Origin of the sequence: Salinirubrum litoreum (genome assembly GCF_020567425.1) — an archaeon.
GTDB classification, from domain to species: domain Archaea; phylum Halobacteriota; class Halobacteria; order Halobacteriales; family Haloferacaceae; genus Salinirubrum; species Salinirubrum litoreum.
Genome location: NZ_JAJCVJ010000001.1, coordinates 1454387 through 1511131 on the forward strand (window position 1 = coordinate 1454387; position 56745 = coordinate 1511131).

The window sequence follows — 56745 nt, forward strand, 5'->3', positions numbered from 1 at the left end:
CTGCCGCCCGGAACGCGGGACAGCCGAAGGACGTCACAGGCGAGCGAGTCAACATGAGCGGGCGGGTTCTCGACAAGCACTACGACAAGGGAAATCACGCAGACAAGGCAGAACGGCGACGGGAGTTCATCAGAGACGTATGACTCCTGCCGATGCGGTTCCCCGTAGCAGTGAACACACACCCGATCAGACCGCAGAGCAACGGTCAAATATTACAACAGAGAAACACTAACATGGTTGAACACACCCCACACCCGGACGACTACCACGCCAACGACGAACTCGAAAAGAACAGCCCGCTCACCGACAAGGAACGCGAGGTATTCCGGAACAAAATCCGGAACGTCGTCCTCGGTGTCGAAGAAGAAACGACCCTCGGGGAGATCGAGTACCACGGTATCAGCTCGATTACTCTGCGTTCGTTCCGTGATGAATCCACCCTCACCGTCTCAGTCTACGTTGACGCAGACGAAGCAGACGTAGAGGTCGATCCGGCCCACATCTTCGGCGAGGAAGTCAAGGTCACTGACTCAGCGGAGGCGTACTATCTTCGGGACCTCGGTGACGATTGGGAGGCTCTTGAGTTCGTGATCCTCAACGATCTCGTCATGTTGCTCGACCTTCCCGAGACACCCTCGGAACTGGCCGACTACCTGCTCGACGGGGAGAAGCATGGCACCTGTCTCGTCTGTGGGACACGGATGCCGGACTCAGCCGAGTTTGGCGTTGTTGCCACTATCCCGGAGACGACGCGGAGAATCTACGAAAATGCGGAATTTGAACTCGCTCGGAACCTCCGCATACCGATTGACGGGGCGCAGGCGTCCGACGACTCCGACTCGCAGGAATAACACGGGCCGGCAGTCAGAATAGGTGCGATTGGGAGCGTGTGATCGAAACTTGACCGGGGAGATCGGTTAGCTTCGGTCTACCACGGCTGGTCTCCCTCAGGAGTTCGGAAGACCTCATTTTCAATGTCATTGGTAGCCGGGAGCCACTCGCCTTCTTCGACTAACGCCTCGAATTCCCCACGAGGGTACTCGTACAACATCCCCGGAGATGGACCAACAAGACGCACCTCGTCTTCGCCCAGCGTCATCTCGTAGAACACCGGCTCACCCTCTGACTGAGGACCGAGTGCGCCTTCCCACTCACCGAGGTCCACGTTCGCTGTATCTGACATACCCGCAGGTACACTTGGTTCACTCAAATCAGTTTGGTTGGTTCCGGGATCGGTGGCCTGCTGGGTCTGAGTCGAACAGTATTCCTCGGAAATCAAGAACACCCGCCCCCGGACGAACGTGATAGTGGGATTATTTATGCACCGTCTCAATGGTTCGTACTATGTCTGCCGCCTCCGGTTTCGCCGACTCACTCCGGGCAATCGGGGAGAGTGCCAACCCCGACATGAGCGAACGAGACGTAGAGAACCTGTTTACAGAGAATAACTTCTACAGCGCGCTTGACTACGAGGGGACCGGCGTGGACCTCCGGAGTGAAATGAGCCTGCCGGACAACAAGCGACCGGACTACGTGACCCTCGACACGAACGAGTCCGTCACGGCAGTCTACGAGTTCAAGACGACTGATCGAGACCTCGGCCCGCACGAGGATCAGTTGTTCCACTACGTTGACGAACTCAAAGCGAAGTACGGCATCCTCACCAACGGACAGGAGTTCCGGCTGTACGCCCGAGACGGTCACTCCCGGATCACCAGCTTCCGACTCGCAGATGCAACCGACTCCGACGCGGCCAATCTCCGATCCGCGCTCCGGAAGCCCGAGTGGGACATTGGTGACTCCGAGAACGTCAACCAGTACCTCTCCGAGCTTGAGGAAGTGAGTCTCGCCGGGGAACTCGGACAGGAACACTTCTTCGACACCTTCCGCTTAGACGACGGGAGTCCCTTCGCCGATCTCGTGACCGCGATGACCGACCTGCTCGGAGAACTCCGCGACGAGCAGGAAGCCAAGTTCGTGAAGGGTGCCTACGACTTCTGGGAAGCCAGCTACGCCAGCGTGCCCAACGAGACGCCGAGTTCGTGGGAGCCGTTCATCGACGGGAAGCAGTCACTCCGGGACTTCATGTTCTGCTTGGAGTCCGGTCACGCCCTTCTCGCTCGGTTATTACTCGCCAAAGCGACCGAGGACCACGACTTCTTCCGCAGTGACCGGGGACTTGAGCGATACTTCCGCGAACTCGGGGACTTCTCCGGGCAGATCGACCTCGACGCCTACCCCATCGCCGCAAACGGGATGATCGAGGATATGCGGAAGCAACTCGTCGAGAGTCTGTTCGAGGACGACATCTTCATCTGGTGGACCGACGGCTACGGCGAGCAGACCGCGAGTCAGCACGAAGACCCGTTCAATCGGTTCAAGGACGTGGCAAAAGAAGGGAGTGACGTCACGAAGGTCAGTGCCGCGACCCGCCAGCGGTTCAGCCGGGCGATTGCTCGGGTGTCCTTCGCCGTTCTGAAATTCGACTTCTCCCGGATCGAGGGCGACCCGCTCGGCGATCTGTACCAGCGATACTTCGATCCGGAGACCCGGAAGGCACTCGGGGAGTTCTACACGCCACAGCCGGTGATCGACTACATCATGGACGGCGTGGGGTACGACCGGGGCGTCTCGTCGGAGCGGATCATCGACCCGTCGTGTGGGTCCGGGACGTTCCTCGTGGAAGCCCTGAATCGGTACATCGAGGACGTGAAACGATACGACGACAATCCGGATTGGGCCGCAGAGTTGACCGAGTTGTGTTCCCGGCCCCGGATCGTCGGACTTGACATACATCCGTTCGCCGTCCTCATGGCACAGATTCGGTTCATGGTGACGATCCTGCCCGAATACAAGCAGGCGAAGCGACAGGACGACTCGTTCACGATCCACCGCCTGCCGATCTTCCGGACCGACACCCTCAGGAACGAGCGGGAGTTGACCGGAGCAGATATCGGCGACGACGGGCAGACCCAGATGACCTTCGACGCAGTGACGGAGGACAATCAGGACGTGCGGATTCCCGTGCCCCTGCCCATCGAAGTAGAGGAAGGCGAGGTCCCAGAGTCGAACCGGGAAGGCGAGTTCCTCGTTCAGCGCGTTCGGATGCCGAAGTTCGAGACGCTGAAGCTCAACTCCGAGGTCCGGAACTTCGGGGAGTATTTCGCCGCACTACAGGGCGTCCTCGACGTGGTGAAGTACCACATGAGCGAAGGAATGTGGGAGTACCGTGGCGGGCTGAAACAGGGCGTGAACCGGTACACGACGCGAGAGTACGACGGCGTGGAGGACTTCTTCGCGCCCTACGTGGACGACATTCTCGACACGGTACAGTATCTCCGGGAGGACCACGGCGACGGACGTCTGTTCAAGATGTTCGAGGACACGGTTCTCGCACTCGTGGTCAAGAACTACATGGAGTACGATTACGTCGTCGGGAACCCGCCCTACGTTCGCATTCAGAACCTCCCGGACGACCAGAAAGCCATGCTCGATAGCCTGTACGACTCCACCACAGGAAACTATGACCTGTACTGTCCGTTCTACGAGCGCGGACTTGAGTGGTTGGCGGAAGGCTCCGGGAAGCTCGGATACATCACACCCAACCAGTTCATGGTCACGGACTACGGGGAGGGGCTTCGTCGAGTGCTACTGCGCGACTCCCGGCTCAAGGAGGTGTACGACTTCCGGGACTCGGGTGTGTTCAAAGACGCAACGAACTACCCCGCTATCGTGATCGCCGAGGACGAACCGGATGCGGACGCCCGGAACGAGAACGACATTCGGTGCGTCCGAGTGAAGGCGAACGTGGAAGACGACACGGGCCGAGAGTTAGACGACGAGATCATTCAGGCCGTTCGGGATCATCGTGGTGAGCCGGGATATTCCGACGAGTTCATCGACGTCTTCGACTTCCCGCAGGGGGAACTTGACGATGGATACTGGTCGCTGATGCCGCCCGAAGAATTGGAGGTGTTCAAGAAGTTAGAGCGACAAGCAGATCATAGAATTGACACCATTACCGACGATGTTTCGCATGGGACCCAGACAAGTGCAAACACAGTCTACGTAGTCGATGTTCTTGATGCCGAAAGAATCGAGTCGGGGGACGTTGGTGAAACCGTCACGATAGTCCCGTCTGGTGGATCAGGAAGATACGAAATCGAAACCGACCTTCTAAGGCCGTGGCTTCAGGGCCGTGACGTACAACGCTGGCGGGCGGAGTGGTCTGGGCAACACGTCGTTCTCCCCTACGAAATTGAGCGCACTGATGATGAACTAGATGTGTCACTCATGAGCAAGGCGACTCTGCGGGAAGATTATCCTCTGGCATGGGACTTCTTCAAAGATCATGAAAAGAAACTCCGAGGTCGGGAAGGAGGTCGATGGGAAAATAGCGACCAGTGGTGGGAGTTTGGTCGTCCCCAGAACTTGGAGAAATTCGAGATACCAAAGATAATTTTCGCTCATATCAGTACGGACTCAACGTTTATGCTCGATGAAGTTGGGACGTGGTACTACAAGACAGCGTATTCCGTTCTGCTTGCAGACAGTTATCGTGACCTCACGGACGAGATGGCCTGCCAACTCAATGCGAAGGCGCTCGATTTCTACTTCAAACACATCACGACAGTCAAGGCCGGTGGATACTACGAATATCGCTCGCAGTACGTCGAGAAACTCCCTTCAATCATTTCGGATGACAACGGAGAGTTTGCCCTGCTGAGGGAGAAGGCAGGAGAAATTACAGACACAATCGACCTACAGAGCCGAACCGAACGCTTCCCGGAAGCCTACCTCGGAGAGTACGACAGCGACCTCGAATACATCGACTACGAGTGGCAGACGCGCCGCTACCCGGTAAACGCAGACATTCAGCAACTCGCGGACGGACGCTTCGCAGTCACGGCAGGTCGGTCGGACGAGATCACCGATCCGCGACTCGATACCGGGGACCGCGAGGATCGCAAGCTCCGAGCGAAGTACGTCCACGCCGCTGTGGATGGGCGGAACGTCAAGAGTGGCGAGGAAATGACGATCCCGATCCCCGCGACCAGTGACGGCGTTCGAGAGCTACTGAGCCGACTCGAAGACGACCGCGATACTGTCAAAAACACTGATATCGACGCTCTCGAAGCCGAGATCGATCAGGCGGTGTACGATATGTTCGAGTTGACGGAAGACGAGCGAGAGGTTATCGAGGACTACTTAGAGGTCTTCTAACACCCATACTCTCCCTCAAGTTACCACCTATACAGGAACTGCCACCAATGGCGGAAGCCCGCCATGTGATCTCCCGCTACGCAATCGTCAGCGGTTCTGATCGGTCTTACCGGAAATGGTACTTTGCCGTGACTTAGATGGTTAGGCCCAGTAGGGTGTTCTGTAGAATGTCTACGCTTCGCCGCGAACACCCTGATCCGAATCAATCAAGGGTTGTTCCGGTGGACTCAGTGCCCTCTTGTCTTGTTCGACCTGTTCGGTTGCTTCGCTTCCTTCACTATACACCATAGAAGGGGGTATATATACCTCACCAGACTCGATCTCTGCAGACCACTCCGGTTCCACCCACGGCAGGGGTTCTTCATCCCTGACATACGGGATGTAGTGGCGATCTCGAACGGCCCTCGGGAGTGCATAATAGGTGAAATCCCCACGTCTTCCGCTGTTGAGGTAGCGATTGAATTGCTTTTCATACTGCCTGTACGGCACATCACAATCTTTTAACATTTGTCTCAATACGGGATCTAATTTCTCCTTCTTTAAACGCGAACTGACTTTTCGTCGGTCATCTTTCTTTAGACGGGGGTCTTCGTACATCGCAATCGCAGACTCAAATAGAACCGTCAGCTCAATCGAAACACCAGACTTGTTGTGCTTCTTACTAAGAACTCGATCACATATTCGACTTCGCAGATAAGTGTCCAAGTGTAGGTGATCGGTGATGATCAGGGTCCGATATAGTTTGAAGTAGAAACCACCCTTGCTTCGGTCGCCCCACAGTTCATAGTGGAGATGTGGTTTTTCGACATTCCGTTTTTCGCTGAACTTGAAGCCCCGATTATGCTTGTCAAGTCGCTTCCATTTTCCGGGTTCGCCCGGTGGGTCGTACTTTGATTTGGTTGAGAAATCAGTGCGGTGAGCCGGAATCCGGGTTTTGTGCTTTTGTATCGCTTCTTCATCCCGGCGGGCTTCACAGAGGGCTTTCCAATCGATCCAACGTACAGAGTTGTGACTGTTTGATGTCATTTTACAAATTTATTTGCGAATAGCCAATTCAAAGGTAGAAGGATGGAGCAGTGGCTCGCTGACTATTCTCACACATCTATACTCAGGAGACATAATAAAGCTATCTGTCGCGCTATGCTACTCACAATAGCACACTGTCAGAGGGAATCTAATCGGTATTTCAAAGTGACGAGGACTCCCGCCGGCGCTTCCGCGAGCTAACCGAGTATCAATAGCGTGTATGCTACCGGTTTCAACGCTGGCGTAGATCGCGGGAGACCCGGCCAATAGGACACCCGAAATTCTACAAAAAATTTGAGACCGGGTAACACCGTTCCCGGAGCAGAGATTTGAATGGTGTCACAACCCCCCTCCCCCGGTCTGTAGCGATAGTATCTGAACAGACGATCAATCATACTGGGGGGAGTACGGAACGCCAGCAGGAGGGACCGAAAGCGACTGGGAGAGATTGTAGGGCGACCTGCGACCGGCTCTGAATCAGTGAGAGAATCTGGGATCGGCTTCCCCTGAGAGACGACAGATGGGCAGATGCCGGGGGCGCTTCCGGGAACCGGCAGAGAGGTTCGACCAGTCAACTGCGCACCCCGCCTATGGAGTTTTGAGGCGAGTCGGAGTTGTGGGCACCACACAGGCGGCTTCCGCGATCCGAACCGGGACTCGACCGATCAACCTCGCGCGGGATAGGATGATGTATCGAGACAGGAGATGACGGTCAGTGCGCCCACCGTTCGACAGCAATCGTCGGTACTCGGTCGGGATCACGCACCCCGGCGAAGACAAGGCGGATTCCGGCGCGCCTTCCGGACTCGACGCAGTATCATTTCGGATAACCGCACGACGTAGTGGCAACGCGCCCGCTGACGGGTTCAGATGTGTCGCAGACAGTACCGGCAAGAGAGGCACTCTGACGGGTTTGAATCGCGTCTGAAACCACAGAAACAGCTATATCGATGCGGTGCCGTACAGCGAATAGGAACGGTGCGCGAAGCGCAGTGGACTCGCCGGGATTTGAACCCGGGGCCTCTTCCTTGCGAAGGAAGCGATCTGCCACTGATCTACGAGCCCGCACCCGGACAAAAGCCGGTGTCGCACTTGTAGCTTCTGTTTCCCACCCGGCGCGCGACCGCCTCACATGAACTCGCCCGCTACTCGCGCACACGAAGGAGCCGCAGACGCCCGGCGACCAACCCGAGCAACAGGCCGGTGAAGTGCGCGAGGAGAGCGACCCCCGGCGCGGCAGTAGCGACCGTCACGACGCCGGCGACGACGACGAACAGTGCCAACTGCGCGCGTCGGCCGAGGTCGAACCGCGAGAGCAGCGACCCGGACACGGAGTTGCCGGCGAGCAGGTAACCCAGCAGACCGAAGATGGCTCCACTCGCGCCCAGCACACCGGCGGTCCCGGCGACGAGCAAGTTCCCGACTGTCACCTGCACGAGTCCAGCCAACACGCCGGTCGTCACGAAGAACAGGTGAAATCGCAGTCGCGTCGTCCCGCGCTCGACCGCCAGGCCGAGCAAGAGGAGTGCGAGGCTGTTCGACAGGAGGTGTCCGAGGTTGGCGTGGGCGTACACCGAGACGAGGACGGTCGCCGGATCGAGCAGTGATCCCGGATCGAGGACGAACAGGCCGCCGGCACCGACGAGGCCGGCGAGCGTCTGGAGGGTTGCGACCACCGCGAAGACGACGAGCGTCTGGACGGTGGCGGTTCGGGTGACCATACCCGGAGTCGGGTCGGCGACGGGAAAACGCTACCGCGACTGCGACGCGCCGAGCGAAGAGCGACCAGTAGGAGAGAGCAGTCGCTCGCCGCGAGAAAGAACGGAGAATCGAGGCGCGAACGCCTTAGCGCCGTCCCGTCAGTCTTCGAGGACGATCTCGATGCTCACGTCGTTGGGCACCTGAATCCGCATCAGCTGCCGCAGCGCGCGTTCGTCGGCGTCGATGTCGATCAGCCGCTTGTGGACGCGCATCTCCCAGTGTTCCCACGTCGCGGTCCCCTCGCCGTCCGGGGACTTGCGGGTCGGAACCTCCAGCGTCTTCGTCGGGAGCGGGATCGGCCCACTCAGGCTGACGCCGGTCTTGTTGGCGATCTCCCGCACGTCGTCGCAGATGTCGTCGAGGTCCTCCGGGCTGGTCCCGGCGAGCCGAACGCGTGCCTGCTGCATCTTATCGCTCGTTGACGTCGAGCACCTTGCCGGCGGCGATGGTCTGACCCATGTCGCGGATGGCGAAGGAGCCGAGTTCCGGAATCTCGCCGGACGGCTCGATGCTGAGTGGCTTCTGCGGACGGACGGTCACGATGGCGGCGTCGCCGGACTTGATGAAGTCCGGGTTCTCCTCGGCGACCTCACCCGATGCCGGGTCCAGTTTCTGGTCGATGGACTCGATCGTACACGCGACCTGTGCGGTGTGCGCGTGGAAGACCGGCGTGTAGCCGGCCGTGATCACGGACGGGTGCTGCATGACGACGACCTGCGCCTGGAACGTCTCGGCGACGGACGGCGGGTCGTCGGCCGGGCCACAGACGTCGCCACGGCGGATGTCGTCCTTGCCGACGCCACGGACGTTGAACCCGACGTTGTCGCCCGGACCGGCCTGGTCGACTTCCTCGTGGTGCATCTCGACCGTCTTCACCTCGCCGCCCACGTCGGACGGCTGGAAGGAGACGTTGTCGCCGGGGTTGAGCGTCCCGGTCTCGATCCGGCCGACCGGGACGGTCCCGATGCCGGAGATGGTGTAGACGTCCTGGATCGGCAGGCGGAGCGGCGCGTCCGTCGGCGGCTCCGTCTCCGGCAGGTCGTTCAGCGCTTCGAGGAGGATGGCACCGTCGTACCAGTCGGTGTTGTCCGAGCGCTCGGCGATGTTGTCGCCCTCGAACGCGGAGATCGGGATGTAGGTCGCGTCGTCCGAACGGAAGCGGACCTGCTTCAGGAGCTGCTGGACCTCCTCTTTGACCTCCTTGTAGGTGTCCTCGCTGTAGTCGACGACGTCCATCTTGTTGACAGCGATGATCAGCTCGTTGATCCCGAGCGTGCGGGCGAGGAAGACGTGCTCGCGGGTCTGGGGCGCGACACCGTCGTCGGCCGCGACGACGAGGACCGCGTTGTCGGCCTGCGAGGCACCCGTGATCATGTTCTTCACGAAGTCACGGTGGCCCGGACAGTCGACGATGGTGAAGTAGTAGTCGTCGGTGTCGAACTCTTGGTGGGCGATGTCGATGGTGACACCACGCTCGCGCTCCTCGGCGAGGTTGTCCATCACGTAGGCGAACTCGAAGCCGCCCTTGCCCTTCTCCTCTGCTTCCTCGCGGTACTGCTCGATGACGTGCTCGGGGACGGACCCTGTCTCGAACAGGAGTCGCCCGACCAGCGTACTCTTCCCGTGGTCGACGTGGCCGATGATGGCCAAGTTCTGGTGCGGTTTGTCACTCATGGTGAAGTCACGCGCTAAGGCGCTTTGTGGGCCATCCTTCGGTTGATTCCCCTAAAACGATTTCGATACCCGGCACAGACGACCCCGCCGCTTGCTTGCGGTTTGTGGGATCACGTCCCATGGTGTGCCGGGGCACGGCGGCGGTCGTACTCACGACGGTCCCGAGTGAAATCTATCCCGTCGCTGGCAGGTCGACGCGGCGACGGCCGTGCGACGACCGGCCGTGGAGGTGTGCGTGCAGAACGGGCGGCACGGCTGAACGCGCGGTCACACAGAAAGGGTGTCGTCCGTAGGTGCTACCTTCGACAACTAGGCAATCTCGGCTTGTGGGGTGTGAAATCGTGACACGATGCTGACCGACCACTACTCGGTAGCCTGGCCGGAATCCAACTCCCGTTGCGCGTGGAGTAGCATCCCTCGCCACGTCAGCCCGTGACGCTTCTTCGTCGCTTTTAGACTCTCGTACTGTTTTTCGTCGATCTCAATGTTGATGTTCTTCATGTCGCATAGTTTGTGACCGACGGTGTTAACTGTGACTAACACTAATGTAACATTGTGTCCGAGATGGTGACGAAGACGTTACAGGCCACACTCACCACGCCCACCACGTGGAAAGAGGAGCGTCTACAGCGGCTCTTGGACACCTACCGCGACGCACTCCACGACGCCTTCGACAACAGGGCAGACACAATGTCGGCTGTCAATGATGTTGTGACCCCATATGAACTGCCGTACCAAGCCAAAGACGCGCTCAAGTCTTTCGTCCCAAAACTCCGCCGGACGTACAATGCCGAGGAGTTAGACGACGAGCATCCGCTTCGACTCGTCAATCGGGCCGCAAAGTTCGACTACTCCGAGGAGCGTAAACACGGCTTCGTGTGGCAGGTCCCGCAACCCGGTCGCGGGACGAATTTCTGGATTCCACTTCGGATTAACCCCGAACAGGAATCGCTGTGGTTCGACCTGCTCTCCGAAGACGCGACAGCAGGCGAGTTGCGCCTTCAGCGACACCGCACGTCGTGGGAATTGCACGTCACCGTCAAATACCCGGTCGAAGAACCGGCCGAACCAGACGACCCGACCTACATCGGATTCGACGTAGGCGAGAGCGCGTTGATCACGGGCTGTGCCCTCAAACGCGACGTACCACGGAAGCCGATGCTCGTTAGCGGCAGTCGAGCGCGACACCTCCGCAAAGAGATGTTCATGACCCTCCGCCGGCTCCAGTCGAGAGACGCCGCCGAGTGGCGCGTGGACGAACGATTCGACCACTATCAAAATGCTCTGACGGATATTATCGAGAAAGCCTCTCGGCAGGCCGTCGAGTACGCTGGGTCCTTCGATAACCCGGTTATCGTTCTCGAAGATCTGTCGTATATCCGTGAACGGTTGGACTGCGGCAAGTTCATGAACCGTCGTCTTCACGCATGGGCGTTCGCACGGCTACAAGGTCGAATCGAAGACAAAGCGATGGAGGTGGGAATTCGTGTCGAGTACGTCAACGCGGCGTACACCTCCCAGACGTGCCATGCCTGCAGCCGCCTCGGTCAACGAAGTCGGCAGGCGGAGTTTGTATGTCCACACGACGACTGCCACGTAACGGAGTTCCAAGCAGACATTAACGCGGCGGCGAACATCGCCGGTCGCGTCGACTCGTGGGGAGAGAGCGTCCGTTGGGAACCCGGACACGATGACTCGCCACGAGATGGGAGCGCCTGTGACAGCGCCACAGTCCACCGAGAGACGAGTCCGAGACCCGGATAGATGACGCTCTCGGCGCTTTCGGACTGAAACCTGCCAACCCGGATTCCCCTTGTAGGGGAACTCCCGCCGTTGACCGCGGGAAGGATGCCACCTGGCGGACGACGGGATAGCCTCCACAGGCATGGCAAAATGCGGGCGGAAGCGTTCACATCAACTCACAGCAAGTTCATCAGTGTTTCCCTTCCGTGACGGACGGTTTAAGCGACCAGCGCGCCGAGCCGTGGTATGCTCAGCTTCATCGGACTCGGTCTCTACGACGAACGGTCGATCACCGTCGAGGGACAGGAGACACTCCGGGCCGCCGACCGGGCGTTCGCGGAGTTCTACACCAGCCGTCTCGTCGGCGCGAGCGTCGCGGACCTTGAAGCGGCCCACGGCGTCGACATCGAAGTCCGGGACCGCGCGGGCGTCGAACAACACCCCGAACCGATCTTAGACGCTGCCGCAGACGAGCACGTCGCCTTCCTCACCGCCGGCGACACGATGATCTCCACGACCCACGTCGACTTACGCCTCCGGGCCATCGAGCGCGGCATCGAGACCGAGGTGATCCACGGCGTCACCGCCCAGTCGGCCGCGAGCAGTCTCACCGGCCTCCAGAACTACCGCTTCGGGAAGGCGACCACCCTCCCGTTCCCCTACGCCCACGGTGGCGACGACGTGCCACAGAGCGTGATCGACACCATCGAGGTGAACCGCGAGCGCGGCCTCCACACCGTCGTCTACCTCGACATCAAGGTCGACGGTCCCCGCGCACCGGACGGCGACCACGAGGAGTACATGACCGCCGACACCGCCGCCGGGCTGCTCGCCGAGGGGTGGCAGGACACACTCGGGGTCGTGGTCGCCCGCGCTGGCAGTCCCGACGCGGTCGTCGCCGGCGACCGACTCTCCGCGCTCGCCGCCCGCGACTTCGGTGGCCCGCTCCACCTGCTGGTGATCCCCGGCGACCTCCACCACGTCGAGGCCGACGCACTCGCCGGTCTCGCCGACACACCCGCAGACCTGTTGCCCGAATAGCGCACTCACGATCCGATCGTAATCTGCTCCAGATCCGATCCCGATCTCGATCCGATTGCTACCGTTTCGACTCCTCGTCGCCACCGACAGCGTACTCGTCGCCCGCCCCGTCGGTTCTGACCCGCGAGACGTCCAGCGCCTCGTGGAGGTCGTGTTCCTCCTTCGTCACCAGATACAGCACGTCCTCGATGACGGTCAGGAGTTCGGGCAGTTCCCGCACCACGAGGTACGTGATCCCGACGAGCGCGACGACCGCGAGCAGTTGGCTGATGACCCGATCCGAGAGGAAGAAGGAGACCATGTACGGATCTGAGGAGCCGAACAACAGCAGCACCTCGTCGACGAAGAACTGCATGTACTGTTTGCCGAAGACGATGCCGATGAACGTCGTCCGGAGCAGGTTCAGTCCGTAGATGATGGGTACCGCGATGGCCAGCCCTCGGAGCTTCCGCCGCAGTGGAGCCTTCACCGCCGCGATCAACCCGGCGAAGATGGCGATACTGCCCAGCCCAGTGCAGGCCAGGACGACCTCGAAGACGAGTCGCCGGCCGTCGGTCGTGAACATGAAGGCGTTCTGGTAGCCGGTCTCCGGGCCGGTCACGGGCGTCGGACTGAATCCTAACGTCTGGATCAGGAAACCGGTCTGGTCGGCGACGGTCGTGATGAGCAGTTCACGCGGCGCGGGCACCGCGACACCCGCGAGCACGACGGCGGGAATCGTCTCGAAGGGGAGGTAGACGAGTCCCATCACCGCGATGGCCCGCGAGAGGACGAACAGCGAGTCGCGGCCCTGCCAGAGCAACCAGCCGGTGTAGAGACACGCCGGGACCGCCAGCACGGTCAGGATGCCCTCGACGTAGCTCTTGTGGACGAACGCGAAGTGCGGGATCAGGACGAACCAGAAGCCGGCGAACCCCGCCCACGCACCCGCCGTCAGTCCGCGACCGAGGTCGGGACGGCGGTCCGCGAGGAGGACCCCGGCGAGAAACGTCGCGATGACGACCCACGCGAGCGCGTCGGAGAGCGGTCCCGGTGCCCACGCGAACGCGTCGAGCAGGGCGTCGAACATACCCGAACCGACGCCCGCGTCGGATAAATCCCTTGTCGTTGCGTGTAGCGGACCCGACCGACCGGGCGACAGGTGCGAACACCGTCGCTACTCGGGAGATATCACGGCGACGCTACCGCTGGCGGGTGTAGCGTCCGAAAGAAAGAACCGCGAAAGGACCGGCGGAAGCCGGTTAGTTAGTTGTCGACGTTAGTCGCGCCGGAGCGCGAGCAGGGCCGCACCGAGCAGGGCGAGGACTGCCACGACGGCACCGAAGCCGGGCGTGGTCGTCGTCGTCGTCTCGGTCGGCGTCGGCGTCGCGGTCGCCGTTGCCGTCGGCGTCGGCGTGGCCGTCGGCGTCGGCGTCGGCGTTGCCGTCGGCGTGTCCGTCGGCGTCGGCGTCGCGGTCGGCGTCTCCGTGTCGACCTGCTCGACGACGATGCCGTCGAACTCGGTCGTGCCGTCGAGGGACGGCGACGCGCTCACGGTTGCCGTGAAGTTCGTACCGACCGGCGTGTCCGCGAAGTCGAACGTCGCGTTGTACGTGCCGTCTGCCGACACGTTGACGGTCTCACTCATGACGAACGGGTTCTCGGCACCACTGACGGACCGGACGCGCACGGTGATCTCGCTACCGGGCGCGATGGTCGTCGTGCCGGTGACCTCGCCGTCCTCGGCCTGGCCGATTTCGACGATGTCCTGAGCGTTCGTGTTGAGGGGAGCCTCACGGTCGACGACGCGGAAGTTGGTCGAGACGCGCTCGTCCTTCTTCGCGTCGTTCAGGGTACCAGCGTTGTCGTCCTCGGAGACCGCGTTGACCTCGAAGGTCGCGTTGAAGCGGTCGCCGGATTCGACGTCGACGGTGTCACCGCCACGGTCCGCGTCGGCGGTCGTCGGGACCACGACGAAGAGCATGTTCCGCTCGTCGTCGAGGATGAAGCTAAGTTCGCTGGTCGGGATGGTCTTCGGATCGGTGTTCGGGTCCGGGTTCGACTGCTCGACCTGGAGACTGACCGGAGTCGTCTCGGAGTCGTCGTCGACCGCACCGAAGGCACCGTTCAGGTTACCGTTCGCTTCCTGGTAGTTCTCGAGGTAGCCGAAGACACCGGAGGCCTGGACCTGGACGACTGCGAGGTCGCGCTCTGCGACGTCGCGCTGCTGGGTGACGTCGCCTGCCTCGATGGCGGCAATCACGTCGTCACCGGTCTCCAGGTCGCCTGCGGCGTCACTGAAGGTGACCCACGGCTGGGCGGACGTCGTGGCGCGCTCCGTCACGGCGAGCGTGCCGACTGCGTCCGGACCACTGCCGAGGTCCTCCGCGTCGCGGGAGACCTCGATGTCGTAGTTACCAGCGTCGAGCGCGCCCGTGACCGTCGCGTTGAGGTCGTAGACGCTGACGGAGGTGTCGTCCGGCTCTGCGGACATGACGCCACCGTTGTTGCTGGAGGTGTCGTAGGTGTTGATCGTGACGTTCGCAACGCCGTCCTCGTCGTCGTCGACGACTTCGTAGGTGACGTTGTAACCGATGTCCTCGTCACCGACGCGGAGGTAGCCCGTGTCGGTCTCGGAGAACGTGACCGTCATGTTGACTGCGTCACCGGTCTCGACCGTGTACGAACTCTCGTTCAGGTCGAGCTCGGCGGTGCCGGCCTTCTCGACCGTGATGTCGGCCGAGGCCTCTGCCGTCGTGTCGACGACGGAGAAGTTGAACTGGTAGTCACCGGCACTGACGTCGGTGAAGTTAGCTGCGATGTCTTCGTCCTTGTTGAGCGTGATGTACACCTCGTCGGTGTTCGCACGCACGCTGTCGCCGAAGATGTCTTCGAGCGTCGACTGGCTGAGGCCGTCTGCCTCGACGGACGCGTTGAAGTCACCGGTCCGGGTCGGCGAGTCGACCGACAGGTCGGACGTCTCCTCGTTGTCGACCGTCGTCGGGTCGAACTCGGCGTCCAGCGTCTGGACGGTGATGTCGAAGGTGTCACCAGTACCGGAGCCGATGGTACCGTCGTCGACCGACAGTGCAGTACCACGGTTGTCAGCGGCGACGAGCGCGTAGGACTCGCTGTCGAGCGAGGACGTGTCGATGAGCGCCTCGCCAGCGCCGTCAGTCGTGAACGAGAGGGCCGTCGTCGAGAGGTCCCCGTCGCTGTCGATCAGACGGATCTGGTAGTCGGTGTTCGGCGAACCGCTGACGAACAGTTCCTGACCGGCGAAGTACAGCGAGCCGGTGTTCAGGGTGTTGTCAGCGTCGCTCTGGGACGAGCCAGCGTCCTGAACCGTCAGGGTCTGGGTCGGGCCCGATGCGGGCGACACGTCGTCGGCGTCCTGGTAGTCGCCGTCAGCGTTGAAGTCGACACCGAAGCGGGCGTCGACGTCCGTGTCGGAAGCGACCTGCGGCAGTGCGACGTTGGTCAGCTCGTACTCGAGCGTGACCGTGTCGGTCGCACTGGTGCTACCGGACGAGTCGTCCTGGACGGTGACGTTGACGACGTTGTTCGTGCTGTCCACGTTCGTGGAGCCAGCAGTCGCAGCGCCGGACGTAACCTCAGGATTGCTGATGGACGAACTGCTCAGGTCGACCGCGTCGGGCATCTCCAGAACGAGGTTCTGGTTCTGCGAGTCGGCGGTGTCGACCGTCGCTGTCAGCGTTACGGTGTGGTCGTTAGTCGTTCCTTCGTCGGCCGCATTCGGCGTGATCGTCACCGAATCGGCGTTTGCCGCAGCGGCTGTCCCGGTGAACGCGACGGTGCCCGCGAAGACGGACATAACCATCAGCGCAGCCAGGATCAGGCTACGGACTTTATCGTTCGTGCTTGTCATGTTTGGTGTGGTTTCCGTTCGCGGCGACAGCACCTTTCTCGCGTCCTGAGACCGACACGCCCAGCACCGCGCTGGACTCGAACAACGATACTCACTTCTGCCACCATGGGTAGGGGTACATCCAGTTGGTAAGTCGCTCGTTATAAATGCTTTGTGGTAGGTTATGCGGCGCGTTATGTCTTCACACACCCGAAATCGGGCGGTAGAGCCGTTTCGGAGCGTGTCCGAGTTCGACAGTCTCGGATAGTTGTCACCCGGTCGTCTGCCGACCGTCAGACGCCCTCCGGGCCGGCGTCGGCCACGCTCCGGCCGAAACTGGGGGTCACTCCGTAGGCACGTGGGAATATCGACGACCCGTGAGCAATCGTGTAGACGCAGCGATACGTCTACAGTGGTCGACTGTCTTCGTTCGTGATAGATCCGGTCGGGTCGGGAGCGGATCGGCCACGGCCGATCACGAGACGGCGGTTCGGTCGCCTCCGACAGCGCCGCCGCTGGCGGGTGTAGCGTCCGAAAGAAAAGCCGCGAAGGGACCGGCGGAAGCCGGTTAGTTAGCTGTCGACGTTAGTCGCGCCGGAGCGCGAGCAGGGCCGCACCGAGCAGGGCGATGATCGCCACGATCGCGCCGAATCCGGGCGTGGTCGTGGTGGTCGTCTCCGTCGGCGTCGGCGTCGCGGTCGGCGTGTCCGTCTCCGTCGGCGTCGGCGTTGCCGTCGGCGTTGCCGTCGGCGTGTCCGTCGGCGTCGGCGTGTCCGTCGGCGTCGGCGTCTCGGTCGTCTCCTCGACGACGACACCGTCGAACTCGTCTTCACCGTCGAGTTGCGGCGACGCACTCACGGTTGCCGTGAAGTTCGTGCCGACCGGCGTGTCCGCGAAGTCGAACGTCGCGTTGTACGTGCCGTCTGCCGACACGTTGACGGTCTCACTCATCACGAACGGGTTCTCCGCGCCGCTCACGGAGCGGACCCGCACGGTGATCTCGCTACCGGGTGCGATGGTCGTCGTGCCGGAGACCATCGCCTCCTCGGACTGCTCGATCTCCACGAGGTCCTCGGCGTTCGTGTTGAGCGGTGCCTCGCGCTCGGTCACGCGGAACGTGGTCGAGACACGCTCGTCACGCTTCGCGTCGTTCAGCGTGACGTCGTCCTCGTCGAGCGCGTTGACTTCGAGCGTCGCGTTGTACTGGTCACCGTCCTCGGCCGGGATGCCCGAGCCGGAGGTCGGTGCCACGACGAAGAGCATGTTGCGCTCGTCGTCGAGGATGTACGTCAGGTCGTCGAGGTCGTACTGCTTCGGATCGGTGTTCGGGTCGGGGTTCGACTGCTCGACCTGCAGACTGACGGGGAGCGTCTCGTCCTCGTCGTCGACTTCACCGAAGCCGTTTGCGATGTTACTCTGTGCTTCGAGGTAGCCGAAGATGCCGGAGACCTCGAACTGGACGACCGCGAAGTCGCCCTCTGCGACGTTGCGGCGCTGGGTGACCTCGCCGGCCTCGATGGCGGCGATCACGTCGTCACCACGGTCCAGGTCGCTCGCGGCGTCACTGAACGTGACCCACGGCCGGGCGGCCGTCGTGGCGCGCTCGGTGACGGCGAGCGTCCCGACTGCGTCGGGGCCGCTACCGAGGTCCTCTTCCTGCTGCGTGACCTCGATGTCGTAGTTACCCGCGTCGAGCGGACCGTCGACAGTCACCTGGTCGAAGTTACTGGCGACGTTGACCTCGCCGTCCTCGTCTTCGGCCAGCATGAGGCCACCGTTGTTGTCGGCGGTGTCGTAGGTGTTCAGCGAGACGTTGAGCATCCCGTCCTCGTCGCCGTCGATGACTTCGTAGGTGACGTTGTAACCGATGTCCTCGTCACCGATCCGGATGAAGCCCTCGTCCGTCTCGTCGAACGTGATCGTCATGTTCGTCGTGTCGCCGGTCTCGACCGTGTAGGAACTCTCGTTCAGGCCGAGTTCTGCGGTGCCGGCGCGTTCGACCGTGATGTCGGCAGTCGACTTCGCCGTCGTGTCGACGACGGAGAAGTTGAACTGGTAGTCACCACGGTTCACGTCGGTGAAGTCGGCCGTGTTGTCGACGTCCTTGTTGAGCGTGATGTACACGGCGTCGTTGTCGTCACCGGCGTCGCGGAGCGAGTCGGCGAAGATGTCCTCGACGGTCGAGTTGCTCAGACCGTCGACTTCGACGGACGCGTTGAAGTTACCCGTCCGGGTCGGCGAGTCGACTTCCAGCGTCGTGGTCTCGTCGTCGTCGACCGTGTCCTCGTCGAACTCGGTCGTGAGCGTCTGGACGGTCAGGTCGAACTGCGCGTCGTCGACGCTACCGGGACCGGTGATGCTCCCGTCGTCGACGAGCAGCGCCTGTCCACGGTTGTCGCCCTGGACGAGCGCGTAGGACTCGCTCTCGAGCGGGGCCGTGTCGATGACGGCGTCACCCGCACCGTTCGTGGTGAACGAGAGTTCGGTCGTCGAGAGGTCGCCGTCGTCGTCGATCAGCCGGATCGAGTAGTCGGTGTTCGCGTCACCGTTGACGTAGAGCTGCTGTCCGGAGAAGAACAGCGACCCCGAGTCGAGGTTCGCGTCGGCGTCCTCGGCGGAGGCACCGGAGCCGTCCGCGTCGACGACGGTCAGCGTCTGGGTCGGTCCGTCGGCCGGGCTCACGTCGTCTGCGGACGTGTAGTCACCGTCGGCCGTGTTGTCGATGCCGAACCGGGCGTCGACGGACGTGTCACCGTCGACGTCGGCCGGCAGTGCGACGTTCGTCAGCGTGTACTGGACGGTGATGGCCTCCGTGGCGCTCCCACCGTCGTCCTCGACGGTCAGGTTGACGTTGTTGTTCGTGTCGTCCACGTCCGTCGACCCGGCGGTCGCGGCACCAGAGGTGACCGTCGCACCGGTGATCGACGAACTACTCAGATCGACCGCGTCCGGCATCTCCAGAACCAGTACCTGGTTCGTCGAGTCAGACGCGTCGATCTCGGCTTCGAGCGTCACTGTGTGGTCGTTTGTCGTTCCTTCGTCGGCCGAGTTCGGCGTGATCGTCACCGAATCGGCGTTTGCCGCAGCGGCTGTCCCGGTGAACGCGACGGTGCCCGCGAAGACGGACAGCACCATCAGCGCAGCCAGGATCAGGCTACGGAGCTTGTCGTTCGTGCTTGTCATGGTTTCCTTGGTCTGTGTTGGCGACAGCGTCTTTCTCGCGTCCTGAGACCGACACGCCCAGCACCGCGCTGGACTCGAACAACGATACTCACTCCTGCCACCGTGGGTAGGGGTACGGTCAAACGGTCCGTCGGAATTTATAAATGCTTTGTGGATAGATCCGGCTTTAGAGACCCTCTGACGCCATAATTTGGGCATTTAACCGATTTTAGACCGCTCATAACTGAGTGGTTGTTGGTAACAACGTAGTATCCAATCTGAGCGACACGAGTCGGGGGAGGTGTCGGGCGACGAGACCGATCGCGCGTGCGTCAGACGCGTGGCTGTCGGGGTCGAACTGTGACAGAAGATCGGCGGCGAGTGGTCGACGCGACCTGTGCTCAGTTCGGGAACAGCGGTTCGCCGTCGCCGCGTTCGAGGAGTTCGATCTCGTGGCCGTCCTGATCGGTCGTGAAGGCGTACAGGTCGTCACACGACGCGGGGTCGCGGTAGTCGGCCGCCTCGCGGACCATGAGGTCGTCCCAGGCCTCGTGGAGGTCGTCGACCTCGACGGCGAGGTGACCCCACGCGTCGCCCATCGTGTACGAGCGCCCGTCGTAGTTGTAGGTCAACTCGACCGACATCGCCTCTGCGGGGGCGTCCGTGGGTCGCATGAAGTAGTTCGCGAAGGTGTCGGACTCCCAGCGACCGGCGTGTTCGTACTCGAACTTCCGGGTCCAGAAGCCGAGTGCGTCGTCGGCGTCCTCGACGCGGATCATCGTGTGGTCCAGCGACCAGAGCGCGCCCTGATCGCGCTGGACGATCTCGACCTCGTGGCCGTCGGGGTCCTTCACGAAGGCGTACCGGCCGCCACAGGACTCGGGGTCGCGGTAGTCCTCGACGCCCTCGTCCATCAGTTGCTGGTAGTAGGCTTCGAGTTCGCCCTCGGGGACACGCACGGCGATGTGACCCCACGCGTCGCCCATCTCGTAGTCGGACTCGCCGTGGTTGTAGGTCAGTTCCAGCATCGCGCCGGCGTCGTGCATCTCTGCGGGACCGAGGTAGACGTTGGTGAAGGTGTCTGCCTCCCACCGGGCCTTCTCCTCGTAGTCGAGGTGGGTGGTGTACCAGTCGAGACTCTCCTCCAGATCGCCGACCCGCATCATGACGTGATCGAGTGTGCCGGACATACGGTTCGAGAGTCGGTCGCGCGGTCGAAAAGGCTACCGGACGCGGTGTGTGTCGCTGGCAGGACGCTCTGCGAGTCACACACCCGAGTCGGGTGATTCGAGCCACCAGTCCCGTCGAGAACGGCTCACAGCCTCACTCGGCCCGTTCACACTCCGTCGAATCCCCGCCAGGTGAGGAAGAACGGGCGTGTGTGAAGACACCGGGGAGGGTCGGCGTGAACGAGACGGTAGAGACGACAGCGAGGCGAGGGACCGAACGGGCGAGAGAAGCCCTCTCGCATCACGTTAGGCCGTACCGAGACGACCGAGAGGCAGAGTCCGAATGGTTGTACGGCGAGCACGAATGTTCACACACTGTTGCAGTCTCTCGGTTTCGGTGACGAAGCACACTGATAGGTAGACGCGTCTGTGAGAACGCTCACGGTCGGGACGAAGAAAACCGGGAGACGCAGTCGACGTGGCCTCCAGACTGAGCCACCACTACCGACCATCTCGTCCGACGCTCCACGGGGCCACGGCCAGGTCACGTTCGGTTCACACACACGTCTCTGCCGGGATTTCCTCCGAGTGTGAACGGGACGACCGGGCCCGACGACACCTCTCGGCGGCGCTCACCGCCTCAGGTGATCAGCGACCGAGTGTGAACCACGGGGGCGAGACACCGACCGCCCACGTTTCAGAAGTCGATCCGACTCCCGGAGGAGAGGTCACGGTCGCCGTCCGCACCGAGGCTGTCGAACTCGTAGTCGTCGTCCGTGAGATAGACGTCGCCGTCGCTGGCTTCCACGCCGATGCGGTCCAGCATCGCCCCCTCGCAGGGACCGAAGTCACAGAACCCCGTCTCGCGCTCGAAGGTCGCGCCGTGCTTCTGACAGACTAGTTCCTCCCCGCGCACGAGCGCGCCCGACCCCCTGTCGAGTCGCACGTCGGTCCAGTGTGGACACGAGTTGCGGAACGCGACCACGCCGTCCGCGAGTCGCGTCAGAATCGCTTCCGTCGTGTCGGTCCCGTCGCGGAGCGTCACCAGCAGCGTCCCGTCGGTCGGCACCTCGTCGGTCGCCACGATCCGGCGCGCGTCGTCCATATCGACCACTGCGAGTCGAGCGACACAACGGTTCCGCTCTCGACTCGCCTGCCGGACCGCAATCTGTCACTCGCGAAACTGGCGTGCGACAGGCTCACACCGCCGACAACAGGCTTTTACGTCGGTAGTCGAAGACCCGAACGAGCGTGCTGGGTGACGTACTCACCGAAGTCGAGTCGCGGCAGAAGACCCTGACCGTGTTCAACTACGACGGGTCACGCCGCCTGACCGAGAACATCCAGCGGTACTTCTCGCTCCGGAACGTCGAGGTGACGACCGGCCGGACGCGTCCCGTCTCGCCGTCGAACTTCGTCCTGCTCCACGAGGACGGCAGGACTCTCGCGGCCTCCGATCTGGCGGACCTCCGGGACCACCTGCTGGCCGACTCGACCGCCGCCTACGTGCGCGGCGAGAAACCGCTCGACGAGATCGACTACCCCGACGTGTTGACTCGACTCGACGACACCGTCTTCACCGTCTCCGGCGTGCAGACCCTGCTGATGGTGAAGGTCTCCCGGTACATCGAGGGACTGGCCGGCGGCCGGGCCACCGGAACGCTCCGGGCCGGCTTCCAGGACCTCGACCGACTCACCGACGAACCCGGCACCCGGCGGGTCTACCGCCGCCTCGTGGATCGCGGCGTCGACGTCCACGCCTACGGCCACCCCGGCGATCCGGCGACCGACGGCGGCCCGCACACCACACAGATCGAAGACGGCGACTCGACGACACCGGCGGGCGTCACGGCCCACGCCGAACCCGTCCCGGAGTTGGCCGACTGCTGGTTCGTCGTCTACGACGGCGGCGACCGCCCGGAGCGCGCGGCGGCGCTGCTCGCCGAGCGACGCGAGGACGGCTTCTACGGCTTCTGGACCTTCGAGACCGAGACCGTCGACCGCATCGACGCCTACCTCGCCCGCGCCTACTGACTGGACGAGGGATCGTCGCCGGTCTCGGAGTCGCCCGTGCTCCCCGACTCGTCGGCCGACTCGACCGCGTAACACTCCCGTTCGACCAGCGCGTCGTAGAGCCGCGAGAGCAGTGGCGTCACCGGTCCGCCGTCGACGTCGATGCCGTCGACGGTCCCGACGGGCCGAATCTCCCGCGTGGAACTCGTGAGAAACACCTCGTCTGCCGACCGGAAGTCGTCCGGGGTGTACCGCCCCGTCCGAACCGGCAGGCCCTCCGACTGCGCGAGGTCGAGCACGACGTCGCGCGTGACGCCCGGCAGGACCGGACCCTCCAGACTCGGGGTGTGGAGCGCCCGGTCGTCCACGAAGAAACAGTTGCTCGTCGTCCCCTCGGCGACGGAGCCGTCCATGTCGAGGATCAGCGCCTCGTCGGCACCGGTCACCCGCAGTTCCAGGCCGGCCAGCACGCCGTTCAGGTAGTTGTGCGTCTTCGCCTTCGAGGGGAGCGCCCGGTCCGGCGGTCGGCGCGTCTTGACCGTCTGGAGGGTCGCCGGCCCGTCCCAGGTCGACTCGCTCTCCCGACCGCCACGCGGGAGGGGTCGACAGGTGACGACGACGGTCGGGTCGATCTCCTCGCTCGGGACGATGCCGCCCGTGTCCGGCCCGCGAGTGATCGACAGGCGGATCGACGCGTCGGCGAGGTCGTTCGCGTCGAGGACCGCCGCGACCCGACTCCGGAGATTCGCACGCGAGAGACCGTGGTCGAGCGAGAGAATCTCGCAGGTGTCGGCGAGTCGGTCGAGGTGTGCGTCCCACCGGAAGAGCGTGCCGCCGTAGACGCGGACCGTCTCGAAGGCCGCGTCACCGTATTTGAAGCCGCGATCCGAGACGTGGACGGTCGCCTCGCTCGCGGGCACGAGATCGCCGTCGACGTGGTACTGGCGTTCGGTCATCGTCGTCGGTCCGCCCCCGGCGACCGACGCCGGGGGTCGTCGATCACTGCTCGTTCGCGCGGTCGATCCAGCGGGCGACCCGCTTCGGCGACACGTCGATCTCGTCGCCGAGGTCGTCGGCGTCCGCGTCGGCCAACTGCGCCACCGTCTCGATACCGGCCGACCGGAGTCGGTCGGCGTAGGCCGGCCCGATCCCCTTCAGCGTGTCCACCGAGGGACTGGTGTCGACGTCGTCGGCGTCCGAGGACGCCTCGTCTTCGGTCTCGTCTACCGCCTCGTCTTCACTGTCGGTCGCGTCGGTCGCGTCGGTCGCGTCGGTCGCGTCGGTCTCCGCCGCCTCGCTCTCGGCGTCTTCGATCTCCTCGCCCGTGTCGGTCACGACCGGTTCCTCGGTCGTCTCGCCGACTTCGTCTTCGGCCTCCTCGATGACGACCTCGTCGTCGTCGCCCACGTCGACGGTCGCCTCCGCCGGTTCTGCGGCCTCGTCTGCGTCGGTCTCGGCGTCGACCATCGACCCGGTCGAGGCGGCGGCGGCGGTCTCCTCGGCCGCCGTGTCGTCGGTCTCGGCGACCGTCTCGTCTGTCCCGTCTGTCTCGTCGGTCTCCGTCTCGACGTCGTCCGTCTCTGCGTCCGCCGCGACCGCCTCGGGGTCGTGATCCGCGTCGGACACGTCCTCGACCGCCTCGGCCGACTCTGCGGCCTCGTCTGCGTCGGTCTCGGCGTCGACCATCGATCCGGTCGAGGCGGCGGCGTCGGTGTCCGTCGCGACCGGGTCGTCGGTGCCCTTCACTGCGGCCTCGGACTCGGTCGCCGGCGTCTCGCGCGTGTCACGCTCGACGGTGACGCCGGCGTCGTTCCCGTTCGAGCGCTCGTTCGACCCGCCGTCCAACCCGAGGAGCGACTTCAGCTTGTCCAAGAGTGCCATTGCGTGGTAGTAAGGTGGTGGTATATTTAAAAGCGTCCGCCGGTCGGCCCTCCGGTCGGCCGGTTCGCGTGCCGTGCGTCGGCCCGTGACCGACGCCCGTCTGTCGTGAGTCAGACGCGTGGATCGAGCCACACCGCTCGTCAGTCCGACGACTCGTCAGTCCAGTTCCGCCCGGAGCGCCTCGTTCATCGCGTCGACCGGCGCGTCCCGGCCGGTCCACTGCTCGAAGGCGACGGCCGCCTGGAACAACAGCATCCACGCACCGTCTATCGTCTGTGCGCCGGCCGCCGCCGCGTCGCGGAGCAGTCGCGTCTCGCGGGGACTGTAGACGGCGTCCATCACCGCGAGGTCGGCGTGGAGCAGATCGGCCGGGACCGGCGTCGCGTCCTCGTCCATCCCGACGCTGGTGGCGTTGACCAGCACGTCCGCCCGGGGGACCGTCTCGGAGAGCGTGTCGAGACCGCCACCGGTCGCGTCCGGGACCGCCTCGGCCAGCGACGTGGCGGTCTCGACGGTCCGGTTGGCGACGTGGACCGACGCGCCGGCGTCCGCCAGCGCGAACGCGATCGCTCGGCCCGCACCGCCCGCGCCGACGACGACCGCGTCCGCACCCGCGAGCGACACGTCGTGGCGTTCCAGCGCGCGGCGTGCGCCCGCCGCGTCCGTGTTGTAGCCCCGTGGCACCTCGCCCGAGAAGTCCACCGTGTTGACCGCACCGATGCGCCGGGCGAGGTCGTCCGGGTCGACGTGCGCGAGGACGGCCTGCTTGAACGGGATAGTGACGTTCAGTCCCCTGATGCCGAGCGTCTCGGCGGCCGCGATGGCCTCCCCGGCGGCGTCGGCCGGTGGCTCGAAGGTGACGTACCGGGCGTCGAGGCCGCACTCGGCGTAGGCGCGTTCGTGGATCGGTGGCGACAGCGAGTGACCGACCGGGTTGCCGACGAGACCGAAGACCTGCATGGTGGCGGTGGCGAGTCGGAGGGACTTGACTGGTTCGGCTCCGTCGACACCGGGCGGCGAGCGTGAACGGGGCCGGCGACGTGCCACCACCGTCTTCGTCCGGTCGTGACCGCGACGGCGTGCCACCGGCGGCGTCAGACCCTGCTCGCGTCGACGGCGGCGAGGATCTCGTCGTAGTCCGGTTCCGTCTTCGTGTCCTCGGCGACCCACGCGTACGTGATCTCGCCGTCGCCGTCGACGACGAACACCGCACGCTTGGCGACCGCGTCCAGTCCGTACTTCTTCCACGCCATGGTGACGTCGTACGCCTCGATGAGTTCGCGGTTCGCGTCGCTGACGAGGCCGTACGTCAGCCCCAACTGCTCCCGGAAGGCGTTCTGTGCGAACGGCGAGTCGACGCTGATCCCGTAGACGGTCCCGCCGGCGTCCGCGAACGCCGACAGGCGGGCCTGGAACGTGGTCAACTCGTGAGAACAGGTGCTCGTGAACGCGCCCGGGAAGAACGCGAGGACGAGTGGTGCCTCGTCGAGACGCTCCGAGAGCGTGAACGATCCGACGTCGTCGTCGCCGTGTGCGAGCGGTGCCGTGAAGTCCGGCGCGTGGTCACCTACGTCGACCATACTCACGCTCTCTACAGTCCAGAACGAAAAGCTGTACGCGTCGGTGATCGCAGGATCGTCCGGGGGGCGAGTCACCGTCTCACGCCGGGAGCGCGCGAAAGCAGAAGCCATACGTCCCCCCCTCGATTACTGCCCAGACAATGAGTAGTCGTCTTCGTCACCCCCTCGTCGCCGTTCTGGCGGCGCTCTCATTGACGTTCCCGTGGATCGGGATCAGCGTCGTCGACACGGGACTGCTGGAGCCACTCGGCGTCACGAGCGCCCAGTTCGGCACGGGTGCACTGAGTACACTCGGCGTCGTCGCGATCAGCGGGGTCGCGGTGCTGGGGGCGTCGTTCCTCCTGGCGTGGGCCGCCGAGACCGCAGAGAAGGACGTGCCGCGCGCGTTCGCACTCGCCGTGCTCGCGGTGCTGGCGGTCGCCCCGGAGTACGCCGTCGACGCACTGTACGCCTGGGAGGCCGGCCAGAACCCCGGTTCGAACGCGGCCAGTCTCGCGGTCGCCAACATGACCGGCGCGAACCGCATCCTCATCGGGCTCGGCTGGTCCGGCATCGCACTCTACACGATCTACCGTGTCGCCTCGACGGGGGACAACTCGGTCGACCGCTCCGGGGGCTTCCTCAAGAGCAAGGTGAACCTCTCCGAGGACATCCCGACCGAGATCTTCTTCCTGTTTCTCGCCACGCTGTACGCCTTCACCGTCCCACTGGGCGGCGGCATCGGGATGGTCGACGTGGTCGTCCTCGTCGGGCTCTACGTCGCGTACATCTACGCCGCGCTGAACGGGCCAGAAGGTCACGAGGAGCAGGTCGGTGTCCCCGCCTATCTGCAGGATCAGTCGAGACTCAGGCGAGTCGCCACCGTCCTCGGCCTGTTCGGCTTCGCCGGAGCCATGATCCTGCTCGCGGTCGAACCGTTCGCCCACGGGCTGGAGTCACTCGGGACACAGGCCGGCGTCGACCCCTTCCTGATGATCCAGTGGGTCGCCCCGCTGGCCTCGGAGTCGCCGGAACTGATCGTCGTCGCGTACCTCGTCAACAAGGCGCGGGCGACCGCCGGCTTCAACGCCTTGATCTCCTCGAAGCTGAACCAGTGGACCCTGCTGATCGGGACCATCTCGGTCGTCTACTCCATCTCGCTCGGCTCCGTGTCGGCGCTCCCGCTGTCGGCAGAGCAGAACGGCGAGATCTGGCTGACGGCCGCACAGAGCTTCTTCGCGCTCGCCATCCTCGTCAACTTCGACATCAGCGTCCGCGAGGCACTGGCGCTGCTCGTCCTGTTCGTCTCGCAGGTCGCGCTGTCTGTGACACTCGTGCAGGAGGGCGTGCTCGATCAACTGCTCGTCCTGCACAGCTACACGGCCGCGTACATCGTGCTCGGCGTCCTCCTGCTGCTCCTCCGGCGTGAGGCGCTCGTCCGACTCGTCCGACTCACGCGCCTGCAGGTGTTCGAGGGCGTCGACACCGGGTCCGAACCGACCGCGAAGACCGCGGCCGCCGAGGACGACTGAGCCGTGTTCGGCATCGTCGTCAGCGAGGCCGATCACGCCTCGACACACGTCCGCGAGCACCTGGTCGACCTGGCCGACTGGACGGAGTGCGAAGACACGGAGACGCCCGCAGACGAGGGTGGCGGGACGGTCTACAGACTCCCGGCAGACGCTCCCGAGACGCCCGGCGAGGTGCCGGTCGAACTCCGGACGTTCGCCGAGTTGCACATCGACATCGACGATCCGACGCCCGCGTTCGGCGACCTCGACCTCCTCGTCTTCGCCTCGCGCCACTCCGGCGACACCGGGGCACTGCTGACCGCGCACTTCACCGGGAACTTCGGGCCGGCGACCTACGGCGGCGAGGCGGGGTCGTTCGCCCGCGCCTGTCCGAACGCGCAGAAGGCGATCGTCTCGGCGTTCGACGAACACGCGCCGGCCGACTACGAGGTCGGCATCGAGTGTACCCACCACGGTCCGACCGCGGTCGACGTGCCGACGATGTTCGCGGAACTCGGCTCTGGAGAGGAACAGTGGCGCGACCCCGAGGGTGCGCGGGCGGTCGCACGAGCCATCCTCGCGGTCGTCGGCGTCCCCGCCGACGGTGACAAGCAGGTCGTCGGCTTCGGCGGCGGCCACTACGCGCCCCGGTTCGAGCGCGTCATCAGAGAGACCGACTGGGCGGTCGGCCACATCGGGGCGGACTGGCCGCTGGAGGAGATGGGCGCACCCGACGCGAACCGCGAGACGCTCCGGCGGGCGTTCGACGCCAGCGCGACCGACTACGCCCTGCTGGAAGCCGAGTACCCCGACCTCGAGGCGGTCTTGGACGACCTCGGCTGCCGGGTCGTCTCGGAGACGTTCGTCCGCGAGACCGACCGCGTGCCGCTCTCGCTGGTCGAGGACGCCGAATCGCGGCTCTGTCGCGTGGACGACGGACTCCGGTTCGGGGACCCGGCACGGATCGGCGGCGACGGCGGCCACTCTGCGAGTCCGGCACCTGAGTCGGACACGACCGACGCGGCCCCGGCCGCGACTGCCGACCTCGTCGTCCGTGATCTGCCGAGCGACCTCCTGTCGGCGGCACAGGGTATCGACGAGGCGGCAGTCTGGGACTGCGTGCGCGACGCCTGTCTCGCCTTCGAGACGGTCGAACACGGGAGCACCGTGGCAGGGCGTGCGGGGTTCTGGCGCGGGTCGGTCGTCGAGGACACAGCGCGACTGCTCGCTGCCCTGATCGAGGTACTGCGCGAGAAGTACGACGAGGTGACGCGAGTCACCGACGAGGAGACCGCCGAGGTCGTCGCCCGGCGGTCGACGTTCGACCCGGAGAAGGCGAAGACGCTGGGCATCTCGGAGGGACCGGCGTTCGGGAGACTCGCGAGCGGACAGGCCGTGGAGGTCGGCGGGCGGACCATCCGACCGGAGACGGTCGAAAGCGAGGAGGTTCGGCAGTTTTCGGTCCGGTCGCTGGTCGACGCACCGGCCGAGTGACCCCCTGTCGGGCGGGAACCACTGAGTTCCCCGGAGAGCGCGTCTGACGCCCGTCTGACGGAGAGGGGAAAGGTAATGAGCCTGGGTGCGCAAGCGTGCGCTATATATATGGACTCCATCGTGGACGAAGCAATCGACGAGGCCGAGGCACAGGAGGATGGGACGGGAGAGACGGTCGGTGACGGGTCCCCCACCGACGGTTCGCCCGCGTCGGGCACCATGACCGACGAAGAGTTACGCGACGTACTGCAGGACCTCCAGACGGACATCACGGTCGTCGGCTGTGGCGGGGCGGGCGGGAACACCGTCAACCGCATGGCCGAGGAGGGGATCAAGGGTGCGAAACTGGTCGCGGCGAACACCGACGTCCAGCACCTCGTGAACACCGACGCGGACACGAAGATCCTGATGGGCCAGCAGAAGACGCAGGGCCGTGGCGCTGGCTCGCTCCCGCAGGTCGGCGAGGAGGCGGCACTGGAGTCGCAAGACGAGATCTACGACGCCATCGACGGCTCGGACATGGTGTTCGTCACCGCCGGACTCGGCGGCGGAACCGGCACCGGATCGGCTCCGGTCGTCGCCAAGGCCGCCCGCGAGGCCGGCGCGCTGACCATCGCCATCGTGACGACCCCGTTCACCGCAGAGGGTGAGGTCCGCCGGACGAACGCCGAGGCGGGCCTGGAGCGACTCCGCGACGTCTCCGACACCGTCATCGTCGTGCCGAACGACCGACTCCTCGACGCCGTGGGCAAACTGCCGGTCCGACAGGCGTTCAAAGTCTCGGACGAGGTGCTGATGCGCTCGGTCAAGGGGATCACGGAACTGATCACGAAGCCCGGCCTCGTCAATCTGGACTTCGCCGACGTGCGCACCGTCATGGAGAAGGGCGGCGTGGCGATGATCGGTCTCGGCGAGTCCGACTCCGAGCAGAAGGCACAGGACTCGGTGAAGTCCGCGCTGCGTTCGCCACTCTTGGACGTGGATATCTCCGGGGCGAACAGCGCGCTGGTGAACGTCACCGGTGGCTCGGACATGAGCATCGAGGAGGCGGAGGGCGTCGTCGAGGAGATCTACGACCGGATCGACCCCGACGCCCGCATCATCTGGGGGACCTCCATCGACGAGGAACTGGAGGGCCAGATGCGGACGATGATCGTCGTCACGGGCGTCGAGTCGCCGCAGATCTACGGGCAGAACGCAGAACAGCAACTGCCCGCCGACGGCGGCGAGGACATCGACTTCGTCGAGTGACGACGCCGGACGACACCGCGGGGTGTCGGGTCGGGACGGGTGTGTCGCACACCGATCTTCTCTCTTCTCTCGGAGGACGTGAGCGCTGCTCGAACGCGTCGACGCGAGTCTCGACCGAGTTCGCCGCGTTAGTGTGCACGAACACGCACATCCAGAGCACATTTCAACAACGCTTATGCAGGATCGTCCGAAACGGCCGCCTGTGACACCCACCGCACCCGGCCCGACGCTCGGCGTCGTCGGCGGGGGACAACTCGGCCGGATGCTCGGCGAGGCCGCCGCCCCTCTCGGCGTCGACCTCGTCGTCTCGGATCCGACGCCCGACTGTCCCGCCGCGCCGGTCGCCCGCGCCCAGATCGAAGGCGATTTCGACGACCCAGAGACGCTCCGTCGACTGGCCGACCGCGCCGACGTGCTGACGTTCGAGATCGAACTGGCCGACCCCGAAGTCCTCGACGCCGTGAGCGACGAGTTCGGCGTCCCGGTCCACCCCGCGCCGGACACCCTCCGGACGATCCAGGACAAACTCGTCCAGAAGCGGGCGCTCGCCGACGCTGGCGTCCCGGTCCCGGAGTTCGTCGCAGTGGACGACGAGGCCGACCTCCGCGAGGCCGTCGAACGCTTCGGCGGCGTGATGCTGAAGGCCCGCGAAGGCGGCTACGACGGACGCGGAAATCTGCCGGTTCAGTCGCCCGACGAGGCCGGCGAGGCACTCGCGGAACTCTCCGGCCCGGCGATGGCCGAGCAGTTCCTCGACTTCGAACGCGAACTCTCGGTCATCGGTGTGCAGGGCGACGGCGAGACGGCGCTGTTTCCCGTCACCGAGACGATCCACCGCGAGGAGATCCTCCGGGAGACGGTCGCGCCCGCACGGGCCGACGACGAGGTACTCGCCCGCGCACGCGAGGTGGCCCAGTCGGTCCTGGACCTGCTCGACGGCCGGGGCGTCTTCGGCATCGAACTGTTCGAGACGAGCGAGGGAGAGGTCCTCGTGAACGAGATCGCCCCTCGGCCGCACAACTCCGGCCACTGGACGATCGAGGGCTGTCAGACCTCGCAGTTCGAGCAACACGTCCGGGCCGTGCTGGGGTGGCCCCTCGGCTCCACGAAACTTCGCGCGCCGACCGTCTCGGCCAACGTTCTCGGCGACGTGCCGGACTCCCGGCGCGCGCAGGTCACGGGACTCGACTCCCTGCTGGCCGAACCGGGCGTCGGCTTCCACTGGTACGGGAAACGCGAGGCGCGACCCCTGCGGAAACTCGGGCATCTGACCGCCGTGGCGGACGCCGGACCAGAGGATTCGACCGACGCCCCGACCCGCGAGGACCTGCTGGCCACCGCCCGCGACCTGCGCGACGGACTAGTATTCGAGTGACCGCCGGAGCGACAGACTCACCGCGACAACACTATCCATGACAGACGCAATCGACGCGATCATCGACGACCTGCGAGCAGAGGCCGACCAGGACCGCGACCCCGAGACGGCCCCGGACGTGGGCATCGTGATGGGATCGGACTCGGATCTCGACACGATGGCGGGTGCCTACGAGGCGCTCGACGAACTCGAGTTCACCGAACAGACCGACTACGACGAGGAGATCGAGGGCTACAGCTACGAGAGCTACGTCGTCTCGGCCCACCGGACGCCCGATCTGATGTACGCCTACGCCGAGACCGCCGAGGCGCGCGGACTGGACGTCCTGATCGCCGGGGCGGGTGGGAAGTCGGCCGACCTGCCGAACATGACCGCCTCCATCGCGTACCCCCTGCCGGTGATCGGCGTGCCGGTCCAGGAGAAGTCAGTGAGTTCCGTGATCGGGATGCCGACCGGCGCACCCATCGTCGCAGTCGACGCGGGCAAGTCGTTCAACGCCGCACTGTCGGCGGCCCAGATTCTCGCCCGGAGCGACCCAGCGTTGGCCGACCGACTGGTGGCGTACCACGAGAACTTAGAGACAGACGTGGCCGACGTCTCGCGTGACCTCCACGAGTTGGGTATCGACGGGTTCCGCGAGAAACACGGCTGAGTCGGGGCCGGTCAGTCCACCAGTTCTGCCGAGTCCGGCGTCTCCGGTTCCACGTTCGCCAGTCGCATCGCGTTGCCGGTCACGGCGAGGCTCATCCCCATGTCGCCGATGACGACCGCGTGGACGACCTGCACGACGCCCGGAATCGCGCCGAGTGCCAGCAGCATCTTGACGCCCAGTGACGACCAGATGTTGCCCCGGATCACGCCGTTCGCCTTGCCCGAGAGGTCGTAGAGGTACGGCAGGCGCGTCAGATCGTCGCCCATCAGCGCCACGTCGGCCGTCTCCAGTGCGGTGTCGGTCCCGGCCGCACCCATCGCCACGCCGACCGTGGCGACCGCCAGCGCCGGGGCGTCGTTCACGCCGTCGCCGACCATCGCGGCCGTCTTCCCGTCTGCGGTCAGTTCCTCCATCGCCGCGACCTTCTCCTCCGGGAGCAGGCCGGCCCGCACCTCGTCCACGCCGACCTGGTCGCCGATGACCTGCGCCGTGCGCTCGTTGTCGCCGGTCAGCATGACGATGCGCCCGACGCCCAGTTCGCGCAACTTGGTGACCGCCCACTTCGACTCGGGCCGGACGGTGTCGGCGACGCCGATGACGCCCTCCAGTCGGTCCTCGGTGCCGACGACGACGACCGTCTTCCCCTCTGACTGGAGGCGAGGGATGACCTCCTCGGCGAGGTCGACGTACTGACCGTGGTCGCAGTCGCTCGGTTCGACGGCGACGCCGCCATCGGTGTGGAGGTTGCCAGAATCGCCGCCGACGTGGGCGTGGCCCAGGTCGAAACCGAGGTCCGCGAACAGGTCCGGCTTGCCGGCGTAGTGGGTCGTCCCGTCGAGGTCGGCCCGGACGCCCTTCCCCGCGAGCGCCTCGAAGTTCTCGATCTCCCGGTCGGGGACACCCTGCTCGTCGGCGTGCTCGGTGATCGCCGACGCGATGGGGTGTTCGGAGCGCGATTCGAGCGCGCGGGCACAGCCCAGCAGATCGGTCTCGCTCGTCCCGTCGAGGGCGATGGCGTCGGTCACCGACAGTTCGCCGGTGGTCAGCGTCCCGGTCTTGTCGAACGCGACCGCGTCCACCGAGCCCATCGCTTCGAGGTACGTCCCGCCCTTGATCAGCACGCCGTTTCTCGCCGCGCTGGTGATGCCCGAGACGACCGACACGGGCGTCGAGATGACGAACGCGCAGGGGCAGGCGACGACCAGCAGGGTCAACCCGCGCGTGAACGCCTCGGTCCACGTGACACCGAAGACGGTCGGCGACGCGAGCGTCGTCAGGATCGCGGCGGCGACCACGGCCGGGGTGTAGATGTCCGCGAAGCGGTCGACGAAGCGTTCCCGCTCGGACTTCTTCGACTGGGCGGCCTCCACGAGGTCGACGACCTTCGAGAGCGTGGAGTTCTCTGCGGTTGCGGTCGTCTCCACCTCCAGATACCCCTCGGCGAGGATGCTCCCGCCGTACACCTCGTCGCCGGGCGACACGTCCCGCGGGACCGACTCGCCCGTGATCGGCGACTCGTCGACTGCCGACCGGCCCTCGCTGACCACGCCGTCGAGGGGGATCTTCTCGCCCGGCCGGACCAGCACCGTCTCGCCGACCGCGACCGACTCCACGGGGACGGTCGTCTCCGCGCCGTCTCTGCGGACCGTCGCGGTGTCCGGCGACAGTTCCATCAGTTCCCGCATCGAGGTGCGCGCCCGGTCCATCGAGAAGCGTTCGAGCAACTCGGCGACGCTGAACAGCACCGCCAGCGTCGCGGCCTCGAACGGGAGGTTCACGAGCAGTGCGCCGATGACGCCCGCGCCCATCAGGAAGTCGATGTCGAGGTTCAGGTTCTTCGCGGAGTAGTAGCCGTTCCGGACGATGGTCTGGCCGGCGACGGCGGCGGCTCCGAGATACGCGAGCCACGCGACCGTGATCTCCCGGCCGACGACCGTCCCGAGCACGGGGTCCGCGATCCCGGCGAGTGGGAGGAACCACTCGAACGAGAGGCCGACCGCGAGCAGGATCGCGCCGGCCCACGTATTCAGGCCGCGCGTGCTGGTCCACACGTCGTGGGGCGACCGGTCGTCGCTGCCGTCGCCGTCGGCGTCCGCGACGCTGTAGCCCGCCCCCTCGATGGCGGCGACGATGCCGGCGCGACTGGTCGCGTCGGGGTCGTAGGTCACCTCGACCGTCCCGGTCGTGGGTCGGGTCTCGAACTCGATCACGCCCGCGACGCGCGCGAGGGCGTTCTCGACCTTCCCGGCACAGGAGGGGCAGTCCATCTCCGGGACCGACAGCGAGTCGGTGACGCCGGACTCGATCTCGTAGCCCGCCGAGCGCACCCGGTCGCGGATCGCGTCGGGCGTGGTCTCCTCGGGATCGTAGGTGACGACGAGGGTGCCGGTCGCCGGGCGGGGGTCGATGTCGAGGATACCCGACAGCGACGCGACGCTCGACTCGACGTTCCCCGCACAGGAGGGACAGTCCATCTCCGGGACCGAGAGTCGGAGGACGGTTCCCTCGTCCCCCGCGTCGCCGCTCGACTGACCGCCGTGCTCGTCGTGGGCGTGGTCGTCGGACGCACACCCACACGACACGTCGCCGTCGGGGTCGTGACCGCCGGCGGACCCGCCGGAATCACCGTCCTCGTGGCCGTGTGGATCACTCATTACCCCACGGTAGCCGTCGGACGGATATTAATCCCCCTATCACGAGAACCGGGATGGTTAGGAAGAATTGTTATCTCAAATCGATTCGATTAACAACACTGTCGGCCCGAGAGGTGAGCGACCCACGACACCACGGGGCACGATCACCAGACTGCGGACCCGTTCGGGGCTGGACGCGACGAGATTCGTTCCGACGTACTTTTCACTCGCCACCGTTTCACGCATCGTATGGCAGATTTCAAGGTCACGGTCGCCGACCCGGACTCGGGGACGACCTACCAGCGCGACGTCGACGGACAGGACGCGAACCGATTCCTCGGCCGAGAGATCGGCGAGGAGGTCGACGGCGGTGCCGTCGGTCTGTCCGGCTTCACGCTGGAGATCACCGGCGGGTCCGACGCGGCCGGCCGACCGATGCGCGAGGACGTGGCGGGTGCGAACCTGAAGGAACTCCTGCTCGACGGCGGTGCGGGCTACAACCCGTCCCGTGACGGCGAGCGCAGGCGCGTCACCGTTCGCGGCCGGCAGATCAGCGAGGAGACGGCCCAGATCAACGCCCGCGTCGTCGACGGCGAGGGCGACGTCGCCGAGGCGTTCGAAGGCGGCGACGACGACGAGTAAGGATGGCAGACCGCGTCGCCAGCGACAACCCGAGCGTCACCACCCACGACGCGCGGGTCGTCCGGGCCGGCGGGACGCGCAGACCGTGCGTCCGCCTGCCGGCCGACGCGGTCCCCACCGACGACTACGTCCGGGTCGTCTGTGACGGCCGGGAGTACCACGGTCGCTTCGTCGCGGACAGCGAGGGAATCGTGCTCCGTGGACTGTACGACAACAGACGCATCGCCCGCGAGGACCGCGACGCCCCGAACCGCCTCGTCGAGTGGCTGGCGTCGGCGGACGTGGAGATCGGTCGCATGATCGCCTGCGACGAGATCGAGTCGGGCTTTCTCTACGGGCTTCGGAAACCGGGCGAGCGCGTGTTCTACGACGCCACCGAGTCGCCGGACTCCTCGCTTGCGGACATCGCGCGGAACCTGGACGGCTGAGTCGCAGGAGGAGCGAGGAGACGGGCGGGTCGTCGACAGACGACGCGACTCACCGGAAGTCACGCTCCTTTTACTCCCCGGTCGCGTTCGCCGGGACATGAGCAAACTCTCGGAGTTCCTCGCGGGCGAGCGCCCGGAGGACGTGGCGCTGTTCCTCGCAGACGACTACCTCGACGAGGACGGGACCATCGCGTCGCACGGCGAGTCGGTCGACGGCGGCGTCGTCCTCGTCGCCGACGGCGAGCAGGGCCGGAGCATCTTCTCGGCCGGCACCGGCATGGACGCGATGCAGTTCGCGAAGGGTGCGATGGGCAACGAGGGCGACATCGCCGCGGACCTCGCCGGCGGCGTCTGTCCCGCGAGTGAGTCGGTAGACGCGAACGAAGCCGACGAGGACGACGCAGACCACGCGGTCCAGTTCGTCTTCGCGTTCGCCGAGGAGCAGAACGAGGAGGTCGGCGGCCTGTACGCCGAGGGTGACGTGATCCACGCCTACGCCCACTGTGACTGCGGGGAGTCGTTCTCGCACAAGTGGGTCACCGGCGAGCGGTAGATGGCCCGCGTCGTCACGGTCGGCAGCGCGGTCGTCGACCGCGTCTACCCGGTGACGAACCTCCCCGCGCCGGACGGCGGCGCGTTCGCCCGCGACGAGCAACTCGCAGACGGCGGGGTCGCCGCGAACGTCGCGGTCGCCTCGGCCCGTCTCGGCCACGAGGCCGGCGTCGTCAGCCGGGTCGGCGGTGACGCGGACGGCGACCGGGTCGTCACCGCCCTCGACGCCGAGGGCGTGGAGACCACCCGTCTCGCTCGCGGCGACGAGCGGACCTCCTTCTCGCTGATCCTCCGTGACGACGACGGCGAGCGGATGATCGTCAACGGCGGGGCGGCGGTCGGTGCCCTCCGCCTCGACGCGGCCGACCGCGACTACTACCGCGACGCGGACGCCGTCTTCACCAGCGCGTACGCGCCCGACCCGGTCGTCTCGACGCTCCTCGACGACGCCCGTGCCGGCGACTGCCCGCCGCTCCTCTTCGACCTCGCGGGCCCCTTCGCGGAACTCGACGGCCGGGGGACGACCCGCGAGACGGTCGACGCCCTCCTCCCGCACGTCGACTGCTTCCTCGCCGGCGAGGTGGCGCTCCGGTCGTACCTCGACTGCACCGGCCGCGAGGCGGCCGAGGAGCTACAGGGGAACGGCGTCGAGCGGACGGCCTTGACTCGCGGGGCAGACGGTGCACTCCTGATCGAGGGCGAGGAAGTCGTCGAGGTCCCGGCGTTCGACGTGCCGGTCCGGGACACGACCGGCGCGGGGGACGCCTTCGCCGCCGGCCTCGTGGACGCGTGGCTCTGTCGTGATCTGCCGGCCCGAGAAGCGGGGCGGTTCGCCGCCGCCGTCGCCGCCGAGAACTGCACTGCCGAGGGTGCCCGTGGGGGTCTGCCGGACCGGGAAACCGTCGCCGAGCGATTGGCGGAGTAGTTACTCCTCGGCGGATTCGGTGTCCGTCTCGTCGTCTGTGTCGTCGGCCTCGGCTTCTTCTTCGGCGAGTCGCTCGAAGCCGGCCAGAATGACGCGCCGGGCGGCCGACCCCTGTGTCGTCCAGTGGTGGGCGTAGTCCAGCATGTCGTCGTAGATGTCCGGCTTACAGCCGGCGGCCTTCGGGTGCCCGCCGCCGTTGACCTGCGCGGCGACCTCGTGACAGCGCTCGAAGGCGTCCGTGCCACGGATGGACGCGGAGCCGGCGGGCTTGACGATCACGGAGGCGTCCGCGCCCTGTTCGCGCATCCCTTCTGCGACCTCGTTCTGTGAACACCGGCCGTAGGTGACGCCCACGGTCCACTCGCCGACCTCGTGGAACTCGGCGCGGTCCAGCGCCGTCTCGATGAGGGCCTCCTTCTCGACGCGGCGTTCTTCGACGAACTCCAGTGCGAAGTCGGGGAGGTCGGCACCGTACTCGCCGACGACCGCGACGTACTCCGCCGCGCCGGTCCAGTAGGCGTAGTCCGCGAGGTCGTCGCTCCGGGGGTCCTCGCGGAGCCAGAGGTCGTGGTCCCGCGTCACGGCGGCGAGTTCGTGGAGGTAGTCGGGGAAGTCGTAGTCCAGCGAGCGGAGGGTCACGTCGGCGGTACACTCCTCGTCGGAGTCGCCGACCACGAGGTCGACGCCCGCCTCGCGGACCTGTGCGGCGACCGCGTCGTCCCACTGGTGGTGGTCGAACCACCGCACCGTGGCGTCGTGTTCTCGCAGGGCAGTCAGGGCGTCCTCGACGTACTCGAACCGGTCCGGACAGAGGTCACAGACGAACACCTCGACGCCCGGTTCGGCGTACGCGGCGACACGTTCGAGGGCGTCCTCGACGTTGTGCGGACCGGCACCGAGCAGGGCGACCGACGACGTCGGTGGCTCGTCGTCCGCGAGGCCGACGGTCTCGTCGGCGTCCGCGTCGAACTCGTCGGTCGGCGTCTCCGGGTCGAGCGCGTCGGTCTCGTCGGCGAGGGCACCACTCTCTTCGTCGAGCAGTGGTTCGGGGTCCTCGAAGTTCGCGGCGGCGACGGCGGCGTCGTACGCCTCGCGGATCAGCGCGACACAGCCCAGTCCGTCCGCGTCGGTGTCGGCGACGACCACCACCTCCGCACCCTCGACCGCTTCGCGGGCCTGTTCCTCGGCGCGTTCCTCGTCTAACGTGTCGGGGTAGAAGAAGCCGGCACCCGGCAGTTGGGACTTCCGGGAGAGCGACAGCCTGTCCGAGTCGATGAGGTCTTCGTCCATACGGATCGCTGGGGACGGAGGGGAAAAACGGCGGTGGTTGCCGTGCGCGTGTCGGCCTCGGCGACAGGCGAGCCTCGGTGTCTGCGACCGCGAGTCCGGGAACTGCCCCCGTCAGAAAGTTTTTGCCGGACAGCGCCCTACCGTGGTCCATGGATAGAGACGACCGCGACGACCCGTTCGACAACATCTTCGACGAGATCGAACGGATGATGGGCGAGATGACTGGAAACGTCGACGACGGGTCCGGCTTCGCCTCCGAGACTCACGTCGACGTGTACGACGAGGGCGACACCCTCCGACTCGTCGCGGATCTGCCGGGCGTCACGAAAGACGGAATCGACCTGAAGTGTGACGGCGAGACGCTGACCATCTCTGCGGCCAGCGACCACCGCGAGTACGACGAACACGTCCGTCTCCCGGCCCGCGTCGACGAGCACTCCGCGCGTGCGACGTTCAACAACGGTGTGCTCGAAGTGACGTTCGACCGCGTCGAGGACTCCGCCGAGATCGACGTGGAGTAGTCCCGACCCCCGCGTTCCTTCTTCGACCTTCGACCTACTGTTCTGCAGTGCGCTCGATCAGCCGTCGCTCCTCTCGGCAGTCCGCTCGATCAGCGCCGCGAGTCGGTCCCAGAAGCCGGCGTCGTACTTCGTCGCCGCGTCGATCGTCGGGCGGGCGTTCGTCTCCGAGACGACCAGTCGGTCGCCGGACTCCAGGAGGTCCACGCCGAGGTAGTCGGTCCCCAGCGTCTCGGCGACCGACTCTGCGAGTCGCCGGTGGCGCTCCGGGAGGTCGACGCCGACCGCCTCGGCCCCCCGGTGGACGTTGTGTTTCCAGTGGCCCGACTCGACCGCCTCGGGATCGAGTCGGCGCTCGACACCGCCGACGCACGTGCCGTCGACGACCATCGCCCGGAAGTCGCGGGCGTCGGGGAGATACTCCTGCAGGAGGTACGACCGGTCGCCGGTCGCCCGGTAGTCGTGGACCAGATCGAGATAGTCGGTGACGCCGAGTGCCGAGTCCGGATCGCTCACTTTCACGACGCCGACGCCTCGGGTCGTGGAGTTCGGCTTCACGACGACCGGCGCGTCGAACTCGGCGAGGGCCTCCGCGACGGTCGCGTCGTCCACCGGGTTCGAGACCATCGTCGTCTGCGGGACCGGGAGGTCCGCCGCGGCACAGGCCGCGAGCACCCCGGCCTTGTTCCGGGAGGTGAGCACCCCCTCGCGGTCGGTCACCCACGGGACCGCCAACAGGGCGTCGACCACGCCGCCCTCCATCGCCCGGGAGGGGTAGACGAAGCCGACGTCGACCGCCGGGAGGTCGGCCTGTCTGTCGTCGGTCGCCGAGTCGCCGCGCTCACCGCCGGCGACCGACAGGGTGCGTTCTTTGGCCTGTACCGGCACGACCTCGATACCCCGGTCGGCGAGTGGCCCCCGCATCCGCTCGAAGGTCTCGGCCTGCGTCGTGACCGCCAGCCGCGTCATACCACGGCTTGCGGTGCCGGCGACAAAGCACTGTCCGTCCGAGGTGCGTCGGAAAAAGCCGCGAGTCGGTCGTCGCTGGTCGTCAGTCGTCGGTCGGGTCGCCGCCGTCGGTGGCGACGACGCCGGATTCGCGTGCCTGCGAGACGTTTTTGACGCCCATGAACGCCAGTGCCAGTCCGAGTCCGACCAGCACCAGCGCGAGGACGATCTGGAGTCCCGTCGAGAACTGTGTGATCAGCGTCGGAGCCTGTCCGGGGTCGAGTCCCGGCCACTGCCCCTGGATGAAGCGCAGGTACAGCAACTCGTAGAGGCTCTTGTACAGCAGGGCGGTCGTCGTGATGGCGAACATGATCGCCATCGGGCCGCCGGTGCTGATGAGCTGTTTGTCGTCCTTCCAGTTGGCGAGCCAGACCGTCGCCACCAGCAGCGCGAGTGCGGCGAGCGTCTGGTTCGCGCCGCCGAACAGCGGCCAGAGGTCCGACCAACTGCCGGACGCGACGAGCAGGTACGCCGGCGTCACCTGCAGGGCGACGTTGACGTAGCGGTTCGTCGTCGTCTGCTCGACGGCCGTCTCGGGCGTGCCGACGATCTCCTCGAACATGTACCGACCGAGGCGGATCGCGGTGTCCGTGCTCGTCAACAGGAAGCTGACGAGCACGAGTCCCATGAACGGCGCGGCCAGCGTCTCGGGGATGCCGAAGCCGACGTTGAGGATCAGCCCCCCACCGGCGGCGAAGTTCGGCAGTGCCAGCCCGATCCCGCCGCCCGCGTCGGTGAAGCCGTACACCGCGACGGTGACGATGGCGACGGTGGCGAGGAGTCCCTCGCCGAGCATCGCCCCGTACCCGATCGGCCGGGCGTCCGTCTCCTTGTTCAACTGCTTGGCCGTCGTCCCCGAGGAGACCAGCGAGTGGAACCCGCTGATCGTCCCGCAGGCGATGGTGACGAACAGCAGTGGGAACAGGGGACCGAAGCCGTTGCCCATGAAGCCGGTGTACGCCGGCAGTGCGATCTCCAACTGCCCGCCCGCGCCGAGTGCCGTGCCGACGACGACGGCGAGCAACGTGCCACCGACACCGGCGTACAGCAGGCTCGACGTGAGGAAGTCACGCGGCTGGAGCAGCACCCACACCGGCAGAACGCTGGCCACCAGCCCGTACAGCATCACGACGACGATCCAGCCGCCGATGTTCGCACTCCCCAGCACCGCCGGGAGTGGCAGTCCCGCGCCGAACAGCACGATCGGGTCGACACCCTCCATCGCCGGTGCGACGTCGGCCGCGACGGCCAGCGGGAAGTTGACACCGACCCAGATGCCGCCGAACACCGCCGCGACGAACACGGCGGTCCCCGGCAGGAACGGGAGGTCGAACTGGTAGAGGTACGCGCCGAACAGCAGCGCCAGCCCGATGTAGACCAGACTCGCCGTCGCCGCCGACGGGTAGGCGTCGAAGACGATGGCGATGACCAGCGCGAAGACGGCGATGACGAGGATGATCGTCAGGAACGCGAACCAGAGGATCATGCTCTTGCCGCGCTCGCCGACGTACTGACCGATGATGTAGCCGATACTCTTGCCCTCGTGTCGCATCGACGAGGACAGCGACATGAAGTCGTGAACCGCACCGAACAGCGGGTTCCCGATGGCGACCCACAGGAACGCCGGCAACCAGCCCCACGCCAACGCGGCCGTGATCGGGCCGACGATCGGCGCACCGCCCGCGATACTCGAATAGTGATGCCCCAAGAGGACGGGCTTCTTCGACGGAACGTACTCCTGCCCGTCCTCGTACTTGTGTGCCGGTGTCTCCGCGTCGTCGTCCAGCTCGACGAACCGGGAGAGGTACCGCGAGTACCCGAGATACCCGACGGTGAACGTCCCGAGCACCAGCACGACCAGCGTGATAGCCTGTACCATGTGTGCCTCACGGACAATCATGGGAAACCGTCACTTAAAACTTGCTTTCGAAGTGATACGCTGGTTGAGGTATCGAAAACGAGCTTGTGACGGAACGAGCGCACCGGAGAAGGTCGAATCGTGAGAGACCTATTAATTTGAGAATAGGATTCGGACTTGTATGCTTTGTGGCTCCGGGCGGTGGCGACACTCCCCCGGTCACGGAACGAGTCGGCCGGAGCGAGTCACGCGGGGTCGCAGGAGCGCCCCCTCAGTCGGAGGCGGTCGCGTCCGGGGCGACCGACACGTCGAGTTCGGCGGCGACCTCCCGTAAGAGGTCCCCGCGAACCTCGGCGACCCGGGTCTCGATGGCGGCGACCAGTGGCACCTCGAAGCGACTCCGGATCGTCGCCAGTCGGTCCTGCTCGGTCGCCACGCGGTCCCGGAGGTAGCGCGCGCCGCGACCCTGCTCGTCGTCGTCCGGCGCCGGCGTGAGGCGGTTGACGACCAACCCCTCGACGGCGAGGTCGTACTCCGACAGACCCGCGACGGCGCGCTCCGTCTCCCGGATCGAGAGGGTGTCCGGGTTCAGGACGAGGAAGAAACTCGCCTGCTCGCGCAGGGTCTCCTCGGCGTACTCGAACAGCTCTTTCCGTGCCTGCAGTCGGGCGATGATCGGGTCGCCGTCGAGCATCCGCCGTGGCTCCTGGTTGCCGATCGCGGCGCGCTCGAACAGTTTCACGCTCTGCTGGCGCTTGGCGAGCAGACGGTCGATCCACCCCTGCAGGAACTCCGGGAGCGAGAGCAGTCGCAGGGTCCCGCCGGTCGGCGAGGTGTCGAAGACGACCCGGTCGTAGTCGTCGCTGTCGCGCATCACGTCGACGAAGCGGTCGAACAGCGCCGACTCGTACGCGCCGGGCGTCTGGTGGGCCATCTCGATCTGCCGGTCGATCTCGTTGACGAGCGCCGGACTCACCTGATCGCCGAGGGCGCGTTTCGTCTCCATGAGGTGTTCTTCGACCTCCTCGTCGGGGTCGATCTCCATCGCGTGGAGGTTGTCGACGCCGTCGACCGGCCGAGGGTCGTCGTCGAACTGCTGGTCGAACACGTCCGAGGTGCTGTGTGCCGGGTCGGTCGAGACGACCAGCGTCTGCTGGTCCGCGTTCGCGCACTTCAGCGCGTAGGCGCTGGAGACCGTGGTCTTGCCGACACCACCCTTCCCGCCGAAGAAGACGAACTTCTCCATATCAGAAGTGGTACTGGTGGCCCTTGCGTTCGAGGACGCTCCCCCGGTCCCACATCCGCCGTTCCCACGCCTCGAACTCGTCGTCGAGGTACGGGAGCAGTTCGGCGGTGTAGTACGAGACGGGACTCGGGATGCCGAAGGCGTCCGGGAAACACGCGAGCATGAACGTGTCCATCACGTCCTCGGCCTCCTGTTCGATCTTCTCGTAGGCCGGGTGCGAGATCATCCCGTGGTAGAGCCCCCGGAGCCACTCGTCGAGCACCGCCCGGAACCGGTCGATCCTGTCCGCCAGTGTCATGTACTCACACACTCGACTGCTCCGGGAGAAAAACGTGTCGCTCGGTGCGGTGGTGTCGCGGTGTCGCCGACACCGACCCGTGTCGACCCCCGGGGCGAGTCGACGCGCCCGGATTCACGCCGGCGGATCGAGTCGCTTCACGACCTCGGCGGGGTTCCCCTGCACCACGCAGTCGCTCGGCACGTCGTCGGTGACGACCGCACCGCTGGCGACCATCGCTCTGTCGCCCACCGTCACACCCGGATTGAGGACGGCCCGGCCGCCGACCCACACCTCGTCGCCGACCGTGACCGGTTTGCCGTACTCCAGTCGCGTCCTGCGGGACTCGGCGTCCAGTGGATGCGTCGCGGTGTAGACGTGGACACCCGGTCCCAGCAGGCAGTCGTCGCCGAACTCGATCCGGCAGACGTCGAGGAAGACACAGCCGTAGTTGGCGAAGAAGTCGTCGCCGACGTGGATCTGCTCGCCGTAGTCACACCGGAAGGGCGGTTCGACGGTCACGCGGTCGCCCACGGAGCCGAACCACTCGGCGAGGAGGTCGGCGCGACCGGCCGCGTCGGTCGGGTCGGTCGTGTTGAACCGGCGGGTCCACTCGGCGGCCGCCTCCCGGCGGGCTACGAGGTCCGGGACCATCGGGTCGTAGAGGTCGCCGGCGAGCATCTTCTCGCGTTCGGAGCGGTCGTCTGTGTCGTCCGGTGTCACGACCGGAGTTCGGCGGAGATGGGGAAATAGCTGTGGTCGTCGTCCACGCCTCGCCGGCGTACCGGGCAGTGACGCCACTCGACTCGAAGACGACCGGCTGGACCGTACTCGACTCGAATCCCACGGGCGGTGGCGCCACTCGTCTTGAAAGGCCACAGGGCTGCGGCGGTGTACGGAAGGTGTCGACACACCACACACTATCCGTGACCGAGCGTCTCGACACGGTGCCCGAACTGCTCGCGGAGACCGGCCCCGCGACCGCCCCGGAACTGGCCCGTCGCCTCGACGCCCACCCCGTCGCGGTCGAACGCCGGTGTGAACGACTCCTGCGTGCCGGGCGACTCCAGCGGACGACCGGCGGGCGGTACGTCGTCTGCGAGGCCGACGGGCCGCGCCGGGCGTCCGACTGAGGTCGCGGCCGGCGGTCGCCGGAGGACGGAGACTTAAGCCGACCGGGACCCGTGCGACCGACATGAGCGACGCGATTCCGGTGACGATCCTCTCGGGCAGTCTCGGCGCGGGCAAGACGACACTGGTCAACCACCTGCTCCGGAACGCGGGCCGGGAGATCGCCGTCCTCGTCAACGACGTGGGCGAGATCAACGTCGACGCCGACCTCATCGCCGACGGGTCGGAACTCGACGTGGACGACGGCGTGGCGGAACTGTCGAACGGCTGTATCTGCTGTGGCCTGCAGGACGACCTGAACACCGAGGTCGTCCGTCTCGCGCGCGAGCGAGACTTCACCCACCTCGTCGTGGAAGCGTCGGGGATCTCCGAACCGGCCCCCATCGCTCGGCTGTTCACCACCGGGTCGCAGGCCGCCGCACTGTACGAGGTGGACACGCTGGCGACCGTGGTCGATTCACGTCTCTTCTACGAGTCGTTCGTCGGGAGCGGTGGCAGTGAGTCGGCGACCGACGACTCGACGACGGAGGACGACACGGCCGGCACCGGCGAACCGGTCGCGGACGAGGTGGAGAAGCGCGGGCCGGACGAGGACGGCACCCGGCCGCTCTCCGATCTCCTCGTCGAGCAGATCGAGTACGCCGACGTGCTCCTGTTGAACAAGTGTGACCTGCTCGGCGACGCCGAACTGGATCGCGTCGAGGACCTGCTTCGGGCACTCCAGCCAGAGGCCGAGATCGTCCGGACGACCCACAGCGCGGTCGACCCCGACCGCCTGCTCGGCACCGGCCTGTTCGACGTGGGTCGGATGGGCGAGACCGCCGGCTGGAAGCGCGCACTGGACGAGGCGGAGCACGACCACGGCGAGGAGACGGCAGAGAGCCACACCGACCACGACGAGGATATCGACGCGACCCACGACCACGCCGACCACCGGCACCCGCCGGAGGAGTACGGCGTCTCCTCGTTCACCTACCGGCGACGCCGGCCCTTCCACCCCGAACGGGTCGCCGAAGTCCTCGGCGACCTGCCCGCGACCGTCGTCCGGTCGAAGGGCACCTGCTGGATCGCCGGGAGCGACCAGCAGCAGGTGTTCAGTCAGGCCGGTCCCTCGGCACGTGTGACGGCCACCGGCCAGTGGATCGCCGAGATGCCCGAACTCGACCAGCAGTTGTACCGGTCGAACCGGTCGGACCTCGACTGGGACGAGGAGTGGGGCGACCGCCGGACCGGCCTCGTCTTCATCGGCACCGGTGTCGACGAGGACGCGATCGTCGCGGCACTGGACGACGCCCTGCTGACCGACGCGGAACTCGCCGACTGGCGGTCGTTCTCCCCCGATCCGTTCCCGGCCGGGCCGGAGGCCGACGACGTGGTGCTGGCCGAGCCCTGACTCACTCCCTGCGTGTCTCCCGTCGGCTTCGAGCCGGATCGTGCCCCACGCCAACACGCGCGGCACGCATTGCCGTGACTGGGAGTTATATCCGACTGGAGATATATGCACGAGACACATGAGACGAGGCTTCAACACCCGAAGTCTACACGCCGGGCAGGACCCCGACCCCGCCACCGGGTCGCGCGCCCCGCCGATCTACCAGACCACCTCCTACGTCTTCGAGGACGCCGACTACGCCGCCGACCTCTACGCCCTCGAAGCGGACGGCGACATCTACTCGCGCATCTCGAACCCGACCGTCCGACAGTTGGAAGTCAGACTGGCGGACCTCTCGGGCGGGACCGGCGCGGTCGCCACGGCCTCCGGGATGGCCGCACTCGACGCCGCGACGACCGTCCTCGCCGAGGTCGGCGACAACGTCGTCGCCTCGGCCGACATGTACGGCGGGACGCAGACCTACTTCGAGAAGATGGCGACGCGCCGGGGCATCGAGACCCGCATCGTCGACACGCTCGACTACGACGCCTACGCCGACGCCATCGACGCCGACACCGCGTTCGTCCACGCCGAGACGCTGGCGAACCCCTCGCTCGTCACGCCGGACTTCGAGCGACTCGCCGAGGTCGCCCACGCGCAGGGCGCACCGCTGTTCGTCGACAACACCTTCGCCACGCCCTACCTCTGTCGGCCGCTGGAACACGGGGCCGACCTCGTCTGGGAGTCCACGACGAAGTGGATCCACGGCCACGGCACCACCATCGGCGGCGCGCTGATCGACGGCGGGTCGTTCCCGTGGGAACAGGCCGACTACCCCGAGGTCGCCGGCGACAACCCGGCGTACCACGACGTGGACTTCTCGGAGCGCTTTCCGGACGCCCCGCTCGCGGCGGCCGCGCGCTTCCGGTCGGTCCGGAGTCTCGGCAACGGCCAGTCGCCCTTCGACGCCTGGCAGACGATGCAGGGCCTGGAGACGCTCCCCCTGCGGATGGACCGCCACTGCGAGAACGCCCACCTCGTCGCCGAGTTCCTCCGAGACCACGAGGACGTGGCGTGGGTCACCTACCCCGGACTGGACGACCACCCGACCCACGAGAACGCCGCCGAATATCTCGCGGACTTCGGCGGGATGCTCACCTTCGGCCTCGACGGCGGCTACGACGCCGGCCGGCGACTGTGTGAGGAGACGGACCTCGCCAGTTTCCTCGCCAACGTCGGCGACGCGAAGACACTGATCATCCACCCGGCGTCGACCACCCACGCGCAACTCTCGCCCAACCAGCAGCGCGAGGCGGGCGTCCAGCCAGACATGCTCCGCCTGTCGGTCGGCATCGAGAGCGCGGAGGACGTGATCGCCGACCTCCGGCAGGGTATCGCGTCGGCGACCGACAGCGACGGTCCAGCGGGCGTGGCCGGCGGGACCGAAAGCACCACGGGGGACGCGCCCGACGACACGACAACATGACGACCCGCGACAGCGCCGACCTCGGCGCGTTCACCTTCGAGTGCGGGCAGGCCATCGACGACCTCCGGGTCGCCTACGAGACCTACGGCGAGTTCGACGGCGACAACGCGGTCCTCGTCTGTCACGCCCTGACCGGGAGCCAGCACGTCGCCGGGTTCGCGGGCGGCGGGAGCGAGACGAGTGGACAGGCCCGCGCGTGGTGGAACGACATCGTCGGCCCGGGGAAGGCCATCGACACGAACGACTACTACGTGGTCTGTGCGAACGTCCCCGGTTCCTGTTACGGCACCAGCGGTCCCGCCAGCGAGGGTCCGGACGGCGATCCCTACGGGACCGACTTCCCGCCGGTGACGGTCGGCGACTGGAGTCGCGCACAGCGCCGCCTGCTCGATCACCTCGGCGTCGGTCGTCTCCGCGCGGTCGTCGGGGGGAGCGTCGGCGGGATGAACGTCCTCGACTGGGCGGCCCGCTACCCGGACGACGCCGACCTGATCGTCCCGGTCGCCACCGCCGCGCGACTCGACCCGCAGTGTCTCGCCATCGACGCCATCGCCCGGCGAGCGATCACCACCGACCCGAACTGGCAGGGCGGGGCGTACTACGGCACCGGCGAGACACCGGACGACGGACTCGCGCTGGCCCGCCAACTCGGGCACGTGATGTACCTCTCGAAGGCGTCGATGGCGGACAAGTTCGGCCGGCGCTCGGCCGGGCGGGACGCCATCAGGGACACGTTCCCCTCCGATCCGGCGGCGGGCTTCTTCCCGTACCGCGACGTGGAGTCGTACCTCGACTACAACGCCGAGCGCTTCGTGGAGCGCTTCGACGCCAACAGCTACCTCTATCTGACGCGAGCGATGGACGACTTCGACCTCTCGGAGGGGTACGAGTCGGACGCCGACGCACTCGCCGCCTTCGAGGGCGAGGCGCTGGTGATGTCCTTCACGGGCGACTGGCACTTCACGACCGACCAAGCAGAGGAGTTGGCCGAGGCGTTCCGGACCTCGGACGTGGGTGTCGCCCACCACGTGATCGACTCGGACCACGGCCACGACGCCTTCCTCGTCGAACCGGAGAAGGTCGGCCCGCCACTGCGTGACTTCCTCGATTCGGGACTCGCCGGGCGGTCGGTGACCGACACGGTGGAGAGCGACGAGGACGACGAGAGCGACTTCGCGCCGGTCCACAACAGTCTGTTCTCGGGGTGAGCGTCAGCATCAGACGGCGGTCACCTCGCGTCACGGCTGTCGGCAGAACCTGCACAGGACGACTACCTTTACCCGCAGCGACGCCGAAGCCCGCGTATGGCAGACGACGACGAGCAACCGGGATTCGCCACACGCAGTCTCCACGCCGGACAGGAACCGGACCCCGCCACCGGAGCGCGGGCACCACCCATCTACCAGACGACCTCCTACGTCTTCGACGACGCGGAGGACGCCGCGAAGCAGTTCGCCTTAGAGAAGGAGGGCCACATCTACTCGCGGCTGATGAACCCGACCGTCGGGATGTTGCAGGAGCGACTCGCCTCGCTCGAAGGCGGCATCGGCGCGGCCGCGACCGCCTCCGGGATGGCCTCCTTCGACCTCGCCAACTTCCTGCTGGCCGAAGCGGGCGACAACATCGTCTCCTCCTCGTCGCTGTACGGCGGCACCTACACCTACCTCACCCACACCGTCGAGCGCCGGGGCGTCTCGACGCGGTTCGTGGACACCCTGGACTACGACGCCTACGCCGAGGCAATCGACGAGGACACCGCCTACGTCCACTTAGAGACCATCGGCAACCCCGCCTTGGTCACGCCGGACATCCAGCAGATCGCCGACATCGCCCACGAACACGGGACGCCGCTGTTCGTGGACAACACCTTCGCCACCCCGTACCTCTGCCGCCCGCTCGAACACGGCGCGGACCTCGTCTGGGACTCCACGACGAAGTGGCTCACCGGGTCCGGGTCGACGGTCGGCGGCGCACTCATCGACGGCGGGTCGTTCCCGTGGGCGGAGTACGCCGACGACTACCCCGAGATCGCCAAGCCGAACCCGGCCTACCACGGCGTCAACTTCGAGGAGCGGTTCGGCCAGGCCGCGTTCACCTACGCCGCCATCGCCCGCGGCCTGCGTGACCTCGGAAACAGCCAGTCGCCGTTCGACGCGTGGGTCACCCTCCAGAAACTGGAGTCGCTCCCGATGCGGATGGAGCGTCACTGTGCGAACGCGCAGGTCGTCGCGGAGTTCCTCGAGGACCACCCGCAGGTCGCGTGGGTCGACTACCCCGGCCTGGCGTCCCACGAGACGCACGCGGAGGCCTCCGAGTACCTCGACGGCGGCTACGGCGGCATGATCGCCTTCGGACTCGCCGGCGGCTACGAGGCCGCGAAGGGGACCGTCGAGGGCGTCGAACTCGCCTCGCTGCTGGCGAACGTCGGCGACGCGAAGACGCTCGTCATCCACCCCGCCTCGACCACCCACCAGCAGTTGACCGACGAGGAGAAGCAGGCGGCCGGCGTCACCGACGACATGGTGCGCCTGTCGGTCGGCATCGAGGACGCCGACGACATCGTCGCCGATCTGGATCAGGCGATCACGGCGGCGTCGCGGTAACGCCACCCTCACTCGCTTCTGCGGCCGGTCACCGCTCCAGCATGAGTTCGTAAGCGAGTCCGAAGACGAACAGTCCCAGCGTCGTCTCGACGAACGGGTCGGCGTGGAGCAGGAGACACTCCAGCGAGACGTTCATCCGCTCGCCACTCGGCAAGACGCAGAGAACCGAGAAGGCGAGACCGGCAGCCGCGAGGGCCGTACGGACGAGTCGCGTGAGGAATCCGAACACGACGCGAGGTGGTCCCGGCTTCCGGCATAAACGTCCGGACGTGGGAGCCGGGTCGTGCCGCCTCGCTCAGTCGAGTTCGACACGCCCGCTCGTCGCACTCCGGAGGCGGTCCCGGAGGGCGTCGGCCTCGGCGACCGGCACGCGCACGGCGAACGACACGTCGGACTCGTAGCTGGCTTCGAACTCGACGCCTTCACTCTCCAAGATGCCGCGGACCGTCCCGGAGTCGTCGTACTCGCAGGTCGCCGTGAACCGCTCGTGGGGGACTTCCTCGACGACGCCGGCCGCGTCGACCGCCTCTTTCACGGCCCGTGAGTAGGCTCGCGCGAGACCGCCGACGCCGAGGTTGGTCCCGCCGTAGTAGCGCGTGACGACCACCGCGAGATTTCTGAGATCGCGCTGCTGGAGGACGTTCAGCGCGGGCTTGCCGGCGGAACCGGTCGGTTCGCCGTCGTCCGACGCGTACTCGCGGAGCATCACGTCGCCGGGCGCGCGGTCGGCCGATGGCTCGCCTGCGGGGACGCGGTACGCGGGGACGTTGTGGGTCGCGTCGGGGTGTGCCTCGCGGATCTCGGCGACGAACGCCTCGGCCGCCTCGACGGTGTCGACCGGTGCGACGTAGCCGACGAACTCGGAGCCCTGGACCTCGAAGCGTGCCTCGGCGCGGCCGGCGACGGTGTGGAATGTGTCGGTCATGCTGTGGGTGGCAGTGGGTCGGGGGCGGAGTCGGGAAGCGGCGGACGAGTCACGACAGTTCGACCGACCGGACGAAGTCGAGATCGACGAGTGCGTTCAGCAGGTCGCCCGGGAGCGGTTCGTCGGTGATGACGTACAGTTTGGGGTCGTCGGTGAACTCCGGGTCCTCGCTGATCGTCTGGCGGATCGAGATGTCGTAGTCGGCGATCAGCGTCGTGACCTGTGCGACGATGCCCGGTTCGTCGGCGTCGGCGACGCCCACGGTGAGGACGGTGAGGTCGAGCACCGGCGCGAGGTCCATCAGACTCGGGATCGCGGAGATGTTCCGGAAGATGCGCGTCAACTCGGGGTCGTCGAGGATGGCGTCGGTCGTCGAGTCCACGACCCGGCGGTCCACGCCGATCTCGCGGGCGATGCCGGTGTTGGGGATCTCGATCCCCCCGGAGACGACCCGGCCGTCCTCGTTCACCGAGAAGCCGCGTTCGAGCAAGAGACGGATGACCGCCTGCTGGCTCGGGCTCCCCTCGAACTTCTCCATGATCTCGTCGAACATTCGTCCTGGGCTGGGACCGTCGGGAACTTAGCACTGTGGTTGCCGGTGGCTCCACGAGAGAGGTGCCGGGGACCCACGGCACGACGGGAAGTTTCAACTACGGTCCGCCTGCATCGAGTCGTATGCCCGAACTCCAGTCCTGCTACTTCTGTGGCGAGATCGGCGACGCGCTGACCGCCGTCGACGTGGTGCCCGCCGCCCTCGCCGACGAGTCCACCCAGCGGACGGTCGTCGTCTGCTCGACCTGCCAGCGAAAGCTCGACGCCGTGCTCGCTCCCCTCCGAGACCTCGCCACCGCAGGCGCGACTGGCGAGGCCGACGTGGACGACGACACGACAGCGGAGCACACCGCACCGACCGAGGAGGACGCGGCCGGAACAGCCGAGGTCGGCGAGCCGAACGACGCCGACGGCACCATCGACGCCGAGAGTCCCCTCGCGCCGACGGACCACGTCGACGAGTCGACAGACGACACCGGGTCGGGCGGCATAACCTTCGCGGACGCCGCCGGGGCGTCGGACGACGCGACCGACGAGCAGGGCGACGGTATCGAGTTCTCGGGCAGTGCCGACACTGCAGACGACGAAGCCGACGACACCCGCCTCGGTGGTACCGACGGCGACTCCGACGCCGCGCTCGGTAGCGAAGACGAGGCCGCGGCCGACGAGACGGAGACACCGAGCGACGACTCCTCCGAGGACTCGCAGACAGCGAGCGAGGAAGCGTCTCCCGGCGACGCCGCCGCAGACGCACCCAGAGACGACCCGCCGACCGGCTACCGGAAGGTCGTCAGACTGCTTCAGAATCGGGAGTTCCCGGTCGAGCGCGAGTCGTTCGTCGACCTGGCGTCGAACGCCTACGAACTGGAGGAGTCGACCGTGTCGGCGTCGCTGGATCGACTGGTCGAGCGCGGGGCGCTGGTGGAGTCCGACGGGCAGTTGCAGAAACCCTGAGTAGCAGAGGCCACCCGCGCGCCGGTCCGCCTCAGAGATCGCCTTTCGTACTCGGGGTGTCCGACCGGCGCTCGTCCAGTCGGGTCGCGTCGTCCAGCGTTCTGGCGAGACCCTTGAACAGCGCCTCGACCTCGTGGTGGGCGTTCTCGCCCGTCACCTCGGCGTGGAGCGTCAGGCCGGCGTTCGTCGCCAGCGAGCGCGCGAAGTGCTTGCCCATGTGACTCGTGAACTCGCCGACGCGTTCCTGTGAGAACTCGCCCTCGAAGTGGAAACTCGGACGGCCCGAGACGTCCACGACGACCGAGGCGACCGCCTCGTCCAGCGGGACGCGCCGGTCTGCGAAGCGGCGGATGCCACGCTTGTCGCCGAGTGCCTCGTCGAACGCCTCGCCGAGGACGATCGCCACGTCCTCGACCGTGTGGTGGTCGTCGACGTGGAGGTCGCCGTCACACTCGACGGTGAGGTCGAACAGGCCGTGCTTGGCGAAGGCGGTGAGCATGTGGTCGAAGAAGCCGATGCCGGTGTCGACGCGGGCGTCGCCGTCGCCGTCCACGTCGAGCGTCAGGTCGATTGCCGTCTCGCTCGTCTCGCGCGACACGGCGGCCGTCCGGTCCATACCGCCTCTCCTCGCTCCCGGCCCATGACGGTTGCGCTCCCCTCGGCCGTCTCGTTGGCGCTCGCTCCGGCAGTCGCACGTCCGACAGCCGTCTGCCGTGGTTTCATGCGAACAGTTGTCGTATCGGGTGGTATGACCGTCAGCACCGATCTCCTGGCGATCAGCAGTCTCGCCGGTGGCGTCCTGCTGTGTTCCTCAGCGACGGTCGTCGGCGTCGCGCTCGGGCTTCCGGCGCTCGCACTCGGAGTCTGTCTGGTCGTGGTCTCGCTCGTCGACCGCGCCCGCCGGTACGCCGGCGGCCACGCCGAGTCGGGCCACGGCACCGACTCGGGGGGACTCCCGTGATCCTGACGAGCGTGAAGACGGCGGCGTTGACCGTCTACACGTTCCTCGTCGGTGGCCTGCTCGTCGCCTCGCAGTCGCCCGGCGCGATGGTGCTCGGTGTCGGTCTCTGTTGTGTCGTCGCGCTGGTACTCATCCGGGGACTGGGAACGACCGCGACGAACTGAGTCGGCTGCGGTCGTTCAGGCGTCCATCGCCTCGCGGAGCGTGAACCGGCCCTCGTAGAGTGCGGTGCCGACGACGACCGCGCTCGCGCCGGCCTCGCGGAGCGCCCGCACGTCGTCGACCGAGGCGACCCCGCCACTGGCGATCACGGGAATCTCGACCGCCTCGACCAGTCGCTCGACGCCTTCGGTTCTGACGCCCGCGAGTCGTCCCTCCACGTCGACGTCGGTGAAGAGGATGCCACCCGCGCCGAGGTCCTCGTAGCGCTCGGCGGCCTCGGCCGGGTCGAGACCGGTGCCCTCAGTCCACCCGGAGACGACGACCTCGCCGTCTTTCGCGTCGAGGCTCACGACCACGCTGTCGGGGTGGACCTCGCTGATCTCGGCGACGATCTCGGGCGTCTCGACGGCGGCGGTCCCGAGGATCACGCGGTCCACGCCCCGGTCGAGGAGGTCGATGGCGTCCTCGGCCGTCCGGATACCCCCGCCGAGTTGGATCGGCACGTCGACCGCCTCGCGGATGGCCTCGACTGCGGGCGCGTTCTCGCGTTCGCCCTCGAAGGCACCGTCGAGGTCCACGAGGTGGAGGCTCTGTGCGCCCTCGGCGATCCAGCGTTCGGCGGCCTCGACCGGGTCGCCGTAGCGTTTCTCCGTCCCGCGTTCACCCTGCACGAGTTGGACGACCTCGCCGTCTTGCATATCGACGGCGGGGACGACCTCGAACTCCGGAAAGTGGCTCATACTGGTGGTGGGACCGGTGTGGTGGTGAAGACTACGATTGTGGCTGGATCGGGGGGTCGGTGCTCGACTGTGGTGACTACTGTCGGGAGAGAAATGGATTCACAGACCGGAACTGCGACAGCACCGCAAACCGCGACAGCACCAGCAACGCTACTCGATCCGGTACAAACGGAATATTCGACCGCGACAGCACAGCACCTCAATCCTCCCCAGCCTCGGCTCGCTCTCCGCACCGCCCGCGAGCCTCCCTCGCACGTCTGGCGAGAGACACGCTCGCGCTGATCCGACTGGTCCACCGCGAGTTGCACGATGCGTCGCAGAATCCACCGGGTGGGACTGAAAGGGGCCGACCGCTCGACCCATCCCCGACGCCGGTAGCACCGGAGGGAAGGCGAGCCGGCTTGCCGGCTCGCCTGACTGAGGAGCGCCCCAAGTCGCGGATGGTCGAGCGGTCGGGGGCTTTCACCTCTCGTCGTCCGCGACTGATTCAGCAGAACCCACATCGTACGGGGGCTTTCACTCCTCGGTGTCTGCGACCCACTCGGCAGAATCAATCTCTCACGGGAGCTTTCGCCCCTCGTCGTCGCCACCCGATTGGACCGACTCAATCGAATCTTCGCAAACGTCGTACTCGTCAGACACGTCTCACAGATCGACCACACAAAAAGAACCGGCGTCGTCGGCGTCGTAGTCGTCGAAGCCGCCGAAACCGCATCGTCGGCACACCGCGACCGGACAGCCCTAGCGGATCACGTCGAGGCCGTTGTTCTGCTCGACCTCTTCGCGACCGCCGTCGGACTGCCACGAGTTCGCGTTCTGTTTCGCGTCGAACTCCGAGTCAGCAGATTCGATGCTCTGGCGGGACTTGTCGGCCTGCTTCTGGGTGCTCGGGCCGAGTACCTGCGCGGACTGGACGCCCGTCATGATCGCCATGACGCGCACCTTGCCCTTGTACTCGTCCTGGATCCGTGCGCCCCAGATCACGTTGGCGCTGGCCTCCAGTCGCTCGGTGATGTTGTCCGCGATGCCCTCGGCCTCTTTCAGCGTGAGGTCCGGGCCACCCGTGATGTGGACGAGACCGCCGGATGCGCCCCGGTAGTCCACGTCCAGCAGTGGGTGGTTCATCGCGTCGTTCACCACTTCCTGCGTCTTGTTCTTGTCCTGTGTCTCCCCGACGAGCATCACCGCCACGCCACCCTGGTTCATGATGGTGGACATGTCGGCGTAGTCGAGGTTGATCAGGCTCGGCTGGGTGATCGTCTCCGAGATCCCCTTGACGGTCTCGGCGATGATCTGGTCCATCACCGAGAACGCCTTCCCGATGGGCAGGTTCGGGACGTAGTCGAGCAGGCGGTTGTTGTCGAGGACGATGATCGAGTCGGCCTCGTTGCGAAGCTTCTCGAGACCTTCCTCGGCTTTCACCGTCCGGGCGCGCTCGACGTTGAACGGCGTCGAGACCATCCCGACGACGATCGCACCCTGCTCTTTGGCGATCTTGGAGACGACCGGCGCGGCGCCGGTCCCGGTCCCGCCACCCATCCCGGCGGTGACGAAGACCAGGTCGGCGTTGCCGATGACCTCCTTGACCGTCCCCTGTGCCATCTCCGTGGCGCGCTCCCCCATCGAGGGGTCGCCACCGGCACCCAGCCCCTGCGTGAGCGACTTGCCGACCAGGATCTTCGTGTCGGCTTCGATCATCTTCAGGTGCTGTTTGTCGGTGTTGATGGCGATCGTCTCCGCGCCTTCCACACCGATGTTGTAGAGCCGGTTGATCGTGTTGTTGCCGGCACCACCACAGCCGACGATGACGATTCGGGGGTCCCCGAACTCGTCGTCGTCCATGTCCGCGTTCATCTCCCGCTTCTCGGCTTCCGCGTTGTCGAGGGCGTCCTGCACGATATCCTGCATCGTTACACCTTGGCCCAGCTACGCTTCGTGCCGTTGTTCGACTCGCGGTTCTCCCGCTGTTCGTTGAGCATCTCGCGGACTGCCGAGCGGATGGCTTCCGAGCGATTCGGGAACTCTCCCGTCTCCACCATCTGTTCGACCTCCTCGATCTGCTGCTTCGGAATCCGTAGTGTCACACGCTCCATGGTTTGC

General features: G+C 66.1%; 53 protein-coding genes and 1 tRNA gene (1 of these 54 running past the window's edge). 24 read left to right on the top strand and 30 right to left on the bottom strand.

The window, feature by feature from the left end:
• Positions 1-143 carry the end of a tyrosine-type recombinase/integrase gene (locus LI337_RS07385; RefSeq protein WP_227229163.1) on the top strand. It extends 865 nt beyond the left edge of the window, so the window shows 143 of its 1008 coding nt (coding positions 866-1008); its start codon lies off the left edge, out of view; it ends in the stop codon at positions 141-143.
• A 90-nt stretch (positions 144-233) separates the two neighbouring features.
• Positions 234-851 (top strand): hypothetical protein, encoded by a 618-nt coding sequence (locus LI337_RS07390; protein ID WP_227229164.1) that lies wholly within the window; start codon positions 234-236, stop codon positions 849-851.
• Positions 852-928: 77 nt separating this feature from the next.
• Here LI337_RS07390 and LI337_RS07395 read toward each other — a convergent pair whose 3' ends face one another.
• Positions 929-1183 (bottom strand): hypothetical protein, encoded by a 255-nt coding sequence (locus LI337_RS07395; RefSeq protein WP_227229165.1) that lies wholly within the window; start codon positions 1181-1183, stop codon positions 929-931.
• 161 nt (positions 1184-1344) lie between these two features.
• On the opposite strand from LI337_RS07395, the gene LI337_RS07400 reads away from it, so the two are divergent.
• Positions 1345-5223 carry an Eco57I restriction-modification methylase domain-containing protein gene (locus LI337_RS07400; RefSeq protein WP_345777732.1) on the top strand — a complete coding sequence of 1293 codons (3879 nt, stop codon included), beginning with the start codon at positions 1345-1347 and terminating at the stop codon, positions 5221-5223.
• A 171-nt stretch (positions 5224-5394) separates the two neighbouring features.
• On the opposite strand, the gene LI337_RS07405 is transcribed toward LI337_RS07400, so the two are convergent.
• The 6 genes from LI337_RS07405 to LI337_RS07430 form a co-directional block, all read right to left on the bottom strand.
• Positions 5395-6249, bottom strand: coding sequence for a hypothetical protein (locus LI337_RS07405; RefSeq protein ID WP_227229167.1), 855 nt, complete (start codon positions 6247-6249; stop codon positions 5395-5397).
• A gap of 993 nt (positions 6250-7242) precedes the next feature.
• Positions 7243-7314: transfer RNA gene (locus LI337_RS07410), tRNA-Ala, on the bottom strand.
• Positions 7315-7394: 80 nt separating this feature from the next.
• Entirely contained in the window at positions 7395-7970 is a 576-nt protein-coding gene (locus LI337_RS07415; RefSeq protein ID WP_227229168.1) for a rhomboid family intramembrane serine protease, read from the bottom strand.
• A 138-nt stretch (positions 7971-8108) separates the two neighbouring features.
• Positions 8109-8417, bottom strand: coding sequence for a 30S ribosomal protein S10 (gene rpsJ, locus LI337_RS07420; protein ID WP_115864703.1), 309 nt, complete (start codon positions 8415-8417; stop codon positions 8109-8111).
• Between the two features lies 1 nt (position 8418).
• A complete protein-coding gene (gene tuf, locus LI337_RS07425) occupies positions 8419-9684 on the bottom strand; it encodes a translation elongation factor EF-1 subunit alpha (RefSeq protein WP_227229169.1) in 1266 nt (421 codons plus the stop codon).
• 363 nt (positions 9685-10047) lie between these two features.
• Entirely contained in the window at positions 10048-10185 is a 138-nt protein-coding gene (locus tag LI337_RS07430) for a hypothetical protein (RefSeq protein WP_227229170.1), read from the bottom strand.
• 54 nt (positions 10186-10239) lie between these two features.
• Here LI337_RS07430 and LI337_RS07435 point away from each other — a divergent pair, with 54 nt between their 5' ends.
• Entirely contained in the window at positions 10240-11448 is a 1209-nt protein-coding gene (locus LI337_RS07435) for a transposase (protein WP_227229171.1), read from the top strand.
• A 225-nt stretch (positions 11449-11673) separates the two neighbouring features.
• Positions 11674-12468, top strand: a complete 795-nt coding sequence (gene dph5 / locus LI337_RS07440; protein ID WP_227229172.1) for a diphthine synthase — start codon at positions 11674-11676, stop codon at positions 12466-12468.
• 58 nt (positions 12469-12526) lie between these two features.
• Here the strand turns inward: dph5 and artA are convergent, their stop codons facing one another.
• The 5 genes from artA to LI337_RS07465 form a co-directional block, all read right to left on the bottom strand.
• Positions 12527-13537, bottom strand: coding sequence for an archaeosortase A (gene artA / locus LI337_RS07445; RefSeq protein WP_227229173.1), 1011 nt, complete (start codon positions 13535-13537; stop codon positions 12527-12529).
• Between the two features lie 189 nt (positions 13538-13726).
• Positions 13727-16288 carry a BGTF surface domain-containing protein gene (locus LI337_RS07450; protein WP_380699071.1) on the bottom strand — a complete coding sequence of 854 codons (2562 nt, stop codon included), beginning with the start codon at positions 16286-16288 and terminating at the stop codon, positions 13727-13729.
• 612 nt (positions 16289-16900) lie between these two features.
• On the bottom strand, positions 16901-19498 hold the full coding sequence (locus LI337_RS07455; protein ID WP_227229175.1) for a BGTF surface domain-containing protein: 2598 nt from the start codon (positions 19496-19498) through the stop codon (positions 16901-16903).
• A gap of 380 nt (positions 19499-19878) precedes the next feature.
• Positions 19879-20667, bottom strand: a complete 789-nt coding sequence (locus LI337_RS07460; RefSeq protein ID WP_227229176.1) for a VOC family protein — start codon at positions 20665-20667, stop codon at positions 19879-19881.
• 676 nt (positions 20668-21343) lie between these two features.
• Positions 21344-21751 carry a Rieske (2Fe-2S) protein gene (locus LI337_RS07465; RefSeq protein WP_227229177.1) on the bottom strand — a complete coding sequence of 136 codons (408 nt, stop codon included), beginning with the start codon at positions 21749-21751 and terminating at the stop codon, positions 21344-21346.
• Between the two features lie 146 nt (positions 21752-21897).
• On the opposite strand from LI337_RS07465, the gene LI337_RS07470 reads away from it, so the two are divergent.
• Positions 21898-22680, top strand: a complete 783-nt coding sequence (locus tag LI337_RS07470; protein WP_227229178.1) for a hypothetical protein — start codon at positions 21898-21900, stop codon at positions 22678-22680.
• Here the strand turns inward: LI337_RS07470 and LI337_RS07475 are convergent.
• The 4 genes from LI337_RS07475 to LI337_RS07490 all read right to left on the bottom strand — a co-directional run bounded on the left by LI337_RS07475 (position 22674) and on the right by LI337_RS07490 (position 26120).
• Positions 22674-23615 carry an aminotransferase class IV gene (locus tag LI337_RS07475; protein ID WP_227229179.1) on the bottom strand — a complete coding sequence of 314 codons (942 nt, stop codon included), beginning with the start codon at positions 23613-23615 and terminating at the stop codon, positions 22674-22676. The two genes, LI337_RS07470 and LI337_RS07475, sit on opposite strands and share 7 nt — an antisense overlap.
• Positions 23616-23658: 43 nt before the next feature.
• Complete coding sequence (locus LI337_RS07480; protein WP_227229180.1) at positions 23659-24540, bottom strand: helix-hairpin-helix domain-containing protein; 882 nt, start codon at positions 24538-24540, stop codon at positions 23659-23661.
• A 156-nt stretch (positions 24541-24696) separates the two neighbouring features.
• Positions 24697-25500, bottom strand: a complete 804-nt coding sequence (locus tag LI337_RS07485) for a shikimate dehydrogenase (RefSeq protein ID WP_227229181.1) — start codon at positions 25498-25500, stop codon at positions 24697-24699.
• A 134-nt stretch (positions 25501-25634) separates the two neighbouring features.
• Entirely contained in the window at positions 25635-26120 is a 486-nt protein-coding gene (locus LI337_RS07490; protein WP_227229182.1) for a redoxin domain-containing protein, read from the bottom strand.
• A 140-nt stretch (positions 26121-26260) separates the two neighbouring features.
• Here LI337_RS07490 and LI337_RS07495 point away from each other — a divergent pair, with 140 nt between their 5' ends.
• From LI337_RS07495 to purE, 5 genes are all read left to right on the top strand, one after another.
• Positions 26261-27631, top strand: a complete 1371-nt coding sequence (locus LI337_RS07495; protein ID WP_227229183.1) for a sodium:calcium antiporter — start codon at positions 26261-26263, stop codon at positions 27629-27631.
• A gap of 3 nt (positions 27632-27634) precedes the next feature.
• Positions 27635-29104, top strand: coding sequence for a D-aminoacyl-tRNA deacylase (locus LI337_RS07500; RefSeq protein ID WP_227229184.1), 1470 nt, complete (start codon positions 27635-27637; stop codon positions 29102-29104).
• Positions 29105-29212: 108 nt separating this feature from the next.
• On the top strand, positions 29213-30355 hold the full coding sequence (gene ftsZ, locus LI337_RS07505) for a cell division protein FtsZ (RefSeq protein ID WP_227229185.1): 1143 nt from the start codon (positions 29213-29215) through the stop codon (positions 30353-30355).
• Positions 30356-30557: 202 nt separating this feature from the next.
• Positions 30558-31730 carry a 5-(carboxyamino)imidazole ribonucleotide synthase gene (locus LI337_RS07510; RefSeq protein ID WP_227229186.1) on the top strand — a complete coding sequence of 391 codons (1173 nt, stop codon included), beginning with the start codon at positions 30558-30560 and terminating at the stop codon, positions 31728-31730.
• A 37-nt stretch (positions 31731-31767) separates the two neighbouring features.
• On the top strand, positions 31768-32382 hold the full coding sequence (gene purE, locus LI337_RS07515; protein ID WP_227229187.1) for a 5-(carboxyamino)imidazole ribonucleotide mutase: 615 nt from the start codon (positions 31768-31770) through the stop codon (positions 32380-32382).
• Between the two features lie 11 nt (positions 32383-32393).
• Here the strand turns inward: purE and LI337_RS07520 are convergent, their stop codons facing one another.
• A complete protein-coding gene (locus LI337_RS07520) occupies positions 32394-35036 on the bottom strand; it encodes a heavy metal translocating P-type ATPase (RefSeq protein WP_227229188.1) in 2643 nt (880 codons plus the stop codon).
• 228 nt (positions 35037-35264) lie between these two features.
• Here LI337_RS07520 and LI337_RS07525 point away from each other — a divergent pair, with 228 nt between their 5' ends.
• The 4 genes from LI337_RS07525 to LI337_RS07540 all read left to right on the top strand — a co-directional run bounded on the left by LI337_RS07525 (position 35265) and on the right by LI337_RS07540 (position 37562).
• Positions 35265-35657: a 30S ribosomal protein S6e gene (locus tag LI337_RS07525; protein WP_227229189.1), complete on the top strand. Its 393-nt coding sequence runs from the start codon at positions 35265-35267 to the stop codon at positions 35655-35657.
• A 2-nt stretch (positions 35658-35659) separates the two neighbouring features.
• The gene (locus tag LI337_RS07530) at positions 35660-36085 is read left to right on the top strand and encodes a DUF7112 family protein (protein ID WP_227229190.1); all 426 of its coding nucleotides are present in this window, start codon (positions 35660-35662) and stop codon (positions 36083-36085) included.
• Positions 36086-36182: 97 nt separating this feature from the next.
• Complete coding sequence (locus LI337_RS07535; RefSeq protein WP_227229191.1) at positions 36183-36638, top strand: DUF5807 family protein; 456 nt, start codon at positions 36183-36185, stop codon at positions 36636-36638.
• Positions 36639-37562: a carbohydrate kinase family protein gene (locus LI337_RS07540; RefSeq protein ID WP_227229192.1), complete on the top strand. Its 924-nt coding sequence runs from the start codon at positions 36639-36641 to the stop codon at positions 37560-37562.
• On the opposite strand, the gene LI337_RS07545 is transcribed toward LI337_RS07540, so the two are convergent.
• Positions 37563-38852: a DHH family phosphoesterase gene (locus LI337_RS07545; RefSeq protein ID WP_227229193.1), complete on the bottom strand. Its 1290-nt coding sequence runs from the start codon at positions 38850-38852 to the stop codon at positions 37563-37565. It abuts the gene before it with no gap.
• A 149-nt stretch (positions 38853-39001) separates the two neighbouring features.
• Here LI337_RS07545 and LI337_RS07550 point away from each other — a divergent pair, with 149 nt between their 5' ends.
• A complete protein-coding gene (locus LI337_RS07550; protein ID WP_227229194.1) occupies positions 39002-39373 on the top strand; it encodes an Hsp20/alpha crystallin family protein in 372 nt (123 codons plus the stop codon).
• Positions 39374-39430: 57 nt separating this feature from the next.
• On the opposite strand, the gene LI337_RS07555 is transcribed toward LI337_RS07550, so the two are convergent.
• From LI337_RS07555 to LI337_RS07575, 5 genes are all read right to left on the bottom strand, one after another.
• Positions 39431-40339: an ATP-grasp domain-containing protein gene (locus LI337_RS07555; RefSeq protein ID WP_227229195.1), complete on the bottom strand. Its 909-nt coding sequence runs from the start codon at positions 40337-40339 to the stop codon at positions 39431-39433.
• 82 nt (positions 40340-40421) lie between these two features.
• The gene (locus tag LI337_RS07560) at positions 40422-42257 is read right to left on the bottom strand and encodes a carbon starvation CstA family protein (protein WP_227229196.1); all 1836 of its coding nucleotides are present in this window, start codon (positions 42255-42257) and stop codon (positions 40422-40424) included.
• Between the two features lie 250 nt (positions 42258-42507).
• The gene (locus tag LI337_RS07565) at positions 42508-43482 is read right to left on the bottom strand and encodes an ArsA family ATPase (protein ID WP_227229197.1); all 975 of its coding nucleotides are present in this window, start codon (positions 43480-43482) and stop codon (positions 42508-42510) included.
• Between the two features lies 1 nt (position 43483).
• Positions 43484-43780 (bottom strand): DUF7990 family protein, encoded by a 297-nt coding sequence (locus LI337_RS07570; protein WP_227229198.1) that lies wholly within the window; start codon positions 43778-43780, stop codon positions 43484-43486.
• A 114-nt stretch (positions 43781-43894) separates the two neighbouring features.
• A complete protein-coding gene (locus LI337_RS07575) occupies positions 43895-44440 on the bottom strand; it encodes a sugar O-acetyltransferase (protein ID WP_227229436.1) in 546 nt (181 codons plus the stop codon).
• Positions 44441-44706: 266 nt separating this feature from the next.
• On the opposite strand from LI337_RS07575, the gene LI337_RS07580 reads away from it, so the two are divergent.
• The 5 genes from LI337_RS07580 to LI337_RS07600 all read left to right on the top strand — a co-directional run bounded on the left by LI337_RS07580 (position 44707) and on the right by LI337_RS07600 (position 50351).
• The gene (locus tag LI337_RS07580; RefSeq protein WP_227229199.1) at positions 44707-44892 is read left to right on the top strand and encodes a helix-turn-helix domain-containing protein; all 186 of its coding nucleotides are present in this window, start codon (positions 44707-44709) and stop codon (positions 44890-44892) included.
• A 62-nt stretch (positions 44893-44954) separates the two neighbouring features.
• The gene (locus tag LI337_RS07585) at positions 44955-46283 is read left to right on the top strand and encodes a GTP-binding protein (protein WP_227229200.1); all 1329 of its coding nucleotides are present in this window, start codon (positions 44955-44957) and stop codon (positions 46281-46283) included.
• 118 nt (positions 46284-46401) lie between these two features.
• Positions 46402-47748 (top strand): O-acetylhomoserine aminocarboxypropyltransferase/cysteine synthase family protein, encoded by a 1347-nt coding sequence (locus LI337_RS07590; RefSeq protein ID WP_227229201.1) that lies wholly within the window; start codon positions 46402-46404, stop codon positions 47746-47748.
• Entirely contained in the window at positions 47745-48956 is a 1212-nt protein-coding gene (gene metX / locus LI337_RS07595; protein WP_227229202.1) for a homoserine O-acetyltransferase MetX, read from the top strand. The genes LI337_RS07590 and metX overlap by 4 nt, the downstream gene beginning before the upstream one ends.
• A gap of 96 nt (positions 48957-49052) precedes the next feature.
• Positions 49053-50351: an O-acetylhomoserine aminocarboxypropyltransferase/cysteine synthase family protein gene (locus LI337_RS07600; RefSeq protein WP_227229203.1), complete on the top strand. Its 1299-nt coding sequence runs from the start codon at positions 49053-49055 to the stop codon at positions 50349-50351.
• A gap of 28 nt (positions 50352-50379) precedes the next feature.
• On the opposite strand, the gene LI337_RS07605 is transcribed toward LI337_RS07600, so the two are convergent.
• The 3 genes from LI337_RS07605 to trpY all read right to left on the bottom strand — a co-directional run bounded on the left by LI337_RS07605 (position 50380) and on the right by trpY (position 51829).
• Complete coding sequence (locus LI337_RS07605; RefSeq protein ID WP_227229204.1) at positions 50380-50580, bottom strand: hypothetical protein; 201 nt, start codon at positions 50578-50580, stop codon at positions 50380-50382.
• A gap of 66 nt (positions 50581-50646) precedes the next feature.
• Complete coding sequence (locus LI337_RS07610) at positions 50647-51276, bottom strand: IMPACT family protein (protein WP_227229205.1); 630 nt, start codon at positions 51274-51276, stop codon at positions 50647-50649.
• A gap of 49 nt (positions 51277-51325) precedes the next feature.
• A complete protein-coding gene (trpY, locus tag LI337_RS07615) occupies positions 51326-51829 on the bottom strand; it encodes a TrpY family transcription regulator (protein WP_227229206.1) in 504 nt (167 codons plus the stop codon).
• Between the two features lie 122 nt (positions 51830-51951).
• On the opposite strand from trpY, the gene LI337_RS07620 reads away from it, so the two are divergent.
• Positions 51952-52782 (top strand): hypothetical protein, encoded by an 831-nt coding sequence (locus LI337_RS07620; protein ID WP_227229207.1) that lies wholly within the window; start codon positions 51952-51954, stop codon positions 52780-52782.
• Between the two features lie 31 nt (positions 52783-52813).
• Here the strand turns inward: LI337_RS07620 and hisB are convergent, their stop codons facing one another.
• A complete protein-coding gene (gene hisB, locus LI337_RS07625) occupies positions 52814-53398 on the bottom strand; it encodes an imidazoleglycerol-phosphate dehydratase HisB (protein WP_227229208.1) in 585 nt (194 codons plus the stop codon).
• Positions 53399-53530: 132 nt separating this feature from the next.
• Here hisB and LI337_RS07630 point away from each other — a divergent pair, with 132 nt between their 5' ends.
• Positions 53531-53743 carry a hypothetical protein gene (locus LI337_RS07630; protein WP_227229209.1) on the top strand — a complete coding sequence of 71 codons (213 nt, stop codon included), beginning with the start codon at positions 53531-53533 and terminating at the stop codon, positions 53741-53743.
• A complete protein-coding gene (locus LI337_RS07635; protein WP_227229210.1) occupies positions 53740-53907 on the top strand; it encodes a hypothetical protein in 168 nt (55 codons plus the stop codon). The genes LI337_RS07630 and LI337_RS07635 overlap by 4 nt, the downstream gene beginning before the upstream one ends.
• Positions 53908-53922: 15 nt before the next feature.
• Here the strand turns inward: LI337_RS07635 and hisA are convergent, their stop codons facing one another.
• From hisA to LI337_RS07650, 3 genes are all read right to left on the bottom strand, one after another.
• Positions 53923-54645 carry a 1-(5-phosphoribosyl)-5-[(5-phosphoribosylamino)methylideneamino]imidazole-4-carboxamide isomerase gene (gene hisA / locus LI337_RS07640; protein ID WP_227229211.1) on the bottom strand — a complete coding sequence of 241 codons (723 nt, stop codon included), beginning with the start codon at positions 54643-54645 and terminating at the stop codon, positions 53923-53925.
• A 741-nt stretch (positions 54646-55386) separates the two neighbouring features.
• Positions 55387-56553, bottom strand: coding sequence for a cell division protein FtsZ (ftsZ, locus tag LI337_RS07645; RefSeq protein ID WP_227229212.1), 1167 nt, complete (start codon positions 56551-56553; stop codon positions 55387-55389).
• 2 nt (positions 56554-56555) lie between these two features.
• Entirely contained in the window at positions 56556-56738 is a 183-nt protein-coding gene (locus LI337_RS07650; RefSeq protein ID WP_227229213.1) for a ribbon-helix-helix domain-containing protein, read from the bottom strand.
• Positions 56739-56745: the final 7 nt, after the last annotated feature.

What these genes read in the sequence shown, in the direction of transcription:
- LI337_RS07390 (WP_227229164.1), top strand. Translation starts at nt 234, where the DNA reads ATGGTTGAACACACCCCACACCCGGACGACTACCACGCCAACGACGAA.
- LI337_RS07395 (WP_227229165.1), bottom strand. Translation starts at nt 1,183, where the DNA reads ATGTCAGATACAGCGAACGTGGACCTCGGTGAGTGGGAAGGCGCACTC.
- LI337_RS07400 (WP_345777732.1), top strand. Translation starts at nt 1,345, where the DNA reads ATGTCTGCCGCCTCCGGTTTCGCCGACTCACTCCGGGCAATCGGGGAG.
- LI337_RS07405 (WP_227229167.1), bottom strand. Translation starts at nt 6,249, where the DNA reads ATGACATCAAACAGTCACAACTCTGTACGTTGGATCGATTGGAAAGCC.
- LI337_RS07415 (WP_227229168.1), bottom strand. Translation starts at nt 7,970, where the DNA reads ATGGTCACCCGAACCGCCACCGTCCAGACGCTCGTCGTCTTCGCGGTG.
- rpsJ (WP_115864703.1), bottom strand. Translation starts at nt 8,417, where the DNA reads ATGCAGCAGGCACGCGTTCGGCTCGCCGGGACCAGCCCGGAGGACCTC.
- tuf (WP_227229169.1), bottom strand. Translation starts at nt 9,684, where the DNA reads ATGAGTGACAAACCGCACCAGAACTTGGCCATCATCGGCCACGTCGAC.
- LI337_RS07430 (WP_227229170.1), bottom strand. Translation starts at nt 10,185, where the DNA reads ATGAAGAACATCAACATTGAGATCGACGAAAAACAGTACGAGAGTCTA.
- dph5 (WP_227229172.1), top strand. Translation starts at nt 11,674, where the DNA reads ATGCTCAGCTTCATCGGACTCGGTCTCTACGACGAACGGTCGATCACC.
- artA (WP_227229173.1), bottom strand. Translation starts at nt 13,537, where the DNA reads ATGTTCGACGCCCTGCTCGACGCGTTCGCGTGGGCACCGGGACCGCTC.
- LI337_RS07450 (WP_380699071.1), bottom strand. Translation starts at nt 16,288, where the DNA reads ATGGTTATGTCCGTCTTCGCGGGCACCGTCGCGTTCACCGGGACAGCC.
- LI337_RS07455 (WP_227229175.1), bottom strand. Translation starts at nt 19,498, where the DNA reads ATGACAAGCACGAACGACAAGCTCCGTAGCCTGATCCTGGCTGCGCTG.
- LI337_RS07460 (WP_227229176.1), bottom strand. Translation starts at nt 20,667, where the DNA reads ATGTCCGGCACACTCGATCACGTCATGATGCGGGTCGGCGATCTGGAG.
- LI337_RS07465 (WP_227229177.1), bottom strand. Translation starts at nt 21,751, where the DNA reads ATGGACGACGCGCGCCGGATCGTGGCGACCGACGAGGTGCCGACCGAC.
- LI337_RS07475 (WP_227229179.1), bottom strand. Translation starts at nt 23,615, where the DNA reads ATGACCGAACGCCAGTACCACGTCGACGGCGATCTCGTGCCCGCGAGC.
- LI337_RS07480 (WP_227229180.1), bottom strand. Translation starts at nt 24,540, where the DNA reads ATGGCACTCTTGGACAAGCTGAAGTCGCTCCTCGGGTTGGACGGCGGG.
- LI337_RS07485 (WP_227229181.1), bottom strand. Translation starts at nt 25,500, where the DNA reads ATGCAGGTCTTCGGTCTCGTCGGCAACCCGGTCGGTCACTCGCTGTCG.
- LI337_RS07490 (WP_227229182.1), bottom strand. Translation starts at nt 26,120, where the DNA reads ATGGTCGACGTAGGTGACCACGCGCCGGACTTCACGGCACCGCTCGCA.
- LI337_RS07495 (WP_227229183.1), top strand. Translation starts at nt 26,261, where the DNA reads ATGAGTAGTCGTCTTCGTCACCCCCTCGTCGCCGTTCTGGCGGCGCTC.
- ftsZ (WP_227229185.1), top strand. Translation starts at nt 29,213, where the DNA reads ATGGACTCCATCGTGGACGAAGCAATCGACGAGGCCGAGGCACAGGAG.
- purE (WP_227229187.1), top strand. Translation starts at nt 31,768, where the DNA reads ATGACAGACGCAATCGACGCGATCATCGACGACCTGCGAGCAGAGGCC.
- LI337_RS07520 (WP_227229188.1), bottom strand. Translation starts at nt 35,036, where the DNA reads ATGAGTGATCCACACGGCCACGAGGACGGTGATTCCGGCGGGTCCGCC.
- LI337_RS07525 (WP_227229189.1), top strand. Translation starts at nt 35,265, where the DNA reads ATGGCAGATTTCAAGGTCACGGTCGCCGACCCGGACTCGGGGACGACC.
- LI337_RS07530 (WP_227229190.1), top strand. Translation starts at nt 35,660, where the DNA reads ATGGCAGACCGCGTCGCCAGCGACAACCCGAGCGTCACCACCCACGAC.
- LI337_RS07535 (WP_227229191.1), top strand. Translation starts at nt 36,183, where the DNA reads ATGAGCAAACTCTCGGAGTTCCTCGCGGGCGAGCGCCCGGAGGACGTG.
- LI337_RS07540 (WP_227229192.1), top strand. Translation starts at nt 36,639, where the DNA reads ATGGCCCGCGTCGTCACGGTCGGCAGCGCGGTCGTCGACCGCGTCTAC.
- LI337_RS07545 (WP_227229193.1), bottom strand. Translation starts at nt 38,852, where the DNA reads ATGGACGAAGACCTCATCGACTCGGACAGGCTGTCGCTCTCCCGGAAG.
- LI337_RS07550 (WP_227229194.1), top strand. Translation starts at nt 39,002, where the DNA reads ATGGATAGAGACGACCGCGACGACCCGTTCGACAACATCTTCGACGAG.
- LI337_RS07555 (WP_227229195.1), bottom strand. Translation starts at nt 40,339, where the DNA reads ATGACGCGGCTGGCGGTCACGACGCAGGCCGAGACCTTCGAGCGGATG.
- LI337_RS07560 (WP_227229196.1), bottom strand. Translation starts at nt 42,257, where the DNA reads ATGGTACAGGCTATCACGCTGGTCGTGCTGGTGCTCGGGACGTTCACC.
- LI337_RS07565 (WP_227229197.1), bottom strand. Translation starts at nt 43,482, where the DNA reads ATGGAGAAGTTCGTCTTCTTCGGCGGGAAGGGTGGTGTCGGCAAGACC.
- LI337_RS07570 (WP_227229198.1), bottom strand. Translation starts at nt 43,780, where the DNA reads ATGACACTGGCGGACAGGATCGACCGGTTCCGGGCGGTGCTCGACGAG.
- LI337_RS07575 (WP_227229436.1), bottom strand. Translation starts at nt 44,440, where the DNA reads ATGCTCGCCGGCGACCTCTACGACCCGATGGTCCCGGACCTCGTAGCC.
- LI337_RS07585 (WP_227229200.1), top strand. Translation starts at nt 44,955, where the DNA reads ATGAGCGACGCGATTCCGGTGACGATCCTCTCGGGCAGTCTCGGCGCG.
- LI337_RS07590 (WP_227229201.1), top strand. Translation starts at nt 46,402, where the DNA reads ATGAGACGAGGCTTCAACACCCGAAGTCTACACGCCGGGCAGGACCCC.
- metX (WP_227229202.1), top strand. Translation starts at nt 47,745, where the DNA reads ATGACGACCCGCGACAGCGCCGACCTCGGCGCGTTCACCTTCGAGTGC.
- LI337_RS07600 (WP_227229203.1), top strand. Translation starts at nt 49,053, where the DNA reads ATGGCAGACGACGACGAGCAACCGGGATTCGCCACACGCAGTCTCCAC.
- LI337_RS07610 (WP_227229205.1), bottom strand. Translation starts at nt 51,276, where the DNA reads ATGACCGACACATTCCACACCGTCGCCGGCCGCGCCGAGGCACGCTTC.
- trpY (WP_227229206.1), bottom strand. Translation starts at nt 51,829, where the DNA reads ATGTTCGACGAGATCATGGAGAAGTTCGAGGGGAGCCCGAGCCAGCAG.
- LI337_RS07620 (WP_227229207.1), top strand. Translation starts at nt 51,952, where the DNA reads ATGCCCGAACTCCAGTCCTGCTACTTCTGTGGCGAGATCGGCGACGCG.
- hisB (WP_227229208.1), bottom strand. Translation starts at nt 53,398, where the DNA reads ATGGACCGGACGGCCGCCGTGTCGCGCGAGACGAGCGAGACGGCAATC.
- LI337_RS07630 (WP_227229209.1), top strand. Translation starts at nt 53,531, where the DNA reads ATGACCGTCAGCACCGATCTCCTGGCGATCAGCAGTCTCGCCGGTGGC.
- hisA (WP_227229211.1), bottom strand. Translation starts at nt 54,645, where the DNA reads ATGAGCCACTTTCCGGAGTTCGAGGTCGTCCCCGCCGTCGATATGCAA.
- ftsZ (WP_227229212.1), bottom strand. Translation starts at nt 56,553, where the DNA reads ATGCAGGATATCGTGCAGGACGCCCTCGACAACGCGGAAGCCGAGAAG.
- LI337_RS07650 (WP_227229213.1), bottom strand. Translation starts at nt 56,738, where the DNA reads ATGGAGCGTGTGACACTACGGATTCCGAAGCAGCAGATCGAGGAGGTC.